This window comes from Streptococcus sp. 4155 (assembly GCF_013276695.1).
Classification (GTDB): Bacteria; Bacillota; Bacilli; order Lactobacillales; family Streptococcaceae; genus Streptococcus; species Streptococcus pseudopneumoniae.
This window is the reverse complement of the sequence record NZ_VMLM01000001.1, coordinates 1-45,027: the sequence shown is the minus strand read 5'-3', so window position 1 is coordinate 45,027 and position 45,027 is coordinate 1. Positions and strand designations below refer to the sequence as shown.

General features: G+C 37.8%; 44 protein-coding genes, 6 pseudogenes and 1 riboswitch. Of the genes and pseudogenes, 37 read left to right on the top strand and 13 right to left on the bottom strand.

Annotated features, from left to right (window positions below; translation table 11 throughout):
* The 3 genes and pseudogenes from HT715_RS00255 to HT715_RS00245 all read left to right on the top strand — a co-directional run.
* Positions 1–183: pseudogene (locus HT715_RS00255) on the top strand (restriction endonuclease subunit S); the annotation flags it as partial.
* An 89-nt stretch (positions 184–272) separates the two neighbouring features.
* A complete protein-coding gene (gene psrA / locus HT715_RS00250) occupies positions 273–1,070 on the top strand; it encodes a tyrosine-type DNA invertase PsrA (RefSeq protein ID WP_000657448.1) in 798 nt (265 codons plus the stop codon).
* The gene (locus HT715_RS00245; RefSeq protein ID WP_226372480.1) at positions 1,057–1,623 is read left to right on the top strand and encodes a restriction endonuclease subunit S; all 567 of its coding nucleotides are present in this window, start codon (positions 1,057–1,059) and stop codon (positions 1,621–1,623) included. The genes psrA and HT715_RS00245 overlap by 14 nt, the downstream gene beginning before the upstream one ends.
* Here HT715_RS00245 and HT715_RS00240 read toward each other — a convergent pair.
* From HT715_RS00240 to HT715_RS00230, 3 genes are read right to left on the bottom strand one after another with little or no spacing between them, the layout of a single operon-like run.
* Entirely contained in the window at positions 1,583–3,127 is a 1,545-nt protein-coding gene (locus HT715_RS00240; protein WP_166735423.1) for a restriction endonuclease subunit S, read from the bottom strand. The genes HT715_RS00245 and HT715_RS00240 overlap by 41 nt on opposite strands.
* Positions 3,127–4,590: a class I SAM-dependent DNA methyltransferase gene (locus HT715_RS00235; RefSeq protein WP_000029036.1), complete on the bottom strand. Its 1,464-nt coding sequence runs from the start codon at positions 4,588–4,590 to the stop codon at positions 3,127–3,129. The genes HT715_RS00240 and HT715_RS00235 overlap by 1 nt, the downstream gene beginning before the upstream one ends.
* A gap of 12 nt (positions 4,591–4,602) precedes the next feature.
* Positions 4,603–6,936 carry a DEAD/DEAH box helicase family protein gene (locus HT715_RS00230; RefSeq protein WP_138701054.1) on the bottom strand — a complete coding sequence of 778 codons (2,334 nt, stop codon included), beginning with the start codon at positions 6,934–6,936 and terminating at the stop codon, positions 4,603–4,605.
* Positions 6,937–7,543: 607 nt separating this feature from the next.
* Here HT715_RS00230 and HT715_RS00225 point away from each other — a divergent pair.
* From HT715_RS00225 to dnaJ, 6 genes are all read left to right on the top strand, one after another.
* Positions 7,544–8,056, top strand: a complete 513-nt coding sequence (locus HT715_RS00225) for a DUF2812 domain-containing protein (protein ID WP_023932562.1) — start codon at positions 7,544–7,546, stop codon at positions 8,054–8,056.
* A gap of 160 nt (positions 8,057–8,216) precedes the next feature.
* Complete coding sequence (hrcA, locus tag HT715_RS00220; protein ID WP_000255760.1) at positions 8,217–9,251, top strand: heat-inducible transcriptional repressor HrcA; 1,035 nt, start codon at positions 8,217–8,219, stop codon at positions 9,249–9,251.
* 26 nt (positions 9,252–9,277) lie between these two features.
* Positions 9,278–9,802 (top strand): nucleotide exchange factor GrpE, encoded by a 525-nt coding sequence (grpE, locus tag HT715_RS00215; protein WP_000046024.1) that lies wholly within the window; start codon positions 9,278–9,280, stop codon positions 9,800–9,802.
* Between the two features lie 475 nt (positions 9,803–10,277).
* Positions 10,278–12,101, top strand: coding sequence for a molecular chaperone DnaK (gene dnaK / locus HT715_RS00210; RefSeq protein ID WP_000034669.1), 1,824 nt, complete (start codon positions 10,278–10,280; stop codon positions 12,099–12,101).
* 1 nt (position 12,102) lies between these two features.
* Positions 12,103–12,504 carry a tRNA (guanine-N7)-methyltransferase gene (locus HT715_RS00205; RefSeq protein WP_172922779.1) on the top strand — a complete coding sequence of 134 codons (402 nt, stop codon included), beginning with the start codon at positions 12,103–12,105 and terminating at the stop codon, positions 12,502–12,504.
* Positions 12,505–12,782: 278 nt separating this feature from the next.
* Positions 12,783–13,922 carry a molecular chaperone DnaJ gene (dnaJ, locus tag HT715_RS00200; protein WP_014017330.1) on the top strand — a complete coding sequence of 380 codons (1,140 nt, stop codon included), beginning with the start codon at positions 12,783–12,785 and terminating at the stop codon, positions 13,920–13,922.
* A 604-nt stretch (positions 13,923–14,526) separates the two neighbouring features.
* Here the strand turns inward: dnaJ and HT715_RS00195 are convergent.
* On the bottom strand, positions 14,527–14,814 hold the full coding sequence (locus HT715_RS00195) for a hypothetical protein (protein ID WP_000777749.1): 288 nt from the start codon (positions 14,812–14,814) through the stop codon (positions 14,527–14,529).
* A 9-nt stretch (positions 14,815–14,823) separates the two neighbouring features.
* Positions 14,824–15,234 (bottom strand): HIT family protein, encoded by a 411-nt coding sequence (locus tag HT715_RS00190; protein WP_001278321.1) that lies wholly within the window; start codon positions 15,232–15,234, stop codon positions 14,824–14,826.
* 67 nt (positions 15,235–15,301) lie between these two features.
* Here HT715_RS00190 and HT715_RS00185 point away from each other — a divergent pair, with 67 nt between their 5' ends.
* Together HT715_RS00185 and HT715_RS00180 are read left to right on the top strand one after the other, a co-directional pair.
* Entirely contained in the window at positions 15,302–16,033 is a 732-nt protein-coding gene (locus HT715_RS00185) for an ABC transporter ATP-binding protein (RefSeq protein WP_000889950.1), read from the top strand.
* Positions 16,030–17,079: an ABC transporter permease gene (locus HT715_RS00180; protein ID WP_000653756.1), complete on the top strand. Its 1,050-nt coding sequence runs from the start codon at positions 16,030–16,032 to the stop codon at positions 17,077–17,079. Before HT715_RS00185 ends, HT715_RS00180 begins: the two co-directional genes overlap by 4 nt.
* Positions 17,080–17,140: 61 nt before the next feature.
* Here HT715_RS00180 and HT715_RS00175 read toward each other — a convergent pair whose 3' ends face one another.
* On the bottom strand, positions 17,141–17,464 hold the full coding sequence (locus HT715_RS00175; protein WP_000131861.1) for a hypothetical protein: 324 nt from the start codon (positions 17,462–17,464) through the stop codon (positions 17,141–17,143).
* A 28-nt stretch (positions 17,465–17,492) separates the two neighbouring features.
* Positions 17,493–17,744 (bottom strand): hypothetical protein, encoded by a 252-nt coding sequence (locus HT715_RS00170; RefSeq protein ID WP_001130045.1) that lies wholly within the window; start codon positions 17,742–17,744, stop codon positions 17,493–17,495.
* Positions 17,745–18,102: 358 nt separating this feature from the next.
* Here HT715_RS00170 and HT715_RS00165 point away from each other — a divergent pair, with 358 nt between their 5' ends.
* Genes HT715_RS00165 through HT715_RS00155 form a run of 3 tightly spaced genes read left to right on the top strand, consistent with a single transcriptional unit; the run spans position 18,103 to position 20,537 of the window.
* Entirely contained in the window at positions 18,103–18,441 is a 339-nt protein-coding gene (locus HT715_RS00165; protein WP_000682127.1) for a LytTR family DNA-binding domain-containing protein, read from the top strand.
* 4 nt (positions 18,442–18,445) lie between these two features.
* Positions 18,446–19,183, top strand: coding sequence for a response regulator transcription factor (locus HT715_RS00160; RefSeq protein WP_001219128.1), 738 nt, complete (start codon positions 18,446–18,448; stop codon positions 19,181–19,183).
* Positions 19,184–19,196: 13 nt separating this feature from the next.
* On the top strand, positions 19,197–20,537 hold the full coding sequence (locus HT715_RS00155) for a sensor histidine kinase (protein WP_001028650.1): 1,341 nt from the start codon (positions 19,197–19,199) through the stop codon (positions 20,535–20,537).
* 44 nt (positions 20,538–20,581) lie between these two features.
* On the opposite strand, the gene blpC is transcribed toward HT715_RS00155, so the two are convergent.
* The 3 genes from blpC to blpA are packed head-to-tail and all read right to left on the bottom strand — an operon-like array spanning position 20,582 to position 24,319.
* Positions 20,582–20,737 carry a quorum-sensing system pheromone BlpC gene (blpC, locus tag HT715_RS00150; protein WP_000358814.1) on the bottom strand — a complete coding sequence of 52 codons (156 nt, stop codon included), beginning with the start codon at positions 20,735–20,737 and terminating at the stop codon, positions 20,582–20,584.
* A 56-nt stretch (positions 20,738–20,793) separates the two neighbouring features.
* Entirely contained in the window at positions 20,794–22,155 is a 1,362-nt protein-coding gene (locus HT715_RS00145; RefSeq protein ID WP_001069059.1) for a bacteriocin secretion accessory protein, read from the bottom strand.
* Positions 22,156–22,165: 10 nt separating this feature from the next.
* On the bottom strand, positions 22,166–24,319 hold the full coding sequence (gene blpA, locus HT715_RS00140) for a peptide cleavage/export ABC transporter BlpA (protein ID WP_054393000.1): 2,154 nt from the start codon (positions 24,317–24,319) through the stop codon (positions 22,166–22,168).
* 281 nt (positions 24,320–24,600) lie between these two features.
* On the opposite strand from blpA, the gene HT715_RS00135 reads away from it, so the two are divergent.
* The 22 genes and pseudogenes from HT715_RS00135 to HT715_RS11705 form a co-directional block, all read left to right on the top strand.
* Entirely contained in the window at positions 24,601–24,828 is a 228-nt protein-coding gene (locus tag HT715_RS00135) for a Blp family class II bacteriocin (protein ID WP_023935633.1), read from the top strand.
* A gap of 51 nt (positions 24,829–24,879) precedes the next feature.
* Positions 24,880–25,254: a hypothetical protein gene (locus tag HT715_RS00130; RefSeq protein WP_000877386.1), complete on the top strand. Its 375-nt coding sequence runs from the start codon at positions 24,880–24,882 to the stop codon at positions 25,252–25,254.
* 5 nt (positions 25,255–25,259) lie between these two features.
* On the top strand, positions 25,260–25,478 hold the full coding sequence (locus tag HT715_RS00125; RefSeq protein ID WP_000438253.1) for a hypothetical protein: 219 nt from the start codon (positions 25,260–25,262) through the stop codon (positions 25,476–25,478).
* Between the two features lie 304 nt (positions 25,479–25,782).
* Positions 25,783–26,122, top strand: a pseudogene (locus HT715_RS00120) (immunity protein).
* A 160-nt stretch (positions 26,123–26,282) separates the two neighbouring features.
* Positions 26,283–27,320 (top strand): thioredoxin domain-containing protein, encoded by a 1,038-nt coding sequence (locus HT715_RS00115; RefSeq protein ID WP_172922778.1) that lies wholly within the window; start codon positions 26,283–26,285, stop codon positions 27,318–27,320.
* Between the two features lie 189 nt (positions 27,321–27,509).
* Complete coding sequence (locus HT715_RS00110) at positions 27,510–27,788, top strand: hypothetical protein (RefSeq protein ID WP_000042206.1); 279 nt, start codon at positions 27,510–27,512, stop codon at positions 27,786–27,788.
* Positions 27,789–28,126: 338 nt separating this feature from the next.
* Entirely contained in the window at positions 28,127–28,483 is a 357-nt protein-coding gene (locus HT715_RS00105; protein WP_081005545.1) for a hypothetical protein, read from the top strand.
* Positions 28,484–28,694: 211 nt separating this feature from the next.
* Positions 28,695–28,928 carry a ComC/BlpC family leader-containing pheromone/bacteriocin gene (locus HT715_RS00100; RefSeq protein WP_000379956.1) on the top strand — a complete coding sequence of 78 codons (234 nt, stop codon included), beginning with the start codon at positions 28,695–28,697 and terminating at the stop codon, positions 28,926–28,928.
* A gap of 31 nt (positions 28,929–28,959) precedes the next feature.
* The gene (locus HT715_RS00095; RefSeq protein ID WP_138702193.1) at positions 28,960–29,649 is read left to right on the top strand and encodes a CPBP family intramembrane glutamic endopeptidase; all 690 of its coding nucleotides are present in this window, start codon (positions 28,960–28,962) and stop codon (positions 29,647–29,649) included.
* 41 nt (positions 29,650–29,690) lie between these two features.
* Positions 29,691–29,939, top strand: coding sequence for an immunity protein BlpZ (gene blpZ / locus HT715_RS00090; RefSeq protein WP_016399200.1), 249 nt, complete (start codon positions 29,691–29,693; stop codon positions 29,937–29,939).
* A 29-nt stretch (positions 29,940–29,968) separates the two neighbouring features.
* Positions 29,969–30,580, top strand: coding sequence for a type II CAAX endopeptidase family protein (locus HT715_RS00085; protein ID WP_119919874.1), 612 nt, complete (start codon positions 29,969–29,971; stop codon positions 30,578–30,580).
* A gap of 161 nt (positions 30,581–30,741) precedes the next feature.
* A complete protein-coding gene (locus tag HT715_RS00080; protein ID WP_000363006.1) occupies positions 30,742–31,536 on the top strand; it encodes a phosphotransferase family protein in 795 nt (264 codons plus the stop codon).
* On the top strand, positions 31,533–32,168 hold the full coding sequence (gene trmB, locus HT715_RS00075) for a tRNA (guanosine(46)-N7)-methyltransferase TrmB (RefSeq protein ID WP_001266096.1): 636 nt from the start codon (positions 31,533–31,535) through the stop codon (positions 32,166–32,168). The genes HT715_RS00080 and trmB overlap by 4 nt, the downstream gene beginning before the upstream one ends.
* A 125-nt stretch (positions 32,169–32,293) precedes the next feature.
* The gene (gene rimP, locus HT715_RS00070) at positions 32,294–32,773 is read left to right on the top strand and encodes a ribosome maturation factor RimP (protein ID WP_001808916.1); all 480 of its coding nucleotides are present in this window, start codon (positions 32,294–32,296) and stop codon (positions 32,771–32,773) included.
* A gap of 43 nt (positions 32,774–32,816) precedes the next feature.
* Positions 32,817–33,953 (top strand): transcription termination factor NusA, encoded by a 1,137-nt coding sequence (gene nusA, locus HT715_RS00065; RefSeq protein WP_138701381.1) that lies wholly within the window; start codon positions 32,817–32,819, stop codon positions 33,951–33,953.
* A 21-nt stretch (positions 33,954–33,974) separates the two neighbouring features.
* Positions 33,975–34,268 (top strand): YlxR family protein, encoded by a 294-nt coding sequence (locus HT715_RS00060; RefSeq protein WP_000857562.1) that lies wholly within the window; start codon positions 33,975–33,977, stop codon positions 34,266–34,268.
* Positions 34,261–34,560 (top strand): YlxQ-related RNA-binding protein, encoded by a 300-nt coding sequence (locus tag HT715_RS00055; RefSeq protein WP_001041390.1) that lies wholly within the window; start codon positions 34,261–34,263, stop codon positions 34,558–34,560. The genes HT715_RS00060 and HT715_RS00055 overlap by 8 nt, the downstream gene beginning before the upstream one ends.
* A gap of 16 nt (positions 34,561–34,576) precedes the next feature.
* Positions 34,577–37,378 (top strand): translation initiation factor IF-2, encoded by a 2,802-nt coding sequence (gene infB / locus HT715_RS00050; RefSeq protein ID WP_138702195.1) that lies wholly within the window; start codon positions 34,577–34,579, stop codon positions 37,376–37,378.
* 250 nt (positions 37,379–37,628) lie between these two features.
* The gene (gene rbfA / locus HT715_RS00045) at positions 37,629–37,979 is read left to right on the top strand and encodes a 30S ribosome-binding factor RbfA (protein ID WP_001273597.1); all 351 of its coding nucleotides are present in this window, start codon (positions 37,629–37,631) and stop codon (positions 37,977–37,979) included.
* Positions 37,980–38,235: 256 nt separating this feature from the next.
* Positions 38,236–38,574, top strand: a pseudogene (locus HT715_RS11710) (hypothetical protein); the annotation flags it as partial.
* Between the two features lie 139 nt (positions 38,575–38,713).
* Positions 38,714–39,476, top strand: a pseudogene (locus HT715_RS00035) (DpnI domain-containing protein).
* Positions 39,472–39,852 (top strand): annotated as a pseudogene (locus HT715_RS11705) (DpnD/PcfM family protein); the annotation flags it as partial. The pseudogenes HT715_RS00035 and HT715_RS11705, both read left to right, overlap by 5 nt.
* Positions 39,853–39,915: 63 nt before the next feature.
* Here the strand turns inward: HT715_RS11705 and dcm are convergent.
* Positions 39,916–41,181 carry a DNA (cytosine-5-)-methyltransferase gene (dcm, locus tag HT715_RS00020; protein ID WP_050207411.1) on the bottom strand — a complete coding sequence of 422 codons (1,266 nt, stop codon included), beginning with the start codon at positions 41,179–41,181 and terminating at the stop codon, positions 39,916–39,918.
* A gap of 116 nt (positions 41,182–41,297) precedes the next feature.
* On the opposite strand from dcm, the pseudogene HT715_RS12340 reads away from it, so the two are divergent.
* Positions 41,298–42,788 (top strand): annotated as a pseudogene (locus HT715_RS12340) (Sau3AI family type II restriction endonuclease).
* Positions 42,789–42,843: 55 nt separating this feature from the next.
* On the opposite strand, the gene HT715_RS00010 reads toward HT715_RS12340, so the two are convergent.
* Both HT715_RS00010 and HT715_RS00005 read right to left on the bottom strand, forming a co-directional pair.
* Positions 42,844–44,106, bottom strand: a complete 1,263-nt coding sequence (locus HT715_RS00010) for a nucleobase:cation symporter-2 family protein (RefSeq protein WP_172922777.1) — start codon at positions 44,104–44,106, stop codon at positions 42,844–42,846.
* Positions 44,106–44,687 (bottom strand): xanthine phosphoribosyltransferase, encoded by a 582-nt coding sequence (locus HT715_RS00005; RefSeq protein ID WP_138707122.1) that lies wholly within the window; start codon positions 44,685–44,687, stop codon positions 44,106–44,108. The genes HT715_RS00010 and HT715_RS00005 overlap by 1 nt, the downstream gene beginning before the upstream one ends.
* Positions 44,688–44,817: 130 nt before the next feature.
* Positions 44,818–44,913, bottom strand: a riboswitch (purine riboswitch).
* Between the last annotated feature and the right edge of the window lie 114 nt (positions 44,914–45,027).

Genomic DNA, 45,027 nt, shown 5'->3' with positions numbered 1-45,027 from the left:
TATGAAAACTCATTAAATAGAGATTACCTATTCTATATTCTTTCATCAAATGTAGTTTATTCTCAATTTTTATCTCTAATTAGTGGAGCTGTTGTGAAAAACTTGAATAGTGATAAAGTTGCTTCTATTCTAATCCCACTCCCACCCCTTCCTGAACAATCCAGAATCGTTGATAAAATCGAACAATTTTTCGCCCATATTGACGCACTAATTTAGTATAATAGTTTTACGTGCGGTGGAATTTCTATCAAACATAAGATAGGAGTTTTACGTTGAAAGAATTTGAATTACATTTGAAGAAAGCTGGTTTAGCTGAAAATACTGTGCGTTCGTACCTTTATGGTGTTCGATTTTTCTTGGAGAATTATGAACTCAAAATGGAAGATTTATTTGAATACAAGGGATATTTATTAGACAATTTTAAACCTAAAACTGTCAATTTGCGACTACAAGGAGTAAATAAATATCTGACTTTTATTGGTCATGATGATTTGAAATTAAAATTTGTCAAAGTACAGCAAAAACCGTTTTTAGAAGATGTCATTAGCTATGCTGATTACCTTTTTCTTAAACGTAGTTTGAAAAAAGATGGTATTTTAAAATGGCATTTTGTCGTTTGGTTTTTAGGTGCAACTGGGGCTCGTGTAAGTGAGCTTATTAAACTAAAAGTAGAGCATGTAGAAATCGGTTATTTTGACATTTACTCAAAAGGTGGTAAAATTCGTAGACTGTACATTCCTAAAAAATTAAGAAATAGTTGTCTTAGTTGGTTAGAATCAGAAAATCGCCGAAGTGGTTATTTATTTTTGAATAAATTTAATGAACCAATTACAGCAAGAGGAGTTGCTCAACAGTTAAAAAATTATGCTGATAAATACAAAATGAATCCTAAAGTAATTTACCCTCATTCTTTTAGACATTTATTTGCTAAGAATTTTTTATCGAAGTATAATGATATTGCCTTGCTTGCAGATTTGATGGGACACGAAAGTATAGAAACTACTCGAATTTATCTAAGGAAAACAGCTACTGAACAACAAAATATTGTAGATAAAATTGTTAATTGGTAAAAAAATAACAGGTGGTCAAATTGACCATCTGCTATTTTTTTGTGATTATGGCTCTTATTATCTGAATAACATTAAAATTGAAATAGATTTTCCAAGAAGATCAACTTGGTTGCTAGCTCCTTTAGAAAAAATTGTAACAACTATTTCAGCTAAGCCTTATCAAATAAAACAGTCTGAAATTGTAAAAGAGGGCAAGATTCCAGTAGTTAGTCAATCTAAAATATTAGTTGAAGGATTTTCTAATAATTTTTCTAAGATTCTAGACTATAAAACAAACGTTGTAATATTTGGTGACCATACAAGAAATCTTAAGATTATAGACTTCCCTTTTGTTGTTGGTGCAGACGGAGTAAAAATTCTGTCTCCAATTTGCTTATCTGCAAAATTTTTAAAATACCACTTAGACTATACGCTATTATTTGTTAGGAACAGGGGCTATGCTCGACATTATTCGTATCTAAAATCTAAAATAATAGGTATTCCTTCAGTTTTAGAACAAAAGAGAATTGTCGCTAAAATTGATTTACTTTTTCAAAAAGTTTCTCAGCTTTAGTAATTATTAATTTTTGTGTACGTATACCTGGAAAATTAATTATAGTTTGAGAAAATCTAGTTTTGTTTAATATAGGAATAGTGGTAGATGATGTATTGTTCTTGAATTGTTTTTGCATAAAATCAGACTGTATAGCTAAAAGTAAAAATTTTGAGTTGACAAAATTAAATACTTCTATGCCATGCATTTGTTGATTGAACGCTCCATCAACACGAACAATCCCAGCAATTCCAATATTTCCAATACCATTTATTAAAATAGAACCTGCTTTTATTTTTCTGGATTTTGTATTTCCTAGAACCGATAAATATTCAGTTGCATTGTATAGTTCTCCTTGTAATAAATCAGCAGGTTTATAGAATGGTATTTCGCCGCCGTAGTTTTCAGGGCTATTTTTAGATGGCGTGTTACCAGTACTAATTATTCCTATATAATTTAATGTTGTCTGTACCCAATTCATAGGTATCTTCCCATAATAAGAGTTATCATCTCCTTGGGAAACAATAGAAATGTCCAAATCTTTCTTTTTAATCTTGCCTTCTTCAAAGAGTTTTTGTTTTTCTGCTCGTATTTTTTCAAGTAAAACTTCGACTGATTCATCATTTGGGTCTTGTTCAACTAATTTTCCTTGCATAGCATATTGAAGAATAGATTTTTTTAGTTTATCTGGAAATTCTTTATCTAGCTGTTCGAGTCTATTATAACTTTTAGCGTACTCATCTACTCTTTCTAAAGCTGATTCGATTGCTTCTACTATTCGTTGTTGTTCGGATAGTGGAGGCAATAACATAGGAACTTCATATTTTAAAAATTTTATTGAAGCTAAATTTTTTATCGCTGAACCTATAGAATGCTCTTTTAGTGTATTAATCAAACTCGTAAACATCCATTTAAAATACTGTGAATCTATTATATCTGAGTTTAACGTAAGTTTTAATAATGCTTGATTTATAACTCCATTATAATAATTTGAAGGTATTTGAAAGATTTCTCCAATAGTACCTGCACAAGATATTAAAATATCTCCTGCTTTTATTGAAAAATTTTTTAAACGTATATAATCACTCTCTTTTAACCAATAGTCTCCATAATCTATAGTTTTTCTTATAGCATTACCTTGTTCATAAACCTTATATGTATGTTCTCCTTTCGGAACAAACATTGACTTTGTTATAGAACTACCAAAAGGACCTCTTTTTATTGAGCCGTCCTCTAATGCACAAATGTCTGGTAAATAAACTATGGCCCATCCTTTAGGTATATTATGTTTAAACTCTTTTATACTTCCATCAGCAAACTTCCCATAATGTTTCCCATCATCACCACGAAATATCTCAGTTTCCTTTTTATCTCGTTTGATTTTTCCTTCACTGATAAGTTTTTCTTTTTCAGCTTTAATTCTCTTTAATAATTCACTTGCAGGTTCGTCATTGGGATTTTGCGGCACTAATTTCCCTTCCATCGCTCTTTGGAGAATACTTGCCTTAAGTTGTTCTGGTGTCATTATTTGTCCTCCAACAACTGCAAAATATCAGCTAATACATTATCAATCTTATGATTTAAAGTTGCTCTTTCCGCTTGATAATTCTGAATCAACTCAAAGGGATTTAAGATTTCCTCTTCCTCTTTTGGAAAACCACACTGGTCTAAATTATAATTCAACTCAGCCAATTCACTAGGTGTAAATGATTTAGATTTGTAGAACTTACCTTCCAGAATCTCTTCACGATTTTCCCACCAGTCACGAACAGGATTGAAGTGCTCTGACTTCATCGGCTTAGTTTTCGAGAAATTTTTATAACCATCTGGCATATCTAAACGATAAAACCAAGTTTCTTCTGTTTTCTTTGTTTTATCAAAGAAAAGAATGTTCGTATGGATTCCTGTATACGGTGCAAAGACACTATGAGGCAACCTAATAATCGTATGCAAGTTGAACTCATCTACCAGTTTTTGTTTCAAGCGAGTTTTTACACCTTCACCAAATAGAAAACCATCAGGTAAAATAACTCCAACACGACCATTTTCTTTCAAACGATACATAATGACAGCCATAAATAAATCAGCTGTTTCAGAACTCCGTAATTCTGCTGGAAAGTTATTTTTTATTGTTTCTAATTCTGACCCTCCAAAAGGTGGATTCATCATAATAATGTCAAATTTTTCATCATCCGTATATTCACGAACATTTTTCTCTAAAGTATTTCCATGAACAATTTTAGGGTCATCAATTTCGTGAAGAAACAGATTTGTAACTGCTAAAAGATGAGGAAATGCTTTCTTTTCAATACCAAAAACAGCTGTATTATATTTTTTGGTATCTTCACTAGTTTTACGTTGACTACTTAAACGGTTCAGAGTCGAAGTCAAGAAGCCTCCTGTTCCGCAAGCAAGGTCTGCCATTGATTCTCCAAGTTTTGGGTTAAGAACTTCGGCAATAAAATCAGTCGCTGCACGTGGCGTATAAAATTCTCCTGAGTTCCCAGCATTTTGAATATCTTTAAGAATTTTTTCGTAAATATCATTAAACGAATGACGATCTTCAGGGCTATTGAAATCAACTTCATCAATAACATTGATGACTTGGCGTAACAAGACGCCATTTTTCATATAGTTGTTCGCATCTTCAAAAGCTGATTTAACAATCGTTTTTCGAATAGGCATAATTGAAGTTATTTCAAGCTCTTTCAACTCTTTGAATAACTTGTTATTGACAAAATCAAGTAATTCATCGCCTGTCAATACCCGCTCTCCATTTTGAGCATGAGCCCAATTCCGCCATTTTAATTCCTCTGGGATAATTGACTCATACTCGTCTTCTTCTAATTCCCAAACCATTTCACGGCTATCATAAATTTTTAAGAATAATAACCAAGACATTTGCTCAATACGTTGAGCATCACCATTAACACCAGCATCGTTTCGAGTGATATCTTGAATTCTTTTTACAAATGATGTAATTGACATACTTTCCTTTCATTAAGCTACTGTAAATAGCTCTTTCTCCAATTCTTTAATTGCTTGTAAATATCGTTTTTTATCTCCAAAATAAGTATTGATGATTTTGAAGGTTCCACCATATATCTGAAATTCTGGAAGTTTTAATGTTTCAATGCTTTCGAGTTCTCCAATACCTTTATCCATGTATTTGTCCAGTAAAATTTCCAAAACAGCACGCGCTTCCTCACTATATTTATATAAATATCCGCTTTGTTTGAGTTTATTGATACGTTCCGTTTTGGTTAATTCTTTTTGACCATAGGCAAGTTTTAGGAGTAAATCAAAATCATCGATTTCTTGTTCTGATATTCCCTCCGACTCTCGAATAGCATCTAGATAAACTCCTTTTTTATAAAGTTCGTCTAAGATAAGCTTCTTTTTATCCGCCGTATGCCAAACTGTGATAAAATCGTTCAAAGTGGCGTAGCTACCTAAGATATTCTTCCGAGTGTAGTCGGTCAGGCTTTCGGTAATCAGTTTCCCGTTTTCATCCAATACTTGAACAGTAGAATTAAGAATGGTAACCTGCTTGTCTGTAACGATATATTTTTCTACTGGGTCACCACCTTCGTTTACAAAACCAGGTGTAGTACCATTGTTTGTTTTTGCGCCCGTTTCCAGAACCTTCACTGGTTCACCATCAAAATCAGGGTCAGCAAACAAATTGGTAACATTTCGAAAATCAATAATCGTAAAAAATTCTTTCCCCTTTTGAGGATAAAGACGTGTGCCACGACCAATAATTTGTTTAAATTCAGTCATGGATTGGATATTAGAGTCTAAAACAATCAAACGACATGTTTTAGCATTAACTCCTGTCGTTAATAATTTAGACGTTGTTACAATAGCGGGAAAATTAGAATTGACATCCATAAAGTTATCCAGTTGAGCTTTTCCTTCAGCGTTGTCACCAGTTACTTGCATGACATAACGATAGTCTTCTTGGACTAAGTCTAGATTCTCTTTTACAAGTGCAGCACGCATTCGCTCGGCATGGTCAATATCAACACAAAAAACAATTGTTTTATCAAATCGTGCATTGTTTTGCTTCATATAATCAGAAACAAACTTGGCAACTCTTTGCGTTCTATCATCAATGACAATGGTTTTGTCAAAATCTTTCCTGCCGTAGTACCTATCTTCTATTAATTGTCCGTTAGCATCAACTTTTCCAGTTTCTGGACGATAACCATCCACATCCACATCTAAATTAATCCTCATAACACGATATGGAGCCAAAAAACCATCCTCGATTCCCTGTTTTAAACTATAAGTATAGATTGGCTCACCAAAGTATTCCGTATTGGAAGCATTCTTGGTTTCTTTAGGAGTAGCGGTCATCCCAATCTGTGTCGCAGAACTGAAATAATCAATCACCTTACGCCAGTTACTGTCTTCCTTAGCTGAGCCACGGTGCGCTTCATCAATTATGACTAAATCAAAGAAGTCTTTGTCAAACTTTTGATAATGTGTTTCAGTTCCATCTTCACCAGTTAGTTGCTGATAAAGCCCTAGATAAATTTCAAAAGAATTTAATTTTTCTGGAGCAGTCAAAAGTTTTGGTGTAATTTTCGTCATTATCTTTTCGAATGGCTTAAAGTCTTCAGCCATCGTTTGGTCTACTAAGATGTTTCTATCTGCTAAGAATAAAACTCGTTTAGCCAAACCAGCTTTTCGAAGGCGATGAATAATTTGAAAAGCCATGAACGTTTTCCCCGTTCCTGTTGCCATCACAAACATTACTCGTTTTTGTCCTCTGGCAACTGTTTCAATAGTACGGTTGATAGCTATTTGCTGATAATAGCGTGGCGTTTTCATTGAGAAGGCGTCTGTATAGTATGGAGTTGAGATAGCTTCTGTAATTTCGTACGTCAATCCTTTTTCCTTCGTCATACGAGAAAATAATTCTTCACGAGTAGGGAATTCGTCTAACTCCAACTCACGTTCTTCTCTCGTGATACGGTCGTGTTCAATAAAGCCATCACCATTCGAAGAATAAACAAATGGAACATCTAAAATCTCTCCATATTCAATAGCTTGTTGTAATCCTGCTCGAACGCTGTGTTTATTATCCTTTGCCTCAACAATTGCAATTCGAGTTCCAAATTGGTAATACAGTGAATAGTCTGATTTTTTTCCTTCTTTACGACGAGCCTTATCTCCTCTAACTTCAATTCGACCATCAGTGAAGTATTCTTCGTAAGCGATATGTTCACCATTTTTCCATCCTTTGGATACAATAGCAGGAGTGATGAAATTTGCTTTAATATCCTCCTCACTCATTTCTTTCTTAGACTTTATAAACTCAACCATATTGAACCCTCCGCATTCTAAAAATCTACTTCTCCATAAAATAAACTATCAGAACAAATTATACTTCTATTATATCACACTTATAAAAATACTCTGCTAAATTGTTGAAAATAAGTATGCAATATATTTTCGCATCGCGTCAGATTATCTCCGCATAACACCGCTATTTTTCACTGTTTTCGGCAGGCAACTTATTATCATTCTATAAGCACTTTCAGTCGGGCTGGTGAGCTATTTTTCAAAAATAAATAATCACATTTAAACATTTTGAAAGTATAAAATATCTACATCAGCCGTTCAAAAACTGGCGTAAATTTTGCTATAATATTTTAGTTTAAATAAAGATTTTTTTATGTCAAAAGGATTTTAACAATGCGGATGCTTCCTATTTTACTTCTCTTTTTAGCTCTACTACCGTTTTTCTCAAAGTTTGTCACTGGAGGTAGTTCTTTCAGTTGGAAAGTGTTTTTGATTTTCATAATAGATTGGGTTTTATTGATAGTTTTTGCGGTTCAGATTTCTTATATTTTTTGGAGATTGAGTCAAAAATGGAAAGAATTATCTAATAAATAACGCTAGGCATGTTTTCTAATTTTGGGGTAAGACAATGAATAGCAGAGTAGAATTTCGGATTTTCACCATTGTTGATTTGGACAAGGAAGAAGAGTATTTGCATGAGATGCATTTGAAAGGTTGGAGATATAGAACGGGTCGTTTTGGTTTGTTCTATCTTGACCAATGTCAACCAGACGATGTCATCTACCGTATCTATGATTCTAGATTTCTTAAAAAATATAAGCATGAACTGCAAGATTTTAGAAATAGAGGTTGGGAATTGATAGGAGCAGGTTTTTGTTCGATTCTTCGTAAATCGGCTTCTGATATACTTTCAGAGGATCAAGTCTATATGAGTAATAATCTCAGGTGGGAAGTTATGCGATATAGACTTCGTTCATGTGCAGCTACTTTCTTAGGAGGTTTTGTTGTTTGTATGAGTTTGTTTCGGGAAGAACTGTCGCAATCTTTCTTTGTCATTTTTGCTCTATATGCCTTTATGATTTCTTATCTAATCCATGGTTTTTTTAGACTTAAAAGGAAATACCAAGTAGATGGAAGGTAAGGTTCTAGGTCTTCAGACTGATTTTTAGCACTCTTGATAAAAGAGTGCTAATTTTTTGAGTTTTTGTCTTGACATTCTCTTTTAAGGGTGTATAATAGAATCATAAGTTAGCACTTGAGTGCATCGAGTGCTAATCGATCAGACAGAGAGGAGTGATGAGATGGTTACAGAGCGTCAGCAGGATATTTTAAATCTGATTATTGACATCTTTACCAAAACGCACGAACCTGTCGGATCCAAAGCCTTGCAAGAGTCTATTAACTCTAGCAGTGCTACCATTCGTAATGACATGGCGGCTCTAGAAAAGCAAGGTTTGCTTGAGAAGGCTCATACTTCAAGTGGTCGGATGCCAAGTGTTGCTGGTTTTCAGTACTATGTGAAACACTCACTGGATTTTGACCGACTAGCTGAAAATGAGGTATATGAGATTGTCAAAGCCTTTGATCAGGAATTCTTCAAATTGGAGGATATTCTGCAAGAGGCTGCTAATCTACTGACAGACTTGAGTGGCTGTACGGTAGTGGCACTGGATGTTGAGCCCAGCAGGCAGTGGTTGACAGCCTTTGATATCGTTGTTTTGGGGCAACATACAGCCTTGGCAGTATTTACCCTAGACGAGTCGCGAACGGTTACCAGTCAGTTTCTGATTCCAAGGAACTTCTTGCAGGAAGATTTGCTGAAACTGAAGGCAATCATTCGAGAACGTTTCCTCGGTCACACTGTTCTAGATATTCACTACAAGATTCGGACGGAGATTCCGCAGATTATCCAGCGATACTTTACAACAACGGACAATGTCATTGATCTCTTTGAACACATCTTTAAGGAAATGTTCAACGAAAACATTGTGGTGGCGGGCAAGGTCAATCTCTTGAATTTTGCCAATCTGGCAGCTTATCAGTTCTTTGACCAACCGCAAAAGGTGGCTCTGGAGATTCGTGAGGGATTGCGTGAAGATCAGATGCAAAATGTCTGTGTTGCAGACAGTCAAGAGTCCTGTCTAGCTGACCTAGCGGTGATTAGTAGCAAGTTCCTCATTCCTTATCGGGGAGTTGGAATTCTAGCCATTATCGGTCCAGTCAATCTGGATTACCAACAGCTAATCAACCAAGTCAATGTGGTCAACCGTGTTTTGACCATGAAGTTGACAGATTTTTACCGCTACCTCAGCAGTAATCATTACGAAGTACACTAAGATTGAAATCATTAAAGGAGGCGAACATGGCCCAAGATATAAAAAAGGAAGAAGTAGAAGAAGTTCAAGAAGAGGAAGTTGTGGAAACAGCTGAAGAAACAACTCCTGAAAAGTCTGAGTTGGACTTGGCAAATGAACGTGCAGATGAGTTCGAAAACAAATATCTTCGCGCTCATGCAGAAATGCAAAATATCCAACGCCGTGCCAATGAAGAACGTCAAAACTTGCAACGTTATCGTAGCCAGGACTTGGCAAAAGCAATCTTACCATCTCTTGACAACCTTGAGCGTGCACTTGCAGTTGAAGGTTTGACAGATGATGTGAAGAAGGGCTTGGGGATGGTGCAAGAAAGCTTGATTCACTCTTTGAAAGAAGAAGGAATTGAAGAAATCGCAGCAGATGGCGAATTTGACCATAACTACCATATGGCCATCCAAACTCTCCCAGCAGACGATGAACACCCAGCAGATACCATCGCCCAAGTTTTCCAAAAAGGCTACAAACTCCATGACCGCATCCTACGCCCAGCAATGGTAGTGGTGTATAACTAAGATACAAAGCCCGTAAAAAGCTCGCAGTAAAAATAGGAGATTGACGAAGTGTTCGATGAACACAAGAAAATCTATCTTTTTTACTCAGAGCTTAGGGCGTGTTCGATTCGGCAATTCTGACGGTAGCTAAAGCAACTCGTCAGAAAACGGCAATCGCTATGGCATTTGCCTAGCCTCCTTATTAACTCGTCGTCGAAATAAAATCGATTTCGACTTCTCGTGTCGCAATTTACATAATAGAAAACTTGTCCGAAACGACAATAAACTATGAAGAAAGATAAGAGGCAAGCCGGAGGCTTGCAAGGAAGATATTTCCCGCCGTGGTAAAAGTTTCAGTAGCTTTTGCTACTGAAACAGGGGATTTTTGAGACAATAGGCTCAAAAATAAGTGATGAAATCCCGAAGGGAGTTGCTCACGTCCCCACTACTTAAGGGAAATATCAAAAAGAAAATTAACTAACAAGGAGAAAAACACATGTCTAAAATTATCGGTATTGACTTAGGTACAACAAACTCAGCAGTAGCAGTTCTTGAAGGAACTGAAAGTAAAATCATCGCAAACCCAGAAGGAAACCGCACAACTCCATCTGTAGTCTCATTCAAAAACGGAGAAATCATTGTTGGTGACGCTGCGAAACGTCAAGCAGTTACAAACCCAGATACAGTTATCTCTATCAAATCTAAAATGGGAACTTCTGAAAAAGTTTCTGCTAATGGAAAAGAATACACTCCACAAGAAATCTCAGCTATGATTCTTCAATACTTGAAAGGATACGCTGAAGACTATCTTGGTGAAAAAGTAACCAAAGCAGTTATCACAGTTCCTGCTTACTTCAACGACGCTCAACGTCAAGCAACAAAAGACGCTGGTAAAATTGCTGGTCTTGAAGTAGAACGTATTGTTAACGAACCAACTGCAGCAGCTCTTGCTTATGGTTTGGACAAGACTGACAAAGAAGAAAAAATCTTGGTATTTGACCTTGGTGGTGGTACATTCGACGTCTCTATCCTTGAATTGGGTGACGGTGTCTTCGACGTATTGTCAACTGCAGGGGACAACAAACTTGGTGGTGACGACTTTGACCAAAAAATCATTGACCACTTGGTAGCAGAATTCAAGAAAGAAAACGGTATTGACTTGTCTACTGACAAGATGGCAATGCAACGTTTGAAAGATGCAGCTGAAAAAGCGAAGAAAGACCTTTCTGGTGTAACTTCAACTCAAATCAGCTTGCCATTTATCACTGCAGGTGAAGCTGGCCCTCTTCACTTGGAAATGACTTTGACTCGTGCGAAATTTGACGATTTGACTCGTGACCTTGTAGAACGTACAAAAGTTCCAGTTCGTCAAGCCCTTTCGGATGCAGGTTTGAGCTTGTCAGAAATCGACGAAGTTATCCTTGTTGGTGGTTCAACTCGTATCCCTGCCGTTGTTGAAGCTGTTAAAGCTGAAACTGGTAAAGAACCAAACAAATCAGTAAACCCTGACGAAGTAGTTGCTATGGGTGCGGCTATCCAAGGTGGTGTGATTACTGGTGATGTCAAAGACGTTGTCCTTCTTGACGTAACACCATTGTCACTTGGTATCGAAACAATGGGTGGAGTCTTCACAAAACTCATCGACCGCAATACAACAATCCCAACATCTAAATCACAAGTCTTCTCAACTGCGGCAGACAACCAACCAGCCGTTGATATCCACGTTCTTCAAGGTGAACGCCCAATGGCAGCAGATAACAAGACTCTTGGACGTTTCCAATTGACAGATATCCCAGCTGCACCTCGTGGAATTCCTCAAATCGAAGTAACATTTGATATCGACAAGAACGGTATCGTGTCTGTTAAAGCTAAAGACCTTGGAACTCAAAAAGAACAAACAATTGTCATCCAATCAAACTCAGGTTTGACTGACGAAGAAATTGACCGCATGATGAAAGATGCAGAAGCTAACGCTGAAGCAGATAAGAAACGTAAAGAAGAAGTTGACCTTCGTAACGAAGTAGACCAAGCGATCTTTGCGACTGAAAAGACAATCAAGGAAACTGAAGGCAAAGGATTCGACGCAGAACGTGACGCTGCCCAATCTGCCCTTGATGACCTTAAAAAAGCTCAAGAAGACAACAACTTGGACGATATGAAAGCAAAACTTGAAGCATTGAACGAAAAAGCTCAAGGACTTGCTGTTAAACTCTACGAACAAGCAGCAGCAGCGCAACAAGCTCAAGCAGGAGCAGAAGGCACACAAGCAACAGGAAACGCAGGCGATGACGTCGTAGACGGAGAGTTTACTGAAAAGTAAGATGAGTGTATTGGCTGAAGAATATCTAAAAAATACACGAAAAGTTTATAATGATTTCTGTAATAAAGCTGATAGTTATGAGTCTGCAAAAGATTTTATAGATAATATTCCAGCAGTATATTTGGCTAGGTATAAAGCAATTATTTTAGCTGAGCATGAAAGTTGTGTTAAAAATGATGAGGCGGTAAGGAATTTTGTTACTTCAGTATTGTTGTCAGCGCTAGTATCAGCACTAGTATCAGCAACCATACAAAAACCAGAATTTATAATATCGTTTATAATGGGCATGATTTGGGTTGTCGGTGTATTCCTTCTAATCTATTGGAATTTTATATCAAATACTAAGAAGAGACAAAAATATATAAATATTTCTGTACTTATAGGATATTTAAAATCAAAATAAAGTTAATTTACTTATTTGCAGAGGTTGCAACCCAGCCTCTGTTTTTCGATAAAAAGGGACGGAATATCATTTGTTTGGGTTTTGTCTCATCAATATGAAAGAAAGGAACAAATGTGTTCAGGGAATTGAACACGGGTTCCCAAATTTCTTACTTAATATAACAGAAAGGAATTGAACCCGACCTAAATTCTCGGAAAAAAGATAAATCTGTCTAGGAGCATCGCTCCAGCGTCAGATTTCCTATTTTTCAGTCGAATTTTACGGTCTTGGTATCTTGTATGAACAATACTGAATTTTATGATCGTCTGGGGGTGTCAAAAAACGCTTCGGCAGACGAGATCAAAAAGGCTTATCGTAAGCTTTCGAAAAAATATCACCCAGATATCAATAAGGAGCCTGGTGCTGAGGAAAAGTACAAGGAAGTTCAAGAAGCCTATGAGACTTTGAGTGACGACCAAAAACGGGCTGCCTATGACCAATATGGTGCTGCAGGCGCCAATGGTGGATTTGGAGGCTTCGGTGGTGGAGCTGGCGGTTTCAATGGGGCAGGTGGCTTCGGTGGTTTTGAGGACATTTTCTCAAGTTTCTTCGGCGGAGGCGGTGCTTCACGCAATCCAAATGCTCCTCGCCAAGGGGATGACCTCCAGTATCGTGTGAACTTGACCTTTGAAGAAGCTATTTTTGGAGCTGAAAAAGAAGTTAAATACAACCGTGAAGCAAGCTGTCGTACATGTAATGGCTCAGGTGCTAAGCCAGGAACCAGTCCAGTCACTTGTGGACGCTGTCATGGTGCTGGTGTCATTAACGTCGATACGCAGACTCCGCTTGGTATGATGCGTCGTCAAGTAACCTGTGATGTCTGTCACGGTCGCGGAAAAGAAATCAAAGATCCATGTACAACCTGTCACGGAACAGGGCATGAAAAACAAGATCATAGCGTACATGTCAAAATTCCTGCTGGTGTGGAAACTGGTCAACAAATTCGCCTAGCTGGTCAAGGTGAAGCTGGATTTAACGGTGGACCTTATGGTGACTTGTACGTGGTTGTTTCTGTGGAAGCCAGCGATAAGTTTGAACGTGAAGGAACTACTATCTTCTACAATCTCAACCTCAACTTTGTCCAAGCAGCTCTTGGTGACACAGTAGATATTCCAACTGTTCACGGTGATGTTGAATTGGTTGTCCCAGAGGGAACTCAGACTGGTAAGAAATTCCGCCTACGTGGCAAAGGAGCTCCGAGTCTTCGTGGTGGTGCAGTTGGTGACCAATATGTTACCGTTAATGTCGTAACACCAACAGGCTTGAACGATCGTCAAAAAGCAGCCTTGAAAGAATTTGCAGCTGCTGGTGATTTAAAAGTCAATCCAAAGAAAAAGGGCTTCTTTGACCATATTAAAGATGCCTTTGAAGGAGAATAATACTCTTCGAAAATCAAATTCAAACCACGTCAGCGTTGCCTTGCCGTACTCAAGTANNTTTCATTGAGTATAAACAAAAAGAGCCGAGTGGCTCTTTTTGTTTATAGATTTTTTAAGACTTTCCTTAAGTAATGACGGACGGTAGCGATCTTCTTCGAAGTTCCATACCTAAACTTTGAGCCTAGGTCTCAAAGTTTCCGGACGAGTCTGAGACAAAAAGATTTTGATTTCAGGAATTCTTTATTATAAATTTTAAAAATCGATAGATTAGATAAAAAAGCGAACAAGACAGAATTCTGAGTGTCAGATAACTCGTTTTGTTCGCTTTTTATATTGAAGATTAGACTTTTATCCCAGACTCGTTTTCAGTACGGCGGAAAATCTTCGATTTAGTTGTGAAATGGTGAATGATACTCTTTAAAAATCTCCTCAAACCACGTCAGCGTCGGCTTGTCTACAACCTCAAAACTGTGTTTTGAGCAGCCTGCGCCTAGCTTTCTAGTTTGCTCTTTGATTTTTATTGAGTATGAGTTGCCTAAATTATGATGTATAGTTGATGGGATATAACTTGTTTACGTTTTAAAAAAGAGCCGACTGGCTCTTTTTACTTATCTTCGATTTCCTGTGTTTCTTTAATCACAGCTAGTCTAGTCTGGATATCCTTTTCCAAGACCTTAAACTTGTAAGTCAGGTCTTCTTGATATTCCTTGATGAGTTCTTTTTGCTGGTCAATGATTTGTAGGCTGTTTTGGATAATATCCACATCGTCCTTGATAGCTTGAACGCGGTCAGTGGTATTCAAGACTTCATCTGTGATGGTTTGGCGATTTTTTGTGAGCAGATAACTTCCAGCTGCAGCTCCTGCAAATAGCAATAGATTGGATAATTTCATGGCAACTCCTTAGGCATTTTTGATGGTTTCAGCGACTTGAGCGAGTTTGTCAAAGTCTGGTTCGTGGGCGATAAAATCAATCTTAAGGTCATCGTCCGCACTGTAGCGAGGTACGAGGTGAACATGGGTATGAAAGACGGTTTGACCTGCGACTTCTTCACAGTTAGCAATGATATTCATACCAGTAGCCTTGGTAGCTTTCATGACTTTTTGAGCTACTTTTGGTACTTGGGCAAAGAGTTGGCTGGCGCTAGTAGCATCCATTTCTAAAAGATTACGATAGTGTTCTTTTGGCACGACCAAGGTGTGTCCTGGTGTCACTTGAGAGATATCAAGAAAGGCAAGAACCTGCTCATCTTCATATACTTTTGAAGCAGGAATTTCCCCTGCGATGATTTTACAAAAAATGCAATCTGACATAAAATCTACCTCTACTGTACTGAATTTTGATATAATATAGCTACATTATACCAGATTTGGAGAAAATATGTTAGAAATTAAAAACCTGACAGGTGGCTATGTTCATGTCCCTGTTTTGAAAGATGTGTCTTTTACTGTTGAAAGTGGGCAGTTGGTCGGTTTGATTGGTCTCAATGGTGCTGGAAAATCGACGACCATCAATGAAATTATCGGTCTGTTGACACCTTATAGTGGCTCCATCAATATCAATGGCCTGACCCTGCAAGAAGATGCGACAAGTTACCGCAAGCAAATTGGCTACATTCCTGAGACACCTAGCTTGTATGAGGAATTGACCCTCAGAGAGCATATCGAAACGGTTGCCATGGCTTATGGTATTGAGCAAGATCTTGCTTTTGATCGAGTAGAACCTTTGTTAAAAATGTTCCGTCTGGACCAGAAATTAGACTGGTTCCCTGTTCATTTTTCAAAAGGGATGAAGCAGAAGGTCATGATTATCTGTGCTTTTGTGGTGGATCCAAGTCTTTTCATCGTGGATGAGCCTTTCCTTGGTCTTGACCCGTTGGCTATTGCGGACTTGATTCAGCTTTTGGAAGTGGAAAAGCAAAAAGGCAAGTCTATTCTCATGAGTACCCACGTGCTGGATTCAGCGGAAAAGATGTGTGATGCTTTTGTCATTCTTCACAAAGGGGAAGTGCGTGCTAAGGGAAATCTCCTGCAACTGCGCGAAGCCTTTAACATGCCTGAGGCTAGTTTGAATGATATTTACTTGGCTCTGACCAAAGAGGAGGACCTATGAAAGACTTGTTTTTAAAGAGAAAGCAGGCTTTTCGTAAGGAGTGTCTTGGTTATCTACGTTATGTTCTCAATGACCACTTTGTCTTGTTCCTGCTTGTCCTGCTGGGCTTTCTAGCCTACCAGTACAGTCAACTCTTGCAAGATTTTCCTGAAAATCATTGGCCCATCCTTTTGTTTGTAGGAATTACCTCTGTTTTACTGTTGCTTTGGGGTGGAATTGCCACCTATATGGAGGCTCCAGACAAGCTCTTTCTCTTAGTTGGAGAAGAGGAAATCAAGCTCCATCTCAAGCGTCAAACTGGCATTTCCCTAGTCTTTTGGCTCTTTGTACAGACCCTTTTCTTGCTTTTATTTGCGCCCTTATTTTTAGCCATGGGTTATGGCTTGCCTGTCTTCCTAATCTATGTGCTTTTGTTTGGGTTAGGTAAATATTTCCTCTTTCGTCAAAAGGCCAGCAAATTTTTCACTGAAACTGGACTGAACTGGGACTATGTCATTTCCCAAGAAAGCAAGCGCAAACAAGTCTTGCTTCGTTTCTTTGCCCTCTTTACGCAGGTAAAGGGAATTTCAAACAGCGTCAAGCGTCGTGCCTATCTGGACTTTATCCTAAAGGTTGTTCAGAAGGTGCCTGGGAAGATTTGGCAAAATCTCTATCTTCGTTCTTATTTGCGAAATGGAGATCTCTTTGCGCTCAGTCTCCGTCTGCTCCTACTTTCCTTGCTGGCGCAGGTCTTTATCGAGCAAGCTTGGATTGCGACAGCAGTGGTAGTTCTCTTTAACTACCTCTTGCTCTTCCAGTTGCTGGCCCTCTATCATGCCTTTGACTACCAGTATTTGACTCAACTCTTTCCACTGGACAAGGGGCAAAAGGAAAAAGGCTTGCAGGCGGTAGTCCGAGGATTGACCAGTTTTGTTTTACTTGTGGAATTAGTTGTCGGGTTGATTACCTTCCAAGAAAAACTAGCCCTTCTAGCCTTGCTGGGTGCAGGTTTGGTTTTACAAGTCTTGTATTTGCCTTATCAGGTAAAACGTCAGATGCAGGACTAACATTGCCTATATGACACTAAAAAAGAAGTTGAGTTCAGTTTGCCTCAACTTCTTTTATTTTCTACAAGATAATGGTTGGCCCGTAGAGGCTCAACTTGGTCTTGACTTGGTCAAAGTGGAAGCGGTCATAGGCCCGCCAAGCGGCACGAGTAGGAGCATCTGGATCGAGAGCGCTGAGTCCCATGAGAAGACTGGAAGTCTGGTAAAATTTTTCCAGTTCAATCAAGACTCGATTATCCACTGTCTCAGCCTTTGCTAGAAAGCCAAGAATAGAGTTTAATTGCTCCTGAAAGCGGACGTCGTCAGCGGTTGCCTGTCTGCATGCTTGGTAGGCTTTGTTTAAGTCAGTTATCAGTGCCTGAGCAGTTTTAATTGGGTCTGTCATTTACGTGACCTCCTATATAATTTATGTTTTAAGGTAAGGGATTGTGTAAATCTCCTAGTGAGGCACCTATATTATTAGCAACATTGCCAACTATGTTGCCCCAATCAATGATACATTTACCATTATCAAGATTAGCTTTATTATATGAATATCCATTTCTACATAGTACATTATCGCTAATCATATGAAACGGAGAATACCATCCATATGGAATACTACCGCCATTTATATGAGAAAGTTCGATTGATGTTAATTGTTTTGTTTTATTTGACTTGGCCATAATTTTCTCCTTGTTATATTTACGTCAATTGCAATAGAGTATATTTATAGGGTGTTAATCATGGTGGATGTGAATAAATCATATGCACCCCTCCTTTTTTGATGATTTTTAAAGTTGTTGCAAACATAGTCTTTCTATAATCATAGTCTATCACTTTTATCTCCTTTTTCACCATCAAATCTTTAATTGTCCTTGAAATTTCCTGAATGGTACTGTTAAGATTTTATGATAAAATAGTTGTAAGCTCATCATGATGTTGTAGAAAAATAGTCCTTTTAGGAGTTTTCAAAGACTGTTTAGGATTGGGTGCGCTTGTGTGAGAACTTTTCTGTTATTCTTTTCTTAGGAGGAGAATCCAATGAAACATATGATTATTCAGACACAGAAAACAGTTTATAAAGTAAACATCGACGATGTCTACTATATCCAAACACATCCAACTAAAGCCCATACTGTACAGATTGTTACAGAAGAAGCTAGTTTTAATATGGTTCAAAATTTAAGTGATCTTGAGAACCAATATGGGGAAACCTTGATGAGATGTCATCGAAATTGTTTGGTCAATCTTGATAAAGTAAAATCGATTGATTTTCAAGAAAGAATCCTTTTTCTTGGAGAAGAAGGTCAATACGCTGTCAAGTATGCCAGACGTCGCTATAGAGAAATTCGTCAAAAATGGTTGAAAGAAGGAGAGTAAGAAGATGAGAATATTTGTTTTAGAAGATGATTTTTCCCAACAGACTAGGATTGAAACGACGATTGAGAAACTTTTGAAAGCACATCATATCATTCCTAGCTCTTTTGAGGTATTTGGCAAGCCGGACCAACTGCTGGCAGAGGTGCATGAGAAGGGGGGCCATCAGCTATTCTTTTTGGATATTGAGATTCGAAATGAGGAGATGAAGGGTCTAGAGGTGGCTAGAAAGATTCGGGATCGAGACCCCTATGCCCTGATTGTCTTTGTGACGACTCACTCAGAGTTTATGCCCCTGTCCTTTCGCTACCAAGTGTCTGCTCTGGACTATATTGATAAGGCCTTGTCAGCAGAGGAGTTTGAATCTCGGATCGAGACAGCCCTCCTCTATGCCAATAGTCAAGATAGTAAAAGTCTGGCGGAAGATTGCTTTTACTTTAAATCAAAATTTGCCCAATTTCAGTATCCTTTTAAAGAGGTTTACTATCTCGAAACGTCGCCCAGAGCCCATCGTGTTATTCTTTATACCAAGACAGACAGGCTGGAATTTACAGCGAGTTTAGAGGAGGTTTTTAAGCAGGAACCCCGTCTCTTGCAGTGCCACCGCTCTTTTCTCATCAATCCTGCAAATGTGGTGCATTTGGATAAGAAAGAAAAACTCCTTTTCTTTCCCAATGGTGGAAGTTGTCTGATCGCGCGTTATAAGGTCAGGGAAGTGTCTGAGGCTATTAATAACTTACACTGAACTAGGAGAGTTTATGAATATTGTTTGGATATTATTGCATACACTCATTACTAATGGGCTAGAAATTGTCATTTTCTTTAAGGTAGATGGAATTAATCTTACTTTCGAGAGGATTTTTAAAGCCTTTCTTTTGAAGATACTGTTGGCCTTTGTTTTTGTAATGATTGGCTATATGGTAGGAAATGTTTACCTATCTTATTTTATGGAACCCTTGTACGGCATATGCTTGTCTTTCTTATTGTTAAGAGGGCTTCCTAAAAAACTCCTTTTCTTTTATGGTCTCTTTCCAATGATATTGGTGAATCTCTTTTATAGAGGAGTCTCCTATTTTGTGCTTCCATTTTTGGGACAAGGGCAAGTATATGATGGCTACTCATTTACTGGGTTATGTATAATAATTTTCAATTTCTTCATTTCTCTAGCCTTTTTGAAATGGTTGGACTATGATTTTACTAGTTTGAGAAGGGAGATTCTCGATACAGGTTTTCAAAAGTCCCTGACTAAGATTAACTGGATAATGGGGGCTTACTATTTGGTGATACAAAGTCTGTCTTACTTTGAATATGAGCAAGGTATTCAATCAACGACTGTTCGCCATCTCATCCTAGTGTTCTACCTCCTATTTTTTATGGGGGTTATCAAGAAATTGGATACCTATTTGAAGGACAAACTCCATGATAGACTGAACCAAGAGCAGGCCTTGCGCTATAGAGATATGGAACGCTATAGTCGGCATATAGAGGAGCTTTACAAGGAAGTACGGAGTTTTCGCCATGACTACACCAACCTCTTGACTAGTTTACGTCTGGGTATTGAAGAGGAGGATATGGAGCAGATAAAAGAGGTCTACGGCTCCGTCTTAAAAGATTCCAGTCAGAAATTGCAGGACAATAAATATGACCTTGGGCGATTGTTGAATGTTCGGGACCGCGCCCTCAAAAGTCTCCTAGCAGGGAAATTTCTAAAAGCTAGAGAAAAGAACATTGTCTTTAATGTTGAAGTTCCTGAGGAGATTCAGGTTGAGGGGATGAGCCTACTTGATTTTCTAACCATTGTGTCTATCCTTTGTGATAATGCTATTGAAGCCAGTGCAGAGACTAGTCAACCTCATGTTTCAATTGCCTTTTTTAAAAATGGAGCACAGGAGACCTTTATCATTGAAAACTCCATCAAAAAAGAGAGCATAGATATTTCTGAAATCTTCTCCTTTGGAGCCAGTTCTAAAGGGGAGGATAGAGGAGTTGGTCTCTATACCGTTATGAAGCTTGTGGAAAGTTATCCCAATGCTAGTCTCAATACTACCTGTCAAGATCAAGTCTTTCGTCAGGTGCTTACTATGATACCTACAGAATGATGAAAAAAATAAGACCGAGAGTTCTTGTTACTCGGTCTTATTTTTTATAGTTGTATTGGATGATGAAGTCCTTTCGTATTGTTATGCTTAATTATATTAAGGCTGTATAAGATATCTTCCCACAGTCCTCCACCTGTAATTTGGTTGAGTTCGGTAGTTGTTAGTTCTTGAAATGAAGTTAGGTTTTGTTTCTTATCCATGTTATGATTCTCCTTTTTGATAAGATAATAAATAGTTATAGAGTGTTATCTGAAAATTAATCAGAATGGGTTAAAATTTTATCTTTGAAATAATCAAAATATGTTTTCTTTGCAGTTACACTAGTGACGCGACCTTGTAAGCCATATTGGATGAGTTTACTATCCTCATTAGATAGTTTTGCAAGAGCGGTTAATTTAAAGAGATTACCTTGCTCTGTTCTGGTAGGAGTTTGATCAATTGTCTGAAGTTGACCGATAATGGTGGTGCCGTGATTTCCAATCTTCTCCAGTTTTAATCTTACAGTTTGTCCTTTATCTAGTAGAGGTAGATAGTCAGAAGATACGTAGTAAGTGATTAGTATTTCTCTTGTATCTGTGATGACAGGGAATATTTGAGCAATTTCTGTACCAGTTGGAATTCTATTTTTACCTTCAAATTCACTGTTTAAGTGAATGATACCTTTACTTGGGGCGGTTAAGGTATTGTTTTCTAAGCGCTGTGTCGCTTGATCTAGTTGTACTGTTAATTCTGTTAATTGATTCTCCACGGTTAGTTGTTGCTGTGAGGCTGTCTGTAAAAATTGAGTACGGAGTACTTCAATTTTGGTTGCTAAACTATTATCATAAGTTGCTACACTTCCGATACCAGCTTGCTGAATTTTGAGGCTTGCGATAGATGATTCAAGACCTGCAATACTTTGATTAATTTGAGATAAAAATGGCTCCTCTGCAGTTCCTTGTGTTTGTCCTTGTGAGGCTACAAGATAACGATTCAAAATTGACTGGTGCGGATTGCCAGTTGGTAAGCGTGCTCTGTTATTTATGATAGCATCTCTCAACTCTTGATATTCTCCAATTTGTTGTTGAACTTTTGTAATTTCTTGTTCGATGGCTGATGAACTGCTATTGGCAAGATTAGCTTGATTTGAAACTTCGGTGTTAGTCTTTGTGATACCTAGTTCAATATCATGGGATTGTTTAGTAAAATTCCTAAAGGTATTATGGTAGCCAAATTCATCCTCGCCAGAAAAAAGATCAGTCGCTTTTTCTAAGCTTTGTTTCAAAATTCCAAGTCCTTCTTTTTGCTTCTCAAGTCTTTGTAATTGAGTTTTTAAGGCAGTTTTCTGACTTTCTTCCATTGTTTCAGAGTATTTGATGAGTAAGTCACCTTTTTCAACTACTTGATTTGCCACTAAATGATTAGCTAGGATAGGATTATCACTTGTTGACTGAATAGATGCAATGACACTTGTAGGGGCGATTTCTCCTTGGGAAGTAACAGTAATTTCTTTTGTGGCAACAAGGGAGAAAATCAAGATGAAAGTAAATAGTAATGAAAGAGGTATAATTAACATTGTCGCATAGTTATGGTAACGTCTCTGATAAAACTCGACGCTTCTAAAAAGATTAGGATTCATGACATTCTCCTTATTTATTGAATAGATGATGGTAGAAGCCTTGCGCCTGCATTAACTCTTGGTGACTACCCACTTCAATGATTTTCCCTTGGTCAAGAACAATGACACGGTTAGTCCGTTCGGCTATACTGAGACGATGGGCTACAAAGAGAATGGTTTTATCAGTTAGGGACATAAGATTATCTATAACTTTTTTCTCAGTCAAGACATCAAGACCGCTAGTAGCTTCATCTAGTATTAAAACAGGAGCTTTAGTTAAAAGAGCACGAGCGAGAGCGATTCGTTGCTTTTGTCCTCCTGATAGACCAGCTCCATCAGAGAGCTGAGTTTGATAGCCCATAGGCATTCTTTCAATGTCTTGACGGATTTCAGCTAATTCACAAGCTCTTAGAATATCTTCTTGACTAATCATATGATTACCGCCCAAGGTTAAATTTTCCAAAATAGAGCCATTAAATATATAGGCTTGTTGGGGTAGGTAATTAATATGACGGCGCAAGACTTTTTTATCAATGTTTTTAATATCCTGATGATTGATAGAAATATGTCCTTTGTAGGGTTCAAAGAAATTGACAATCATTTTGGCTAAAGTTGTTTTACCAGAACCACTGACTCCAACTAGGCTAACCTTATCTCCTTGTTTAATCGTGAGATTAATATCTGTTAAGGTATCTCGTCCAAAACCATACTTATAAGAAAGGTCATCAAATTCAATATCGCCCATCAAAAAATGTGAATGAACAGGGTTTTCTTGAACTTGAAATTCAGATTCGACTAAATAGACCTCGTTCAAGCGGTTATTAGCGACCTTCGCAGATTGGAGTTTGGTTTGGAGGTTGATAATATTTTCCATAGGAGTTGTAAAGTAAGAAAGAAGTGTGTTAAAGGTAATCAACTGACCGATAGAAATTTTACTCGACATGACTAATTGAGCGCCAAACCATAGGATAAGGATATTCAGAACTAATTTTGTTCCCTGCTTTAAACTCGTTTGTAAAATAGAATATTTACTGAGCTTAAAGGATTTTTCTAAATAATCTACAAATTCGCTGTCTATATTTTGATAGCGATTTTCTTCACTCGTGAGCGACTTTATAGTTTCAATCCCGTTGATATCTTCAATGATGGCAGAGCTAACCATAGAATTACTTTGCATGACATCATGGTTCATTTTTTCGAAAGGCTTCATAAAAGAAAAGATGATGAACATGTATATAGGAATAGAAATAAGAGAAAGAAGGAAGAGATTAGGGTTTTGTGCCAGTAAGACGCCTCCTACAAGAATCAGAATAGAAACATCCAGAAAAAGAGATAGAATGGTAGAAGCCAAGGCATCTATAATAGAGTTAGCATCTGTGAACCGTGAAATGATTTCTCCTGTACGACGTGTCGCAAAGAAAGACATAGGAAGTTCAAAAATATGGCGAATATAGGATAAAATCACATCAATGCTTAATCTCTGACTCAGAACGGTTAGGAGATAATCTCTGGAGAAACCCATGACTTGTTGGAGGATATAGGTGATAACCAGACCAACTGAGATGATTCCTAAAGTTGATTTCATCTGATTTGGGATGTATTCATCCAAGATTCCTTGGAGATAATAAGAACCACCGATATTGATAATCGTGACCAATAAGCTTGAGAGAACAATGTAAGCAATGAGAGATTTTTGTTTGAAAATCAGAGGAAGGAAGCTTAGTAGACCATTCTTTTTATCTTTATGGGGTTGATAGCTGGGTTTGGGAGCTAGAAAAATAGCTACTCCAGTCCATTCAGAGAAAAAGCGTTCTTTTGACATTTTAGTGATTTTTACAGAAGGGTCAGGATCACCAATAATCAGATAGTCTTTCTTTGTTTGATAGACAACATAGTAATGTTGGAGTTTTCCTTCTTTGTTAACGTGAACGATAAATGGATAGGGGACATCACTCATGTCAAAGAGCGTTTTATCTGCTTGAACAGGTCTTGTTTCAAAGCCCATTTCATCAGCGGCTTTTACAATGCCAAGAGCAGTCGTTCCTTCTTTATTGGTCTTTGCAAGTTCTCTCAAGTGAGCTAGAGAAAAATCTGAACCATAGAATTTAGCAATCGAGGCTAAGGCAGCAACACCGCAGTCTCTCGCATCTATTTGAGGAACAAATGTACGTTTATAAGAAGTCATTGGCAATTCCTTTCATATAGTGGATAGGTCTATTATGCCATAAAAATAAGTTCATATTTTATGAAATCTTGAATAGTCATTGAAACTTCCTGAATGGTAAAAAAGTGATTAGAAATTATCTTTTAAAAAAATTTTAGAGGTGGTTTTAAATAAAAAAGCTAATTTAAGACGTTTCGATGACAATTCAAGATTTGGATGAAAAATTTTAAAAAACAATGATATACTAAACTTGTCAAAGTTGCAACAAGACAAAAATTAAAAATAAAAAAGGAGTATTTGTCATGAATACAAAAATGATGTCACAATTTTCTGTTATGGATAATGAAATGCTTGCTCGTGTTGAAGGTGGAGATAAAGTAGGGGCTGGAGAAGTTGTTCAAGCATTAGGAATTTGTACAATAGGAGGTGCAGCTCTGGGGAGTGTTATCCCAGTTGTGGGAACTCTTGCCGGCGGGATTTTAGGAGCACAGTTTTGTACAGCGGCTTGGGGAGCTTTTAGAGCAAGTTAAACTTTTAGAGATATAGTAGATTGAGAATAGTAGTAAAAGGAGGTGATTTATATGAAATACAGATTATTTCTTATTATTTTCTTGAGTAGTGTTTTGGATATTCTTTTAGGTACATTTTTGAAAATCTCGAATGTATCGATTGGATGGCTTGTTCTCTACAGTGGCTTATTTGAAGCAGGAGTTTTCCTTCTTGCTAATAAAGGTTTGGCGGTAAAAATTAAGGAAGCAGACATTCAAAATCGCTTTAAATTTATTTTTGGAAAAACGCTATGGTTTCAAATTCTTTTGCTCATCTTTTTGATGGTCAAACTGTATCTTGGTTTGGAGGCGAGGCTAATCTTATTCTATGGAAATATTTTCATTGTCTTTAATGCTTTAGTTTATCTTTTGTCTACTAGCCAAATTAATTTAACAAAGAAAGTGTGAAAAGAATGGAACAATCAGTAAATAATTTCATCATTTTACCTGATGAAAAACTAACAACGATAACAGCTGGAGATAAACAACTTGCAGACAGATTTTTAAGTGGAGTAGGTGGTGCGGTTGAGGGGATTTCGCTTTGTGCGCAGACAATCCCTTTCCCAACCCCGCAGATTTATTTAATTTGTGCAGCTGGTGGGGCGGCAGTTTCAGTTTTATGGCCACATTAGAGAAACCTGATTATGCATATATAACACAAAAAAGCATCCAGAATCGGTATGAAACCAAGGATTCTAGATGCTTTTCTCTTTTCACCCATTGGGTGCTGTTTTTACTGGAAAAAAGGGAGTTTCTCCTTTATGATATAAGTTCAAAAAATAAAAACAAAAGGACACTCCAATGCTCAGTATATCAAATAAGTCTATGAAAAACAATACTTTATCACACTTTTCTTTCGATGGTGGAAATCTGATCAATCAAGCTGGTTCTCTGCTTTTCAAATAACTCTTCACAAAGTTGAATCTAAAAGAAATCATGTCAAAACACCTTGTGACCGATGATAAGCGACGCTATTATCACTATTCGAATATCGATATTGTCATCCAATTTCTTTTAGTGATTATTAACCTGGCTTCTATTTTGGTCACTGTTTACCTCACTAGGAAAATGAGAGTTTGAAGATGATGATTTGGTTAGTCCTAGAACCAATCAACTTATGTATATCGGCTTGACAGGTTTTATGTCTATTATCTATTTGTATAGAGGTATCACAGTAGCAGAATCCTATCAACAACTAATCGCTTATATTGGCGCTATTCTCTGCTCAACCATCATGCTTCTGCTCATTTGGGGTTTGAAGTATTATAAAAAGTAGAGCTTAATAAAGTATAAAGGGGTAAGTGTTTTCGCAATACTTACCCTTTTATAATGAAGTTTTTGCAATTCAAGATGTTTCGATGACCATTTAAGATTTATATGAATTTGTAATCTTAAATAAGGTAAGATAAAGATAACAAATGTAAATGAGTATTCTTATGAAGAATCAAAAGATAAAATCGCTATTACTTGTACCACTTGTATTTGCATCTATTACTGCAGGTCTTGTATATGCAGAAGAACAGCCTACTTCTTCCTCTATTCAGGCTAATGATAGTTCTGTTGTGGCACCAGATTTGCCATCGGCTAAGGAAAAGGTGGAGCATAAACCTTCCGTTGTAACTCCCGAAGAGTATGAACAGAATGTTGCGGAGTTTAAAAAGATAGATATTGAAGCCGTTCGTCAATCTTTTACAGAGGATCAATTGGAACATACTATATATTTTGGTAGAAAAACTTGTTCTCATTGTCGTCAATTTTCTCCTGAATTGAAAGAATTTAATAACTTAATTGAAATGAAGTTAGAATATTATGATTTGGATGGAAAAGATTTTGACGGGGAAGCGAGAGAGTTTCTATTTAAAAAAGTCGGTATTCCAGGAACACCAGCAATTTTGTATTTAAGAAATGGACATCCGATATCTGGATGGGTTGGTGGCGAAGCAACTGCACAACAGGTGTATGATTATATGTACTCGAGAAACTCACCTAAGCAATCGGAAACAGTAGCATCTTCTGAGGATACAGTAACAGAAAGTGTTCGTGATGAGAAAACCAGAAATGACAGCATGAGTATTAGTGATAAAGTTGTAAGCGACAGCAAAGGTATGAGTGATGAAAAAAGAACCGAAATGAAAATATCCAATGATAACCCCAATTCTAATAGTGAAAATAGTGGGAAAGTGGAGAGTACAAACTCAACTTCTGAAGCTAAAACTACTCAATCTGACAATTTAGCAATGTTAGACAATAAGAATCAATTGGAAACTCCCAAACCTATTTTTGATGTTGCTCAAGAAAATAAAACTCCTTCAACTGATGTTAAGGGGACTGATTATGTAAGCAAATCTATTACCTCGAATGAAAAATTATTACCGAAAACAGGAGAGGAAGAAAGTTATCAACTGCTTCGGATGGCTATCGCATTTTTTATAACTTCTGTAATGATTAAAGTGAAACAAAAAATTCACAAATAAAAATAGTGGTAAACAGGTGAAATGATACTATTTGTTTGTAATAACATATAGCTAGAATTTGCCTATAGACAAGAGTGAGAAAATAGGTGTATTTAGTTTATATATAAAAGATTATAACTGTATATGAAATGAATGGTAAATAGTTAGTATTAGCTGAAGTAGAAAATCGAAAATGAAAGGAAAATTATCATGAGTAAGAATAGTAGAACAGAAAAAGCTAGAGTAACAGAAGGTGCAGATTTTGGAGCATATTTTTTAATTTTAGCAGTTGTAGCCGTCGGGGCGCTTGCTTATTTTTCAGAAGATTTTGGGCCAAGGTGGGCAAAAGTTATAGAAATAGTCGGAGCGCCGTTTTCTTTAGGTTTAGGTTTTTTTGCTTTTGATAAAGGTTTTGAAATGCTGAACGATTATAAAGAAAATAAAAGAAAAGAAGACGAAGAGGAAGAAAAAAACAACAATCAGAACTAAAAAATGTAAAATAAAGGGGTAAAAAATGGCAAGGAAAAAGAAGTTGCTTGGAGAAGAGTTTGGGAAGATGGTGTTGTCAAGGATGATAGCGACCTATGAAAAAGCAATCAACGCTGAAAAATAACATTTTCAGATGAAAAGATGGAGGAGCTAGACAACATACTATCTAATGGAATGGGGTTGCTTGATGGAGTACAAGCAACGGTATTCTAACAGGACGAAAATAAAAAAAGGCATTCCTCGTGAATACAAAAACAATGTTTCAATTTTCAGAAGCTAACAGTTAAAGTTTGTTTTTGTCCAGTTTGACTTTTACCATAGTATGTGAGGTATATTAAATGAATAAGAAATCCTATTTTATCATCTGTTCTACGTTGATCATAGCATCGAATCTTCTCATGATTTCCGTAGTGAACAAGGGAGAAGAAACGGGGAGCAACCTGTTTGTGATTGCTATAGCCTGTGTTATGTTGCCATCCTTTTTATATGCGGTTGAGAACCGAATGGCTTCTTTAATTCGGACAGGGTCAGTAGCTTTACTCTTATTGACAGTATTGTCTTTAGTCCGTCTTATCAAGAGAATAGGGAGTACGCCTGAAATTCTCAACATTATCATTACCCTCTTGGTTTTGGCAAGTGGGACAGCCTGTATCCTGGTTGCGATTATGAGAATATATGAGAACAGACGGAAGTGAGGGTGCATAGTTTTCTATTTTGTATTTTCATATTGTCAAGTTCCCTTAGGGCAAGTATGTTTTTCATGCTTGCTTTTTAAATTTTTTACAATTCAAGATGTTTTGATGACCATTCGTGATTTGGATGGAAAATTTTAAAAAATAGTAGTATACTAACCTTATTAAGGTTGCAATAGGACAAAAATTAAACATAAAAAAGGAGATATTCGTCATGGATACAAAAATGATGTCACAATTTGCAGTTATGGATAATGAAATGCTTGCTCGTATAGAGGGTGGGGATGTATCTGATATTTATAGAGGGTACGCTAATCAGGTAAGTCCATTCGGTTCTTACCCTCCTATATTAAAAAATTCAGGTCCTTTTCCAGTAAGTGGTTACTGCCCGCGCGGTTATCATGACCGTGGTTATATAGGAGCAGGTTTTCATTTATGTGGAATATAGGCTGAAATACAAGAAATGAGGAAGAATTTCTATGAAAAAGTATCAACTTCTATTCAAAATAAGTGCAGTCTTGTCTTACCTATTTTTCGTATTTGGTCTTTCTCAATTAACTCTTATCGTCCAAAATTATTGGCAATTTTCTTCCCAGATTGGCAATTTCGTCTGGATTCAAAATCTCTTGAGTTTGCTATTTAGCGGAGTCATGATTTGGATTCTGGTTAAGACAGGGCACGGCTATCTTTTTCGCATTCCGAGAAAAAAATGGCTTTGGTATTCGATTTTGACAGTATTAGTGCTAGTGCTCCAGATCTCTTTTAACGTTCAGACAGCTAAACATGTTCAGTCAACTGCTGAAGGTTGGGCTGTATTGATCGGTTATAGTGGGACCAACTTTGCTGAGCTAGGTATCTATATAACTTTGTTCTTCCTGACTCCACTTATGGAAGAGCTAATCTATAGAGGATTACTGCAACACGCCTTTTTTAAGCATTCGAGATTTGGCCTTGATTTGCTTCTTCCGTCAATTTTATTTGCTCTTCCTCATTTTTCAAGCCTGCCTAGTTTGTTAGATATCTTCATCTTTGCAACATCTGGCATCATCTTTGCTAGTTTGACCCGCCATACCAAGAGCATTTATCCTTCCTATGCGGTGCATGTGATCAATAATATTTTCGCAACATTACCATTTTTGCTCACTTTTCTACATAGGGTCTTGGGGTAAAAAAACAAAAGGCTTGCTTTTCAGCCATAGAGGAGGTTATCATGTATAAACACTTATTTTTCCTAGATTCAAAAACCTTAGACTGGTTGACACCTTATATTCTAGTCTTGGCTTCTGACACCATTGCCTTTAATGTTTTTGTGCTAACCTTTGTATCTGTTGTGGTCTTTTATTTCCTGAATCCCATGCTATCTTTAATGGCTATCTTCTTAGGGGCTGGTTATGTGGTCGGATTTTGGCTACTAAAATGGTTTGTTTTGGAAAGACTAGAGCTAAAGGATGACGCGTAGGAAGTCTGTTTGGTGAGGAGGATAATTTTATGGAGTTTTTTGATAAATTTCATGCCTTGTGCTTTGGATTTTTAGTACTAATAATCGTCATTACAGTTCCTTATACGATTAACCATGGGGATTTTTTTCAAAATGAATCTGAATTGATTATTGTAAGTCTTCTAGTAACCTCGCTGAGTGTTGTTTATGCTAGACAGTTTGAAATGATTTCTTTTGGGATGTTAAGCAAGAAAGAACTTTTGCTTTTCATTGCAATCTTTCTTCTAAGCGTTCTTGAGACGCTAGTTTATATTCATTTCTTCGCTGTTTCTTCTGGCGCAGGAGTTCAACACTTGGCGGAAGTCAGCAGAGGAATTTCCCTGTCTTTGATTTTGACTTCCACAGTTTTTGGCCCCATCCAGGAGGAACTCATTTTCAGAGGACTTCTTCAAGGTGCGGTTTTTGACAACTCTTGGTTAGGGCTTGTGCTAACTTCCTCTCTCTTTTCTTTTATGCATGGACCTTCTAATGTGCCTTCGTTTATTTTTTATCTACTTGGGGGCTTGTTACTGGGCTTTGCTTATAAAAAGAGCCAAAACTTATGGGTTTCTATTCTAGTCCACATGTTTTACAATAGTTGGCCACTCTTATATTATTTATAAAAATTATGAAAAGGTAAGTAGGAGATTGTGCTTACCTTTTTCTTTCTATAATGATACCCAAGCCAATCCAGAGGCTTTTCTTTGAGAATCGGGTGTGGAGCGGTTGACGAATAGGCCAAAAACTAGTAGAATAGTAAGGAAACTTTATACGGAGGAAAAAAATGGATTTGGGTGATAATGAGCTAACACTGACTCCCATACCTGGGAAAAGTGGCAAGGCTTATATGGGTAGCTATCCTGATGGGAAGCGTATCTTTGTAAAAATGAACACCTCTCCAATCCTACCTGGTCTAGCTAGAGAACAAATTGCTCCACAATTATTATGGAGTCGCCGTTTGGCAGATGGGCGTGATATGTGTGCTCAAGAATGGTTGACAGGCAAGATATTGACCCCCTATGATATGAATCGTAAACAAATCGTCAATATTTTAACCCGCCTTCATCGCTCACGTCCGTTGATGACACAGTTGAGTCGTTTGGGCTATGCCATGGAAACACCTGTAGATTTACTACAGTCTTGGCAGGAAACGGCTCCAGATGCTTTGCGTAAAAATCATTTTATCAGTGAAGTGATGGCTGATTTACGTCAGACTATTCCAGGATTTAGAGAGGACTATGCGACCATTGTCCATGGAGATGTACGACATAGTAATTGGATTGAGACAGATAGTGGCTTGATTTATTTGGTAGATTGGGATTCGGTTCGCTTGACCGATCGTATGTTTGATGTGGCCCATATGCTCTGCCATTATATTCCAGAACATCAGTGGAAGGAATGGTTGACCTACTACGGTTACAAGTATAATCAAACGGTATTAAGTAAATTGTATTGGTACGGTCAATTGTCTTATTTGAGCCAGATTTCCAAGTATTATATGAACCAAGATTTAGAAAATGTTAATCGGGAGATTCATGGCTTGCGTCACTTCCGAGACAAGTATGGAAAGAGAAGATGAGAGTTAGAAATCGTAAAGGGGCGACAGAATTACTAGAGGCAAATCCCCAGTATGTGGTCCTCAATCCCTTGGAAGCCAAGGGGAAATGGCGGGACTTGTTTGGCAATGACAATCCCATTCATGTGGAAGTTGGAAGTGGGAAGGGTGCCTTTGTTTCAGGTATGGCAAAGCAGAACCCTGACATCAACTATATCGGGATTGATATTCAAAAGTCTGTTTTAAGCTATGCTTTAGACAAGGTTCTTGAAGTTGGAGTGCCTAACATCAAGCTCTTGTGGGTAGATGGTTCTGACTTGACTGACTACTTTGAAGACGGTGAGATTGATCGCTTGTATCTGAACTTTTCAGATCCATGGCCGAAAAAACGCCATGAAAAGCGTCGTTTGACCTACAAGACCTTCTTGGATACCTTCAAACGTATCTTGCCTGAAAATGGAGAAATTCATTTCAAGACGGATAACCGTGGCTTGTTTGAGTACAGTTTAGTGAGCTTTTCTCAGTATGGCATGAAGCTCAATGGTGTCTGGCTAGACTTACATGCCAGTGATTTTGAAGGCAATGTCATGACAGAATACGAGCAAAAATTCTCCAATAAGGGGCAAGTTATCTACCGAGTTGAGGTAGAATTTTAAGAAATAGCCTGAAATCAGGCTGTATAAGTGCTTTTGCTTTACATAAGTTAGCAAATGTGATATACTAAGAGTAAGAATATGAAAAGTGAGGCGGGGAAATATCTTCGCCTCTTGCTTATGAGGAGGTGGACGCAATCGCAACAATCGTAGAATTAGTCAGAGAAGTTGTAGAACCTGTCATAGAAGCTCCTTTCGAGCTCGTGGATATCGAGTATGGAAAGATTGGCAGTGACATGATTCTCAGTATTTTTGTAGATAAACCTGAAGGAATTACCTTGAACGACACGGCAGACTTGACAGAAATGATCAGTCCTGTCCTAGATACCATCAAGCCAGATCCCTTCCCAGAACAATATTTCCTAGAAATTACCAGTCCAGGCTTGGAACGTCCTTTGAAAACCAAGGATGCCGTCGCTGGAGCGGTTGGAAAATACATCCATGTCGGGCTCTACCAAGCCATCGATAAGCAAAAGGTCTTTGAAGGAACCTTGTTGGCCTTCGAAGAGGACGAGTTGACTATGGAATATATGGACAAGACGCGTAAGAAAACCGTCCAAATTCCATACAGTTTAGTATCAAAAGCACGTTTAGCAGTTAAATTATAGAAAAAGAAAGGATAGCTTTTGAGGATTCAAAAGTGAAGAAAACATGAGTAAAGAAATGCTAGAGGCCTTCCGCATTTTGGAAGAAGACAAGGGAATCAAAAAAGAAGATATCATCGACGCAGTAGTAGAGTCGCTTCGTTCCGCTTATCGCAGACGCTATGGTCAGTCAGACAGCGTAGCTATTGACTTCAACGAAAAAACAGGTGACTTTACAGTTTATACTGTCCGTGAAGTTGTTGATGAAGTATTTGATAGCCGTTTGGAAATCAGCTTGAAAGATGCTCTTGCCATTAATTCAGCTTATGAACTTGGAGACAAAATCAAGTTTGAAGAAGCACCAGCTGAGTTTGGTCGTGTAGCAGCCCAATCTGCCAAACAAACCATCATGGAAAAAATGCGCAAGCAAACACGTGCCATCACTTACAATACTTACAAAGAACATGAGCAAGAAATCATGTCTGGTACAGTAGAACGCTTTGACAACCGCTTTATCTATGTCAACCTTGGTAGCATCGAAGCCCAATTGTCAAAACAAGACCAAATTCCTGGAGAAGTTTTTGCTTCTCATGATCGTATCGAAGTTTATGTTTACAAGGTTGAAGACAACCCTCGTGGTGTCAACGTCTTTGTTAGCCGTAGCCATCCAGAAATGATCAAACGTTTGATGGAGCAAGAAATTCCAGAAGTTTATGATGGAACTGTTGAAATCATGAGCGTGGCTCGTGAAGCAGGTGACCGTACGAAGGTTGCTGTTCGTAGCCACAATCCAAACGTGGATGCTATCGGTACAATCGTTGGACGTGGTGGTGCTAATATCAAGAAGATTACTAGCAAATTCCACCCAGCTCGTTACGATGCTAAAAATGACCGCATGGTACCAATCGAAGAAAATATCGATGTTATCGAGTGGGTAGCAGATCCAGCTGAATTTATCTACAATGCCATCGCTCCTGCTGAGGTTGACCAAGTTATCTTTGATGAAAACGACAGCAAACGTGCCTTGGTGGTTGTTCCAGATAACAAGCTTTCTCTTGCCATTGGTCGTCGTGGACAAAACGTGCGCTTGGCGGCTCACTTGACTGGTTACCGTATCGATATCAAGTCTGCTAGCGAATTTGAAGCCATGGAAGAAGCTGATTCAGTAGAGTTGGAAGTAGAAAACGATACTGTAGAAGAATAAAAGCTGCTAGAGGAGGGAAAGATGAAAACGAGAAAAATCCCTTTGCGCAAGTCTGTTGTGTCCAATGAAGTGATTGATAAGCGTGATTTGCTTCGTATTGTCAAGAACAAGGAAGGACAAGTCTTTATCGATCCGACAGGCAAGGCCAATGGCCGCGGCGCTTATATCAAGCTAGACAATGCAGAAGCCCTAGAGGCGAAAAAGAAGAAGGTCTTTAACCGCAGCTTTAGCATGGAAGTGGAAGAAAGCTTTTATGATGAGTTGATCGCTTATGTGGATCACAAAGTGAAAAGAAGAGAGTTAGGACTTGAATAAGCAAAAGATAAGTAATCTCTTGGGACTTGCTCAGCGAGCAGGGCGTATCATATCGGGTGAGGAATTGGTGGTCAAGGCCATTCAAGACGGCAAGGCCAAGTTGGTCTTTCTAGCCCATGATGCTGGACCCAACCTGACCAAGAAGATTCAAGATAAAAGTCATTATTATCAAGTAGAAATTGTAACCGTGTTTTCAACACTGGAATTAAGCATAGCAGTCGGAAAATCGAGAAAGGTTTTGGCTGTAACAGATGCTGGATTTACAAAGAAAATGAGGTCTCTTATGGAATAGAAGAGGAGGACATGATTTGTCTAAGAAAAGATTGTACGAAATCGCAAAAGAACTTGGAAAAGAAAGTAAAGAAGTTGTAGCGCGTGCAAAAGAGTTGGGCTTGGATGTGAAAAGCCACTCATCAAGTGTGGAAGAAGCTGTCGCTGCAAAAATTGCTGCCAGCTTTAAGCCTGCAGCTGCTCCGAAAGTAGAAGCAAAACCTGCAGCACCAAAAGTAAGTGCAGAAAAGAAAGCCGAAAAATCTGAGCCAGCTAAACCAGCTGTAGCTAAGGAAGAGGCAAAACCTGCTGAGCCAGTCGCTCCGAAAACAGAAAAAGTAGCAGCTAAACCGCAAAGTCGTAATTTCAAGGCTGAGCGTGAAGCTCGTGCCAAAGAACAGGCAGAACGACGCAAGCAAAATAAGGGCAATAACCGTGACCAACAACAAAACGGAAACCGTCAGAAAAACGACGGTCGCAATGGTGGAAAACAAGGTCAAGGCAACCGCGATAATCGTCGCTTTAATGATCAAGCTAAGAAACAGCAAGGTCAGCAAAATCGAGGAAATGAACGCCGTCAACAAGAGGATAAACGTCCAAATCAAGCGGCTCCACGTGTTGACTTTAAAGCCCGTGCAGCAGCCCTAAAAGCAGAGCAAAATGCTGAATATGCACGTTCAAGTGAGGAACGTTTCAAGCAGTATCAGGCTGCTAAAGAAGCCTTGGCTCAAGCTAACAAACGCAAGGAACCAGAGGAAATCTTTGAAGAAGCGGCTAAGTTAGCTGAACAAGCGCAACAAGCACAGCAAGTTCAAGCAGTGGTTGAAGTCGTCCCTGAGAAAAAAGAACCTGCAGTGGATACACGTCGTAAAAAACAAGCTCGACCAGACAAAAATCGTGACGATTATGATCATGAAGAAGATGGTCCTAGAAAACAACAAAAGAATCGAAGTAGTCAAAATCAAGTGAGAAATCAAAAGAATAGTAACTGGAATAACAACAAAAAGAACAAAAAAGGCAATAACAAGAACAACCGCAATCAGACTCCAAAACCTGTTACAGAGCGTAAATTCCATGAATTGCCAACAGAATTTGAGTATACAGATGGTATGACCGTTGCGGAAATCGCAAAACGTATCAAACGTGAACCAGCTGAAATTGTTAAGAAACTCTTTATGATGGGTGTCATGGCCACACAAAACCAATCCTTGGATGGGGAAACAATTGAACTCCTCATGGTGGATTACGGTATCGAAGCCAAACAAAAGGTTGAAGTGGATAATGCTGACATCGAACGTTTCTTTGTCGAAGATGGTTATCTCAATGAAAATGAATTGATTGAGCGTCCACCAGTTGTAACTATCATGGGACACGTTGACCACGGTAAAACAACACTCCTAGATACCCTTCGTAATTCTCGTGTTGCGACAGGTGAAGCAGGTGGTATCACTCAGCATATCGGTGCCTACCAAATCGTGGAAAATGGCAAGAAGATTACTTTCCTTGATACACCGGGACACGCGGCCTTTACATCTATGCGTGCGCGTGGTGCTTCTGTTACCGATATTACGATTTTGGTCGTAGCGGCAGATGACGGGGTTATGCCTCAGACTATCGAAGCCATCAACCACTCAAAAGCGGCCAATGTTCCAATCATCGTAGCTATCAACAAGATTGATAAACCAGGTGCTAACCCAGAACGCGTTATCGGTGAATTGGCAGAGCATGGAGTTATGTCAACTGCTTGGGGTGGAGATTCTGAATTTGTTGAAATCTCAGCTAAATTCAACCAAAACATCGAAGAATTGTTGGAAACAGTCCTTCTTGTAGCTGAAATTCAAGAACTCAAGGCAGACCCAACAGTGCGTGCTATCGGTACAGTTATCGAAGCGCGCTTGGATAAAGGAAAAGGTGCGGTCGCAACCCTTCTTGTTCAACAAGGTACCTTGAATGTTCAAGACCCAATCGTTGTCGGAAATACCTTCGGTCGTGTCCGTGCTATGACCAATGACCTTGGTCGTCGTGTTAAGGTAGCAGGTCCATCAACGCCAGTTTCAATCACAGGTTTGAACGAAGCGCCAATGGCGGGTGACCACTTTGCTGTCTACGAAGATGAAAAATCTGCGCGTGCAGCAGGTGAAGAGCGTGCCAAACGTGCCCTCATGAAACAACGTCAAGCTACCCAACGTGTTAGCCTTGAAAACCTCTTTGATACCCTTAAAGCTGGTGAACTCAAGTCTGTTAACGTTATCATTAAGGCTGACGTACAAGGTTCAGTTGAAGCCCTTTCTGCATCACTTCAGAAAATCGATGTGGAAGGTGTCAAAGTGACCATCGTCCACTCAGCGGTCGGTGCTATCAACGAATCAGACGTGACCCTTGCCGAAGCTTCAAATGCCTTTATCGTTGGTTTCAACGTACGCCCTACACCACAAGCTCGTCAACAGGCAGAAGCTGACGATGTGGAAATCCGTCTTCACAGCATTATCTACAAGGTTATCGAAGAGATGGAAGAAGCTATGAAAGGGATGCTTGATCCAGAATTTGAAGAAAAAGTTATTGGTGAAGCGGTTATCCGTGAAACCTTCAAGGTGTCTAAAGTGGGAACTATCGGTGGATTTATGGTTATCAACGGTAAGGTTGCCCGTGACTCTAAAGTCCGTGTTATCCGTGATGGTGTCGTTATCTATGATGGTGAACTCGCAAGCTTGAAACACTATAAAGACGACGTTAAGGAAGTTACAAACGGCCGTGAAGGTGGATTGATGATCGACGGCTACAATGATATTAAGATGGATGATGTGATTGAGGCCTATGTCATGGAAGAAATCAAGAGATAAGATTTTTTGCTCCTTTCTTAGGTGGTGAGGGACGCAAGCAAACCGATGGTTTCATTGCTTATTTTTGAGCCTAGGGTCTCAAAAATCCCCTGTGATGGGACTGATAAATCAGTTCCATCACTTTCACCACGGCGAAAGAAGCAGATGACTTCAAATTGAACTTCGTTTCAATTTAAACTGAAAATCAAGAAGTTTAAAATAGCTAGGTCTGCTGGCCTAGCTTTTGGTTCAAAGTAGAGAAAGGAATATCATGGCAAATCATTTCCGTACAGATCGTGTGGGCATGGAAATCAAGCGTGAAGTCAATGAGATTTTGCAAAAGAAAGTCCGTGATCCACGTGTCCAAGGTGTGACCATCACAGATGTTCAGATGCTGGGTGACTTGTCTGTTGCCAAGGTTTATTACACCATTTTGAGTAACCTTGCTTCGGATATCCAAAAAGTCCAAATCGGGCTTGAAAAAGCAACTGGTACCATCAAACGTGAACTTGGTCGCAATTTGAAATTGTACAAAATCCCAGATTTGACCTTCGTCAAAGACGAGTCCATCGAGTATGGAAACAAGATTGACGAGATGCTACGCAATCTGGATAAGAACTAAAGAAGAGGGGCAACCCTCTTTTTTGGTGGAGAAAAAGGCAATAAAACATGATGGGGGAATCTTTCTAGACTTATACTCAATGAAAATCAAAGAGCAAACTAGGAAACTAGCCGCAGGCTGTACTGGAGTAGGGCAAGGTGAAGCTGACGTAGTTTGAATTTGATTTTCGAAGAGTATTAAAAATTATTAAAAAGATTTATAAAATTTAGATAGTGTGATATTATGAGATAAAGATACAAGAGAAAGAGGTATTTATATGGCTGAACAAGACTTAGCTATGCAAGTATTGCAACAAGTGGTGAAACTACCTGTTGTTAAGGTTGATCGTTCGAAGTTTTTAGTGGATAAGTTTTCCAAAGAATTAGATTCACAGGACATTCCTACCTTATTAGAACAAGGCCCAACGTCTCTCTTATCTTAAGAAATCTTAGATCGAGTGGCTAATGTCTGTATTAGGGATAATGTTTTATTAGCGAGTGGGACTTCTGTTGTTGCAGGATTACCAGGTGGACTTGCCATGGCAATTACCATACCAGCGAATATAGCTCAATTTTATGCTTTTTCTTTAAAATTAGCTCAAGAACTAGGGTATATTTTATGAGATATGTGAGAAGGAAATATAAAAGAGAATGATGAAATACAAATGTAATAGGTACATATATGTGGTATACTAGTTATAGTAGATTTTAATTGCTTATATCGAGTGAATTCTCATATTAGTGAGGAATTTTTAAATGGAATTACAATTTAATTTAGAACTAGTAGAAACCTATAAAAGTAATAGTCAGAAGGCACGTATCTTAATGGAGGATTGGGTTTATCGTCAGTCTTATTGCCCTAATTGTGGGAAAAATCCTTTAAATCATTTTGAAAATAATAGACCTGTAGCAGATTTTTACTGTAATCATTGTAGTGAGGAGTTTGAACTAAAGAGCAAAAAAGGAAATTTTTCATCAACAATCAATGATGGTGCTTATGCAACGATGATGGAGCGTGTGCAGGTAGATAATAATTCTAATTTCTTTTTTAACTTATACAAAAAATTTTGAGGTAAATAATTTTCTTGTCCTTCCGAAGCAATTTGTTACACCGAAATCAATTATTCAAAGGAAGCCACTTGCGCCAACTGCTAGACGAGCAGGTTGGATTGGTTGTAACATTGATTTATCACAAGTACTTTCTAAAGGAAGAATATTTTTTGTGAAAAATGGACAAGTTAGAGATCCAGAAAAAGTTACAAAAGAATTTAAGCAAAGTTTATTTTTAAGGAAGAACTCTCTTTCAGTAAGAGGTTGGACAATAGAAATTCTAAATTGTATAGATAAGATAGAGGGTTCAGAATTTACCCTTGAAGATATGTATCGTTTTGAAAGTGACCTAAAAAATATCTTTGTTAAGAACAATCATATCAAAGAAAAGATTAGGCAACAGCTTCAAATATTAAGAGACAAAGAAATAATAGAATTTAAAGGTAGAGGAAAGTATCGGAAATTATGAAAACTTATGTGTAATGGTTTATACTTTATCAGACCCTGATTGTGTGAGGTGGTTGTCTGAAAATATGGAGTTTGGTGATGAGAAACAACTTTTTTTATTGAATAAAAAATATAGCTGGGAATATGGAGATGAATTACCAGAGTGGTTGGAAAGCCCAAAACTATATAGATTATTGCTAATAAGTGAATGATTGGAAAGCAATTTAAAACTGAAAAAGTATACAGTAGAAATTACAGAAACTTTATCACGTTTAGTAAGTATAGAGGCTGAAAATCCAGATGAAGCCGAACGACTTGTAAGAGAAAAGTATAAGAGTTGTGAAATTGTTCTTGATTCAGATGATTTTCAGAACTATGACACTAGCATATATGATTAGATAGATGTTTTTATTTTGTCACACAAAAAAGAGGCTCGCACCTCTTTTTTAGTTTCAGATAAATTAATCAATTTTTTTAATAAATTTAGCAATTTCTTTTACAATCTCAGTAACCAAAGCATTTCCCATAAAAAACATTCTCATTTTATCAGATACCTCTACAATAGATCCATCTGACAATTTCTTTTTAGCTGTCCAATCATCTGGGAAATCCTGAAGGCGTTCAGCTTCAATGGGTGTAATTAATCTATATTTATTGTTTACAAATAATAAATGTGTGGAACGATTAACTGTTCCTTCGGATGTAAGCATTGTTCGTCCTGGAAGGTTTAAATCATCATAAGGGGACATTCCTCCTTCTGAATAGATGTATTGATGTCCGTCAGAGGATGTTCGTTCAATTTTCTTAGGTCCTCTAAGATATTGAAATTTTTCCAATTTTGACTGATCAGTTAAAAAATATTTTTCAGGTACTTCAGACTCATCTTGAAGAATTTCTCCTAGAGTGATAGGATTGCCATTGTAATTAGGTTCTGTATCAATAGAATAGTATTTTCCATGTCTCATAATTCCTGTATTCCAAACAGTACCAGTAAAAGTATCTGAAACTTCAACTATATCATTTGGTAACTCATAAAACACATGACGATTTTTAACTGCTATAGGTTTAATAGGAAATTGTTTTGCAAATAGACCTTGATTGAAAATATAGTCATCATACCTATTATCTTCAAAGATTTCTTCATTTTTTTCGTAAAGATTGTCATTTTTTTGGGCAAAGACTGTATCATTTCGATATACGAAAAAGAATACACGACGTCTTCGTTGGCTTCTTCCATACTCAGCAGCATTAATAACTCTCCACTCTACAGAATATCCAAGGTTATTAAAAGCTGTTAGCATGATTGCAAAATCACGTCCTCTCTGTTTTGAGGGCGCTTTTAAAAGCCTATCCACGTTTTCCAGAATTAAGTATTTGGGTTTAATGATTTCAGTTGCTCTAATGATTTCCCAAAATAAAACTCCTTTTTTTCCTTCAATACCTTTTTCATCTTTCTTGCTACGCGCAACAGAGTAATCTTGGCAAGGAAAACCACCGACAATCATATCGGCATCCATTTTGGAAAATTGTTCGTCTGTTACATCAGAGATACTAATATTGATGTTTTCGCTATTGGGGAAGTGATAATCATAGACCTCAAATGCGTCTTGAGATTTACGAGATGGTTCCCATTGGTTTGCCCATTTTGTTTTAAAGAGTTGCTTATCGGCATTTTCTAATCCTATCCGAAAACCGCCAACTCCAGCAAATAGTTCGAGAACTTTCATCTTTTCTCCTTCATTTTTTTACAGTTTAATCCATTATATACTATTTTCAATGATTGATCAAGTATTAATGTTTGCTTTAGTTTAATTTGATATAATATAAAAGATAGGAGAAGAAAATGGATCAAAACTTATTTAACTATAACGATGAAGATATCGATAGTGTTATTGAATATTCTCACAAACTATTAAATAGAAAATTTTCCGATGTTATGGAAGAGTATAATCGTTCGCTTTATAAATCATATGACGATTATAATGATAGAGTAGTCTCTGAGGTACAAGATAAAGCAATTAGTATGAAGTCAAAAGGGCAGTATGGAAATTATATTGAAAAATATTTCTATGGTTACCAGCCAAATAGTGACTCGGAAGCTGACTTTGAAAAAATAGGTGTAGAGTTAAAAGTTACTCCTTTTAAGATAAACAAAAATGGGACACTTAGTGCAAAAGAACGACTTGTATTAACAATACTAAACTATATGGAGGAAAATTTAGAGGATTTTTACTCCACTCATTTATGGAAAAAATGTGCAAAGATTTTGTTATTGTTTTACAATGGCTTAATTCCCAATCAAACAATGAAGGACTATGTCATTGAAAAAATATTTTTATATGAATGGTTTGAGGAGGATATGGCAGTCATCCTTGAAGACTATCAGAAGATTATAGATAAAATCAAAAATGGAAGGGCACATGAATTATCAGAATCAGATGGAAACTATTTATCAACTTGTACAAAAGGTGCAGGTAAAGGAAAGGATTTAAGACAGCAACCATTTAGTCATGAATTAGCAAAACAAAGAGCTTGGGAATTAAAATCAAGTTATATGACCTATCTGATTAATCATAAAATCTTTAACCAATCAGATTAAGAAAGTGTTTTGGCTAATTTTAGGGGTGAAAAAAAGTCATTTACTGAGGTTATTGCAGAGAAGATTCTTTCCTACAAAGGTTTCTCTGAACAAAAGTTATATGATAGATTTGAAGTGAATCCCAAGGCAAAAGGTAAGAATAGTACTCTGATTAGAAAAATTTTAGGCTTGACAGGGGATTTGGATAAGACCAAAGAATTTCAAAAAGCAAACATGAATTTGAGAGTTATTCGAGTAGATAAGAATAATTTACCTAAGGAAGACTCTCCATTTAAAACTTATTGTTTTAAAGAATTAGCAGAAACAGATAGTTGGGAATCATCACATGTTTATAATGAAATTTATAATAAACGATTCCTTTTCGTTATTTTTAAGGAAATTGAACCTAAGCTATTTGTATTAGATTCTATCAAATTTTGGGGATTTCAGGATAGACAATTAGAAGAAATCCAAAGAGTGTGGCAGGAAACTAGACAAATTATTTCTGACGGAGTTAAATTAACTCAAAATGGTAATAAAGTTTCAACTAATTTCCCTCAAAGTAAGATAAATAGAATTCTATTTACGAAATTACATGCTACCAATGCTTACTATGAAATTGAAAAAGGAAAATTTGTTGGGAAAGGCTCATTATCTGATACAGATGAACTTCCAGATGGACGTAGGATTACAAAACACTCCTTTTGGATGCCTAAGAAGTTTATAAAAGAAATATTAGATGGGAATTGGGATTGATAGTATTTATAATCAATTTGTGATAAACAAAAAAAGAGGCTCGCACCTCTTTTTCTTATTGCTTTTTATGATTTAATACAGCATTGAGTACAATGGCGAGTAGGCTAGCTACGACGATTCCGTTTGAGAAGAACATTTGGAAGGCTGTCGGCATGCTGACAAAGAGATTACTGTTGTTGAGTCCGACACCTGCAGCGATGGATACAGCTGCGATAAGGAAGTTATGTTCATTGTTAGCAAAGTCAACACGGGCGAGGATTTGCATTCCTTGAATGGATACAAAACCAAACATCACCAGCATGGCACCACCGAGGACAGGGCTCGGAATGATTTGGGCAAGGGCGCCAAACTTAGGAAGGAGTCCAAGGAGAACCAGGAAACCAGCTGCGTAGTAGATTGGCAGGCGAGTCTTGATACCTGACAATTTAACCAAACCAACGTTTTGTGAAAATCCGGTGTAAGGGAAGGTGTTAAAGATTCCTCCGAGAAGTACGGCCAAACCTTCTGCGCGGTAACCGTTGCGAAGGCGCGTGCTGTCGATTGGATCCTTTGTGATATCAGACAAGGCCAGATAAACACCAGTTGACTCAACCATAGACACCGTTGCGATGATACACATCATGACAATAGATGAGATTTCAAAGGTTGGCATCCCAAAGTAGAGTGGAGTTGGGACATGGACAAGTGGTGCTGCCGCAACAGGCGAGAAGTCAACCAAGCCCATGGTAGCGGCAATGGCAGTTCCAACAACCAGACCAATCAAAATAGAGATAGACTTGATAAATCCTTTGGTAAAGATGTTAATCAAGAGGATAATCAAAACAGTGATAGCTGCAAGCAAGAGACTTTGACCAGTTGGCTCAGGAACGTTATTTCCCATATTTCCAATAGCGACAGGGATCAAGGTTAAACCAATCGTAGTAATAACAGATCCTGTTACGATAGATGGGAAGAGATTGGCTATTTTTGAGAAGATGCCTGAAACAAGAACCACGTAAATCCCAGATGCGATAAGGGCACCAAACATAGCGCCACTACCATGGCTTTGCCCAATCATAATCAAGGGAGCGACCGACTGGAATGCAACTCCAAGAACGACTGGGAGTCCAATCCCAAAGTATTTGTTGAGTTGGAGTTGGAGGAAGGTTGCCACCCCACACATGAAGATATCTGTAGAAATCAGGTAGGTCAACTGCTCAGCTGAATAGCCAAGGGCTGTCGCAATCATGATGGGAACCAGGATAGATCCTGAGTACATGGCTAGTAAGTGCTGCAAGCCAAGAACGGCTGCTTGCGAGTGTTTTTCTTGAGTTTGCATTAGAGATCTGCCTCCTTAAATACGACCTGACCATTTTCAAAACGATCCAAGCGAGCAAGTGATAGGACAGGGTAGCCTGCTTTTTCAAGCAAATCACGACCATCTTGGAAGGATTTCTCAATCACGATACCGATAGCTTGGACTGTGGCACCGGCCTGTTCGATGATTTGAATCAAGCCTTTAGCAGCTTGGCCATTAGCAAGGAAATCGTCGATAATCAAGACCTTGTCCTCTTGTGAGAGGAATTTTCCAGCGATAGAAACGGTGCTGGTCACTTGCTTGGTAAAGGAGTAAACTTGGGCAGTTAAGATGCCTTCGTTCATAGTGATGTTCTTAGCTTTTTTAGCGAAAATCATGGGAACGTTTAAGGCTTCGGATGTAAAAATGGCTGGGGCAATACCCGACGCTTCAATGGTCACGACCTTGGTAATGCCAGCAGCAGCGAATTTTTCCGCAAAAACCTTACCAATCTCTCGCATCAAGCTAAAGTCAACTTGGTGGGTTAAAAAAGAATCCACCTTGAGGATGTTATCACCCAAGATATGCCCATCCTTGAGGATGCACTCTTCTAATAATTTCATAAGACCTCCTAAAGTCTAAAAGCCAATCCATTTGCTTGTTTCAGATTTCTATTCAGTGAAACTGATAGAAAAAAGGACCTACTTAAACTTTAAGTAAGTCCCCAAAATAGGCATGACAAAAACGGCCATATCTCCAAGATAACTTACTTATTGTTAGGTGTTCCGGCACCTTGTAGAAACGTCGTGCCAATTCACGACATAAACAAGTAAAATGATATTCAATTTTAAATAGGCTTGAGCCAATGTTTTTATTTTACACTAAATCACTTTAGAAATCAACTGTTTTGTTAGTGTTTTGGTTTAAAAAAACGAACAAATATAATAAAAATAGAGATGACAA

Bases quoted from the DNA above. Each gene is read 5' to 3' on its own strand.
- dnaJ (WP_014017330.1), top strand. From the start codon at position 12,783: ATGAACAATACTGAATTTTATGATCGTCTGGGGGTGTCAAAAAACGCT.
- HT715_RS00205 (WP_172922779.1), top strand. From the start codon at position 12,103: ATGAGTGTATTGGCTGAAGAATATCTAAAAAATACACGAAAAGTTTAT.
- HT715_RS00170 (WP_001130045.1), bottom strand. From the start codon at position 17,744: ATGGCCAAGTCAAATAAAACAAAACAATTAACATCAATCGAACTTTCT.
- HT715_RS00235 (WP_000029036.1), bottom strand. From the start codon at position 4,590: ATGTCAATTACATCATTTGTAAAAAGAATTCAAGATATCACTCGAAAC.
- hrcA (WP_000255760.1), top strand. From the start codon at position 8,217: ATGGTTACAGAGCGTCAGCAGGATATTTTAAATCTGATTATTGACATC.
- HT715_RS00135 (WP_023935633.1), top strand. From the start codon at position 24,601: ATGAATACAAAAATGATGTCACAATTTTCTGTTATGGATAATGAAATG.
- HT715_RS00185 (WP_000889950.1), top strand. From the start codon at position 15,302: ATGTTAGAAATTAAAAACCTGACAGGTGGCTATGTTCATGTCCCTGTT.
- dcm (WP_050207411.1), bottom strand. From the start codon at position 41,181: ATGAAAGTTCTCGAACTATTTGCTGGAGTTGGCGGTTTTCGGATAGGA.
- HT715_RS00010 (WP_172922777.1), bottom strand. From the start codon at position 44,106: ATGCAAACTCAAGAAAAACACTCGCAAGCAGCCGTTCTTGGCTTGCAG.
- HT715_RS00100 (WP_000379956.1), top strand. From the start codon at position 28,695: ATGGATACAAAAATGATGTCACAATTTGCAGTTATGGATAATGAAATG.
- HT715_RS00190 (WP_001278321.1), bottom strand. From the start codon at position 15,234: ATGTCAGATTGCATTTTTTGTAAAATCATCGCAGGGGAAATTCCTGCT.
- HT715_RS00130 (WP_000877386.1), top strand. From the start codon at position 24,880: ATGAAATACAGATTATTTCTTATTATTTTCTTGAGTAGTGTTTTGGAT.
- rbfA (WP_001273597.1), top strand. From the start codon at position 37,629: ATGGCAAATCATTTCCGTACAGATCGTGTGGGCATGGAAATCAAGCGT.
- HT715_RS00230 (WP_138701054.1), bottom strand. From the start codon at position 6,936: ATGGTTGAGTTTATAAAGTCTAAGAAAGAAATGAGTGAGGAGGATATT.
- HT715_RS00105 (WP_081005545.1), top strand. From the start codon at position 28,127: ATGAATAAGAAATCCTATTTTATCATCTGTTCTACGTTGATCATAGCA.
- HT715_RS00175 (WP_000131861.1), bottom strand. From the start codon at position 17,464: ATGACAGACCCAATTAAAACTGCTCAGGCACTGATAACTGACTTAAAC.
- HT715_RS00005 (WP_138707122.1), bottom strand. From the start codon at position 44,687: ATGAAATTATTAGAAGAGTGCATCCTCAAGGATGGGCATATCTTGGGT.
- HT715_RS00240 (WP_166735423.1), bottom strand. From the start codon at position 3,127: ATGACACCAGAACAACTTAAGGCAAGTATTCTCCAAAGAGCGATGGAA.
- HT715_RS00180 (WP_000653756.1), top strand. From the start codon at position 16,030: ATGAAAGACTTGTTTTTAAAGAGAAAGCAGGCTTTTCGTAAGGAGTGT.
- grpE (WP_000046024.1), top strand. From the start codon at position 9,278: ATGGCCCAAGATATAAAAAAGGAAGAAGTAGAAGAAGTTCAAGAAGAG.
- HT715_RS00060 (WP_000857562.1), top strand. From the start codon at position 33,975: ATGAAAACGAGAAAAATCCCTTTGCGCAAGTCTGTTGTGTCCAATGAA.
- trmB (WP_001266096.1), top strand. From the start codon at position 31,533: ATGAGAGTTAGAAATCGTAAAGGGGCGACAGAATTACTAGAGGCAAAT.
- HT715_RS00145 (WP_001069059.1), bottom strand. From the start codon at position 22,155: ATGAATCCTAATCTTTTTAGAAGCGTCGAGTTTTATCAGAGACGTTAC.
- blpC (WP_000358814.1), bottom strand. From the start codon at position 20,737: ATGGATAAGAAACAAAACCTAACTTCATTTCAAGAACTAACAACTACC.
- HT715_RS00155 (WP_001028650.1), top strand. From the start codon at position 19,197: ATGAATATTGTTTGGATATTATTGCATACACTCATTACTAATGGGCTA.
- HT715_RS00165 (WP_000682127.1), top strand. From the start codon at position 18,103: ATGAAACATATGATTATTCAGACACAGAAAACAGTTTATAAAGTAAAC.
- HT715_RS00195 (WP_000777749.1), bottom strand. From the start codon at position 14,814: ATGAAATTATCCAATCTATTGCTATTTGCAGGAGCTGCAGCTGGAAGT.
- HT715_RS00080 (WP_000363006.1), top strand. From the start codon at position 30,742: ATGGATTTGGGTGATAATGAGCTAACACTGACTCCCATACCTGGGAAA.
- HT715_RS00225 (WP_023932562.1), top strand. From the start codon at position 7,544: ATGAATAGCAGAGTAGAATTTCGGATTTTCACCATTGTTGATTTGGAC.
- nusA (WP_138701381.1), top strand. From the start codon at position 32,817: ATGAGTAAAGAAATGCTAGAGGCCTTCCGCATTTTGGAAGAAGACAAG.
- blpA (WP_054393000.1), bottom strand. From the start codon at position 24,319: ATGACTTCTTATAAACGTACATTTGTTCCTCAAATAGATGCGAGAGAC.
- HT715_RS00085 (WP_119919874.1), top strand. From the start codon at position 29,969: ATGGAGTTTTTTGATAAATTTCATGCCTTGTGCTTTGGATTTTTAGTA.
- HT715_RS00160 (WP_001219128.1), top strand. From the start codon at position 18,446: ATGAGAATATTTGTTTTAGAAGATGATTTTTCCCAACAGACTAGGATT.
- blpZ (WP_016399200.1), top strand. From the start codon at position 29,691: ATGTATAAACACTTATTTTTCCTAGATTCAAAAACCTTAGACTGGTTG.
- dnaK (WP_000034669.1), top strand. From the start codon at position 10,278: ATGTCTAAAATTATCGGTATTGACTTAGGTACAACAAACTCAGCAGTA.
- HT715_RS00125 (WP_000438253.1), top strand. From the start codon at position 25,260: ATGGAACAATCAGTAAATAATTTCATCATTTTACCTGATGAAAAACTA.
- HT715_RS00110 (WP_000042206.1), top strand. From the start codon at position 27,510: ATGAGTAAGAATAGTAGAACAGAAAAAGCTAGAGTAACAGAAGGTGCA.
- HT715_RS00115 (WP_172922778.1), top strand. From the start codon at position 26,283: ATGAAGAATCAAAAGATAAAATCGCTATTACTTGTACCACTTGTATTT.
- HT715_RS00095 (WP_138702193.1), top strand. From the start codon at position 28,960: ATGAAAAAGTATCAACTTCTATTCAAAATAAGTGCAGTCTTGTCTTAC.